Source organism: Brevibacillus sp. HB1.1 (genome assembly GCF_013332445.1).
Taxonomy (GTDB): domain Bacteria; phylum Bacillota; class Bacilli; order Brevibacillales; family Brevibacillaceae; genus Brevibacillus; species Brevibacillus porteri.
Genome location: NZ_JABMIV010000010.1, coordinates 1 through 57,671 on the forward strand (window position 1 = coordinate 1; position 57,671 = coordinate 57,671).

Here is a 57,671-nt window from a genome sequence, read left to right on the forward strand (position 1 = left end):
CGAAGAGAGGAGTCAATCCACTGGATTGGCTCTTTTTCCTATAAGAGAAGGGGAGCACATGGAACCAAAAGCAGAGAAGAAATATGAAGCTGACATGTACGAACCGATTCGGAATTATTTTGTCACACAAGGATATGACGTTTTTGGTGAGGTCAAGCATTGCGATTTAACGGCCATCAAAGGCGAGGAACTGATTATTGTTGAGTTTAAGCGCAACCTAAGTGTGGAGTTGCTCATACAGGCAACCAAGCGACAACGCTATACCGATTTTGTTTATATGGCAATCCCTAAGCCCAAATACAAATTGTTTTCGAAAAAATGGCAAGATATATGCTACTTGGTTAGACGCCTCGAGCTTGGTCTCATTCTCGTGTCCTTTCCAAAAAGAGGGCCGGCAGTCATGGAAGTAAATATTTCACCGGGACCGTTTGATCGGGTAAAAAGCAAGCAATTCAATCAAAAAAAGCGAAACCGCATCATTGAAGAGATGCGGGGAAGATACGGCGATTACAATGTTGGCGGCAGCTATCAAACCAAGCTCATGACGGCATACAAGCAGAGCTGCATTCAAATCGCGACGTTGCTTCAGCAGTATGGGCCGTTATCGCCTAAAGTACTCAAGAGTAAAGGGGCGGGGGAGAAAACCTCGTCGATTCTTATTCAAAATCATTATGGATGGTTTGCTCGAGTGCAACGAGCGCTGTATGCGATCACTCCGACAGGAGAGAGAGAAATCGCGGAATATCCTGAGCTTATTGCTCACTATCTTGAACAGGCAGAGGAAATACACGATACGCTTACTGTGGATTCAGAGTTGCCGTCTTCATCAACTACCGAGGGACAAACCAGAAAGAAAAAACAAAGGCAGCCTGCTGTGAAAGAATGACAGGCTGCCTTTTCCTATTGAAGGGATGAATTAGTTCGCGATCCATTCTGCTGTCAATTGCCCCACCAGTGCACGCCCTGCCACAATGTCTGGATGGAACTGGATCGTTGCGCTTTGGCGGACGGTTTTCACCTGTTGAATGGCATCCGATAACGGCTGATCATTCTTCAGCTTCCCCCGAGCTTTTGCGATAGAAAGTCCAGCGACCGTACCTTGAGCCATTGCCACTTTAGCACTTTCAATTCCCGTGATATTGCCGGCAACATAGAGTCCAGAGACTGGCGTTCGCATGCTTTCATTGTGTAAGGGGACATGCCCGCCCAAGGAGGGAACATAGGCAAAAGGGCACCCGGCAATCGCTGCCAATTCGGCGAGTGGGCTTAATCCACCTGCGATACAGACGAAATCAGCTGGAATGACTTGTTCAGTTCCAGCTATGGGTGAACCATCGGCGGCAACTCGGGCGATACGGACACCCTCGACTTGAGAGGTACCGACGATCTCCAGTGCTGCTGTTCGCAGTTGAATCGGGATGTCCCACATAGAAAACCCGTTTGAGGGGTAGAGGGACACTGCCAGCTTTTGCATCCATGAACTTCCCATTACTTTGCTCCCCATCCGAATCATCAGAGAAGGGGCAAGATGGGCGACGCGCAATAAAGATTGCATCACTGCTTGTGGTTGTCCCGCAGTGCCACTGACAGTCGTACTAGATGGGAGAATCATTCGATCCACCGCAATTCCAGCCAACTGCAATTCCCGGGATATCGCCACCGATAAGATATTAATTCCAATGACTACCCCGCGTTGTCCTACTCGCACGCGCTGCACATTTGTCATGACTTGAGCAGCTCCGATGGACATCACGCCAGGTAACGTCCACCCTGGCACGGGTACGGCTGCTTCAGAAGCCCCCGTTGCGATCAGGAGCAATGGGACTATCATTTCCCCCTGTGTCGTAGAGACGACCCAGCCACTCTGGAATTGCGTCAAATGGAATACGGAGACGCCGCAACAGAGCTCTACACCGAGATGTTTCGCTTCCTCCGTGAGCCGGGCTGCCTCATCCAGTCCATTCCACCACACACCGTCCGGTTCTTCGTGAAGCTGTCCAAGCAAGCGGCCCCCAGGGCGATAAAACTCATCGACTACACGAACAGCCAATCCCTGCCTGGCACTTGCAATTGCTGCAGATAAGCCTGCAGGACCAGCCCCGATGATGAGAAGGTCGATCATGCACCCTGCCCTCCTTTTTTCAAAGGGGTAGGAAGGATTGAACCCGCATTCACTTGCATGCCTTCCTGCACAAGCGTCATACAAGCACGCACGGTGGGAACACCGTCTACATGGACGCGACATTCATAGCAGTGACCGATATTGCAGTAAATTCCTCGAGGTGTTCCCTTTTCCTCATGCACCCGAAGCGTACGGACCCCTGCGGCCAATAGGGCTCCCGCAATCGTCTCTCCTTCGTAAGCCGTATAGACAGAGCCGTTATAATAAAAAGGAAGCTGCTTTCTGTCACCAAGTGAACCGAGGACCGGATGGTGATCAATTCGTTGGCTCATGCCCGTTGCCCCCCAATCGTTTGAAATGAGACAGGACGGATAGGCGGTTGGTATCCAAGAGGTACAGTATGAGAAGGCACTTGGCCAGTTACTTGCTGAATGACCTGATCGATCAATGTACGGCAGGTTCTCCCACCGCAGCAGCCCATTCCGGCTCTGGTCCGTAGTTTCAGCTCGCGTGCGGTACATGGATAGGTTTGGGCGGTCTCTACCAATTCAGCGAGAGTTACTTCTTCACAACGGCAGATAATCAATGGATGCGATTCCATGATGATGCCTCCTTTCATTCTTGCTTGATGAAAATGCAAGTGTCGTGCCATGGAGAACCGAGTGAGATCGTCCTGACTGGCACAATACTTGCTGAATATTCTCAAAGAACGAGCCTAATCACGACAAACAAAAGAGGGATGACAGAGATGGAAAAAGTAACAAGACTGCGTGAGCAATTCGATTCACTTGGGATTGACGGGATTTTGATCACCAATGGACAAAACCGCCGATACCTCACAAACTTTACAGGTACATACGGAGTTGTCCTCATTTCAAGGGACCAGGCCAAGCTCTTCACAGATTTCCGTTACACAGCCCAAGCGCAAGCACAAGCAACAAGCTTTGAGATCGTTTATTTGCCGACAAAAGAATCCGTATACAGTGAAGTAGCGCGCCAGGCGGAAGCGATGGGGATCAACCATCTCGGCTTTGAGGAGGAGAATGTCTCGTTTGCCTTGCATCGCAAATACAGCGAGGCCGTCCAAACAGCATTCATTCCGACGTCAGGTGTCATTGAGGGATTGCGGATGATTAAGACAAAGGAAGAACTGGCGATCATCCGAACGGCTGCGCAAATCGCCGATGCGGCATTCTCTCATATTACGTCCTTCTTGCGCCCCGGGATCACAGAGCTTGCGGTGTCTAACGAATTGGAAATGTTCATGCGAAAAGAAGGGGCGTCAGGTTCTGCTTTTGACATCATTGTTGCTTCTGGTTATCGTTCCGCACTTCCTCATGGCGTAGCGAGTGAAAAAATGATTGAAGCCGGAAATATGGTCACGTTAGACTTTGGCGCATTGTACCAAGGGTATCGCTCTGATATTACCCGAACGGTTGCTATTGGCACTCCTGATGAACAGCTCAAAGCTATCTACGAGATCGTTTTAGAAGCACGCAATCGGACTGTTGCAGGCATTCGTCCTGGTATTACCGGGAAAGAGGCAGACGCCTTCTCAAGGGACTACATTACGGAGCACGGCTATGGCGAACGATTTGGGCATGGGATGGGCCATGGAGTGGGTCTCGATATTCATGAAGAGCCATTTATGTCCACACGTTGTACCGCTGTTCTTCAAGAAGGCATGATTTTGACCGTGGAGCCGGGGATTTATATCCCAGAGCTTGGTGGGGTCCGTATCGAAGACGATCTGGTTGTTACAGAGAGTGGCAATGAGGTCCTTACACATTCACCGCGCGAATTGATCATTTTGTAAATCGAGAGACAAAAGCCTTGGCCGAGTAAGTGGGCTGAGGCTTATTTTGTCTAATAGCGGTGTCTAAGTTTTGAAACACAACAAGGTATACAGTGTACAAAAAAATTTACAACAACTCACTCTAGAACGAAGTCACTGCCGCCTTCCATTTTGGCATACCTCTTGCATTCTGATAATTCTGAAAACCAACACATAACGACTGAACAATGGGGGTTGATCAAATGAAAAAAAGTATGTTCGCAGTAATGAGTAGCCTAGCAGTCATGGGATTAGCGTTAGCAGGATGTGGAGGAGGACAGCCAGCAGCGAAGCCAGCCGAGCAAGCATCACAGAGTGGACAGTCGAGCACGCAGCCAGCACCTGTCACCACGTCTAAAGAACCAGCAAAAGCACAAGTTTTACGCTGGAATCTTCACTCCGAACCACCTACAGGTGATCCTGGACTTGCGGAAGACACGACTTCTGCTGCCATCGTCAAAGCAGTTTTTGATGGACTGACACGCATCGGGCCTTCGGGCAAGCCGGAGGAAGCAGTAGCTGAGAAGATTGAAGTATCGAGTGATATGAAAACATACACCTTCAAGCTGAGAGACTCCAAGTGGAGCAACGGAGAACCGGTCACAGCCCACGACTTCGAATACGCGTGGAAGCGAGCTCTCGATCCGAAGACAGCGTCTAATTATGCCTACCAGCTCTATTACATCAAGAATGCGGAGAAGGCCAACAAAGGGACTGGCAGCTTGGAAGATGTCGGCGTAAAAGCATTGGATGACAAGACCCTCCAAGTAGAGTTGACGAATCCAACCCCGTTTTTTCTGGAACTAACCGCCTTCCAAACTTATTTCCCGGTAAATAAAAAGGTAGTCGAGACAGATGAAAAATGGTCTGGAGAAGCCAAAACACACGTAGGAAATGGTCCATTCAAAATGGAGTCTTGGGAACACAAAAGCAAAATGGTACTCGTGAAAAGCGACAACTACTGGGACAAAGATAGCGTCAAGCTGGACAAGATCGAGTTCTCGATGGTGGAGGATGAAAACACAGAGCTGTCCATGTTCGAAAATGGCGAGATTGACTGGGCAGGCAGTCCGTTAAGCTCGCTGCCAACAGATGCGATGCCAGCGCTTAAAGACAGCGGAAAGCTGCAAGTGAAGCCTGTCGGTGCTACTTACTGGTACAAGTTCAATACAGAGAAACCTCCGTTCAATAACGTGAAGATTCGTAAAGCTTTTGCCTACGGCATTAACCGTCAAATTTTGATCGACAACGTACTCCAAGCGAATCAGCAGCCAGCAATGGCAGCAGTTCCTCCGACAATGGGACTCAATACAGGCGGTTATTTCAAAGACAATGATCAAGAAACGGCCAAACAGCTGTTAGAAGAAGGAATGAAAGAGTTGGGCATCTCTAAACTGCCGCCGATCAAGCTCAGCTACAACACGTCGGAAGGGCATAAAAAGATCGCAGAAGCGATTCAGGACCAATGGCGCCAAAACCTTGGAGCAGAAGTGAAGCTGGAAAATCAAGAATGGAAGGTGTACCTCGAGACCATGCACGAGGGCAACTATCAGGTCGGGCGTCTTGGCTGGTCGGGTGACTTCAACGATCCGATCAACTTCCTGGAGCTGTTCAAGGAAAAGGACGGAGGAAACAACGATACGCGTTGGGAGAATCCGAAGTTCAAAGAGCTGTTGAACCAGTCAGCCACAGAGAGTGATCCGGAAAAGCGCAAGGTGATTCTGCGTGAAGCCGAACAAATCATGATGGACGAAATGCCGATTATGCCGATCTACTTCTATACGCATACATGGGTGAAGAATGACAAGGTAAAAGGAATCTTCCAGGATGGTCTAGGCGCAATCGACTGGAAATGGGCATCAATCGAATAATATTCGAATGGAGGATGGGCTATGAAAAAATGGGGAAGTGTGATCGTCGCAGCGATGTTGACTCTAACGCTTGCTGTAGCGGGATGTGCCAATCAAGGATCTTCTTCTGGTGGTGCAGACGCTAGCGAGATACTCGTCGGTGTGATTTTACCAGTAACTGGTAATAACGCAACGGATGGAAAAGATATGCAAAACGCCATCGAAATGGCTGTCAAAAAAATAAACGACAGCGGTGGAGTTGTTGGAAAAAAATTGAAGGTCGAAGTGGCTGATGATGGCTGCGATCCACAAATGGCGACGACAGCAGCCAATAAGCTGGTCTCCCAAAACGTAGTGGCTGTCGTCGGTGGCTACTGCTCAGGTGCGACACTACCCTCATCGGGTGTATTCAAAAACGCCAACATTCCCATGATCGTTCCCGCAGCCAACTCAGCTAAATTACCCGCTCAAGGCTATGACACCCTCTTTTTGATCAATGGCCTAACCCCAGACCAGGCACAAACCGCAGCAGATTATATGGCAGCGAACCAGGCGAAAAAAGTTGTGCTCATCCATGATAATTCTGCCTACGCGAAAGACTTGGCTGATTTTGCCAAAGCGTCCGTAGAAAAATCCGGCGGTACTGTCATTGCGTATGAAGCAATCAATCCAGAAGAAAAAGATTTCAGTGCGCTGGTAACCAAAATAAAAGGCCTCCAGCCGGACGCGACGTATTTTACCGGCTATTATGCGGCAGGCGGACTCATGGTCAAGCAATTCAAGCAAAAAGGCGTATCTGGTCTGTTCTTCGCAGGCGATGGCTCATTCAGTGAGGACGTCATCAAGATTGCAGGCGCAGACAATGCGGAAGGGCTTTTGATTACTGCGACACCTACAGCAGAATTCATCGAGGGAGCAGAAGCGTTCACGACTGATTACAAGCAGACGTACAACAACTTGGCACCGGGTCCCTTCTCTGCGTTGAGCTACAATGCGGTCAATCTACTGGCAGATGCGATCGGACGAGCGAACTCGACTGATCGTGACGCCATAAAAAAAGCGATCAAAGAAACAAAAGACTTCAAGGCACTCGGTCAAACAATCTCGTTTAATGCCCAAAATACGCTGGATACCTCCAACTTCGCCGTCTTGAAGGTGACGGGTGGCAAGTTCACGTTAGCGAAGTAGGGCATACGTCAATCTTGCTTCAAGTAAGGATGGTGGAGGAATGGACATTCTCGTCCAAACGCTGGCGGACGGACTGGTCATCGGTGCTTTTTACAGTTTGATTGCATTGGGCTACACGATGGTTTTTGGCATTATCAAGCTGCTCAATTTCGCGCATGGCGATTTGTACATGCTCGGTGCATTTGTCGGATATACCTTGCTCAGCGTGCTCGGCGGAGACTCTTCCGGAGCGGGCTTGATGGGAATATTGATTGTCTTATTGCTGACGATGGTGATTGTCGGCGTCATCGGGATGGGGATCGAGAGGGTGGCTTATCGACCGCTCCTGTTGGCTCCACGACTTTCTATCCTGATTACGGCAATTGGTGTCTCTCTCTTTTTGGAAAACGGCTCGATGATTGTTTGGGGTGCGCAGTATCAAGTGTATCCCTTGCAGCTTTCTCACGACGGCATTAGCCTCTTAGGGGCCAAGATCACGTATGTCCAAATCGGTCTTGTCTTCATCTCTGCGCTTTTAATGATGGGCTTGCATCTTTTCATCAATCGCTCCCTGTACGGCAAGGCTATGCGGGCGATTGCGCTCGATCAGACGGCTTGTCATTTAATGGGCATCCATGTGCATAAAGTCATTGGCTTGACCTTTTTCATTGGTGCTTCGCTTGCAGCAGGTGCAGGCACGATGGCAGGTGCTTATTACGGAACCGTCAATTTCATGATGGGCTTTGTCATTGGACTCAAGGCGTTTACGGCGGCGGTTTTGGGGGGGATTGGCAGCATTCCGGGCGCGATGTTGGGTGGGCTGCTGCTCGGGATGATGGAGACAGCCGGAACATTTATTTTCGGCGGTTCATGGAAGGACGTAGTGGCGTTTTCCTTGTTGATCTTGATTCTCGTATTGAAGCCAACGGGGATTATGGGTGAGAAAGTGACAGAGAGGATGTAGCGGATGAATCCATCTCGAAAAAAAATCGCTGTTGTCCTGTTGCTTGCCGTCACGTGTGTACTGCCTTTTCTGTCCAATAACTACTGGCTGGATGTTGCGACACTTGCCTTGTTCTACGTTGTCTTGGCCCAGGGGTTGAATGTGGTAGTCGGCTTTGCTGGATTACTCGATTTGGGCTACGCAGCCTTTTTTGCAGTAGGCGCTTATACGACAGGCATTCTGATGACGGTGTATCAATGGTCGTTTTGGCTGACCTTGCCTGTGGCCATGATATTTGCGGCTATTGTGGGTGTGATCATCGGTGCGCCGACACTTCGGCTTCGCAGTGACTACTTGGCAATCGTCACCCTCGGATTTGGGGAAATTATTCGTATTTTAGCGATCAATCTTACTATTACCGGATCAGCTTCAGGCATTTACGGAATCCCACGTCCTTCTATTGGGGGCTATGTTCTTGGAGGCCAGATCGACTTTTACTATTTGATCTTGATCATTGCTGTTTTGGCGGTAGTGGCTGTAAAACGGTTGGGCACATCCCGCATCGGCAGGGCGTGGATGTATATCCGCGAAGACGAGGATGCTGCCGAGGCGATGGGCATTAACCGGATCAATATGAAGCTGCTGGCGTATTCGATCGGAGCTGTCATCGGGAGTCTGGCTGGTTCTGTTTTTGCTGTCAAAATGAGTGCGATTGCGCCGCTCAGCTTTAGCTTTACCCAGTCCATCATGATACTCCTGGCAGTGGTATTGGGAGGCTTGGGCAGCATTCCTGGCGTCGTCTTGGGTGCCGTGCTGGTCATTGCCTTGCCGGAGCTGCTGCGTTCAGTGGAAGATTGGCGGTATTTGATCTTCGGCGCCGCGCTGGTCGCGATGATGCTGTTTCGCCCCCAAGGACTGTGGCCTGCTCGCTATGAGATGAAACGAGGCGCTAGACGTAGCAAGACCGAGGAGGCTACGGAAGGGGGCAGTGGTAATGACGTCAAGCTTGACAATGAAAAATGTAACGCTTAAATTCGGCGGTCTGACTGCGGTAAACGATTTGTCTTTTGATATCAGCGCAGGCTCGATCAGCAGTATCATTGGCCCGAATGGAGCGGGGAAAACATCCGTCTTCAACATGATCACCGGATTTTACCGTCCGACTGCGGGGCAGATCATCCTTGCAGGCAACCAGCTCGTAGGAAAAAAGCCAAGCCAAATCACACGGCTCGGCATGGCGCGAACGTTTCAAAACTTGCGGCTGTTTCCGAATTTGACGGTCTTGGATAATGTCAAATCAGGCATGCACAGCCGCACGAGCCAAACCGTCTGGGGAGCACTCTGGCAGACAAGGGCACAGCGCCGAGAGGAACAGTTGATCGAGGATACGGCAAGGGACTGCCTTCGCTTCGTGGGAATGGAAGACAGTTGCTGGCGCATTGCCAAAAACTTGCCGTATGGCGCCCAGCGGTATTTGGAAATCGCGCGAGCCTTAGCTACCAAGCCGCGAGTGCTGCTCCTCGATGAGCCTGCTGCGGGGCTGAATTATGAGGAGAAGGAAGACCTGATTGCTTTGATCAAGCGAATCCGCACCCATTACGAGTTGACAGTGTTGATTATCGAGCACGATATGGGTTTGATCAAAAAAATTTCGGAAAAAGTAATCGTCCTCGACTACGGACAGAAGATCGCAGAGGGAACTCCCGAGGATGTGCTTAGCAATCCGCGTGTCGTAGAAGCCTACCTGGGAAAGGAGGAGGAGGCGATATGACACCACTTTTGACAATCCGCGGCATTCATTCGTTTTACGGGAAAATTGAAGCGCTTAAAGGCATTGACCTACAGGTGCATGAAGGAGAGATTGTCGCACTGCTAGGAAGCAATGGTGCAGGCAAGAGCACGACACTCAAAACGATTTCTGGAATCGTTCGACCAAGCAGTGGAGATGTCTTGCTTCATGGACAGAGTCTCGTAGGCTGGGCTCCTCACCAAATTGTCGAGGCAGGCATCATCCATGTACCAGAAGGCAGGCGGATTTTTGCTGGATTGACTGTGCGTGAAAACTTGGAGCTAGGCGGTTTTACACAGCGAAAAGAGAAGGCGGCCATCGCAGAGGGGATTGAGCAGGCTTTCGCGCTGTTCCCTCGATTGAAGGAGCGGAGTGAACAAATGGGAGGAACGCTGAGCGGAGGCGAGCAGCAAATGCTCGCAATCTGCCGCGGTCTCATGGCACGTCCAAAGCTCTTGATGTTAGATGAGCCGTCGATGGGGCTCGCCCCGATTATTGTGGTTGAGATCATGAATATAATCAGAGAAATAAACAGGCAAGGCACGACGATCCTTTTGATCGAACAAAATGCCAAGGCAGCGTTGAAGCTTGCTCATCGCGGCTATGTAATGGAGACAGGGCGCATCGTTATGGAAAATAAAGCAGACGTGCTTCGGGCCGACGATTCAATCGTCAAGGCGTATTTGGGCGCGTAAGTAAGTGCCCGATGACAAAGGAGGAATCAACCATGGAATTGATCCGTATTTTGTCTGAGGTGTTGCCGCCCAAAGAGGGGCGAAGGTTTCCTGATTTTTGTTCGAGGTGGCGTGCGTTTTTGGCGTGTAAAAAGCGGCTGTAGTGGAGGGAAGAAGCGTATTTCCAGTCTGCGCTTCGGCCTACGCCCCGCAAGGGGGATTGACTGTCCGCTCCGGAATGAATGGCGGGAGCGCTTCAAACGTAGAAGTTTCGAGGAAGGATTCCATAAGTGAAGCTGAAATTCCCCGCCATTCATTCCTGCGCTGGGGCGGGCTCCAGAGGCGCTTGGACTGGAAATCCACTTCTTCTTACGCAGCTTTGGTAACACATAATTGTAAGTCGATTCAAGAAGGAAAAACGCCTGTTCACGAGCATTGAGTCATCAATACGAACCACAAATGCTTCACGATCATGATTCGATAACTCAAGATGATCAGTTAGCACATGTAATCTACCTTGATCACCCCCAAAAACGGTTTGAAAAGCTGGATGTACACAAAACAGCTCGAAAAGCCCTGTCACATGTTTGGAAGGAGACCGCCCCAACGAAGAGAGGATACAGGCGACTGGAAAACATGTGGCAGGGCTTCCCCATACACAACCGTTGACGAGCAACGTATTTTCTTTTTTACTTACCCAATTTGTTATAAAGAGTAGCACGCGATATGCCAAGTCTTTTCGCAGCGGCCTGCTTGTTGCCGTTTTCCAGCTCGATGGCTCGCAAAATGACACGGCGCTCATGCGCTTCGATTTCTTCTTGCAGAGAAAAGAGATCGGGAGGGAGCTCAATCGGTACCTGTTTCGTCTGACCTTGCAAGGAATACGGCAAATCTTCTTCTTTAATAATACCGTCTGTCGCAAATACCACCAATCGTTCAATGGCATTTCGCAGCTCGCGAATGTTGCCTGGCCAGTCGTATTGGAGCAGGTTTTGCATCACATTTTGCGAGATGGCATGAATGGGACGGTTGTAACGTAAAGAGAATTCATAGAGAAAAAAGTGGGCGAGTTCAATCGTATCTTCAATGCGTTCTCGAAGCGGAGGAATTTTCAGCGTCACGACATTGAGCCGATAGAACAGGTCTTGGCGAAACTTTCCTTCCTTTACTAACTCCTCCAAATTTTTATTCGTGGCGGCAACCACGCGGAAGTCCGCCTCAATCTGCTTGGTCCCTCCGACCGAATAATATTTTTTCTCTTGAAGCACGCGAAGCAGCTTCACTTGCATATCGAGTGGCATTTCTCCTACCTCGTCGAGAAACAGCGTTCCTCCACGTGCCAGCTCTATCATTCCTTTTTTCCCTTTTTGATCCGCACCAGAAAAGGCACCTTTCTCGTACCCGAACAGCTCACTTTCAAACAAAGTAGGCGAAATCGCACCGCAGTTAATGGCGATAAAGGGCGCATTGGAGCCTTCCCGTACATCATGCACGGCTTTGGCGAAAAGCTCCTTGCCGACGCCACTTTCCCCTGTGATCAAGACGGTTGCTTGTGTAGCGCTGAGCTTTTGGATCATGGACTTGATATGGCGAATGGGGAGACTCGTTCCCTTGATCTGTGCAAATGGATCAGGGGTCGGACTGAGCTTCGCCATTTCTTGCTGTAAGTGGTTCACTTTTTTGTTGGCGTTCAACAGCTCCTGATTCAGTCGGACCTGGCTCGTGATATCGGTTTCCGCCGCGACAGCACCGATGATTTTGTCATGCAAATAGATCGGATTGGTATTGATGAGCACGACGAGATCCTCCCGCGGCTGATGCTGATGACGGTAGAGAGACTGTCCGCTTTGCAGAGATTTGAGCGTTTCGAGCATCTCGAGCGGGAAAAATTCGGTGATCGGGCGACCAATCGTTTCTTTTGCTTTCAAGGAAAAGATTCGTTCAGCCCCTTCTGTCCAAACCATCACACGTGCTTTTTCGTCGATGACGGATATAGAAGCGTCCATGGTCTTGATCATCGTCTCGAAATACGCTTCCAAGATCTCATGCGAGGAAAAAATGGCTTGTATGACAGCACCTCGATGAAGGTAGCCGACAGGGACTCCAGGCTGTTTTTCGATCAGGAGATAGTTGTGAGTAGCTAGCAGGTGGATAGCGTCAGCCAATGTTGAATCCAGTGTCGTCACAGCAGCTGGTTCCCAAGGGGCTTGTGTGCAATCGATCGTCAAGTTGACGGTTAAATGGGAAGAATTGGCCACATACCAGGTGGCTTGACGCTGGACAAATACAGGAATGGTTTCGTCCAATTGAGGAGGGAGAAGTTCTTGGGCGTTAAAAATCCGCATGTTTGTCTGTATCAACTCGGTTAAGGCAGGAAGTTTGTGATTCAACTCGATCATCCCTTTTAAAAGAGGTAGTTCAAGTGTATAAAATTTTGAACATTTTCTCATTTATTATACATTCGCTCTTTCGGTTGTCAAAGAATTTAGACGAAATATTTTGGGAATCTCGCTTGGAACGATTGGCATGGCTTTTGCAAAAAAGAGTAAGAGAGTAGCAGAATACGCATTTGAGGAGAATCAGCATGACAGTACAAACCCATGCGCAGATTGCGGTAATCGGCGGTGGCATAATCGGTGCGGCGATTGCGTATTACGCTGCGAAGGCTGGATTGGATGTCGTTGTCCTGGAAAAAGGCGAGTTGGCATCAGGGACGTCCTCACGCTGTGACGGGAATATTTTAGCGATCGACAAGGACCCCGGCTTTGACAGTCAGATGTCCCTGAAAAGCCAGATGCTCGTTGATCAGCTGAGCCGAGAGCTGGACCATACGTTTGAATATCGGGCGCCGGGAAGCATTCTCGTCTGCGAATCAGAGGCAGAGATGGAAGCCGCTCATGAATGGGTGAGACGGCAAAAGGAAGTCGGACTGCCATTTCGGATGCTGGACCGATCGGATATTCGGCAGGAGTCGCCTTACTTTGCCGACGACTTGCTGGGAGGCTTGGAATGCGCCACCGATTCTACCGTCAATCCGTACATGCTGACCTTTGCCCTGTTTGAAGGAGCGAAAAAGTATGGAGCGAAGATTATGCGCCGTACAGAGGTCAAGTCTCTCAGACGTGATCAGGCGACGGGGACGTTTCACATCGGGCTTGGTACAGGCAGCATGACAGCCAAGCAGGTCGTCAACGCCGCGGGAGTATGGGCGCCAGTCATTGGCAACATGGTCGGGGTAGATATTCCGATCGTTCCGCGCAAAGGGCATTTGATCGTCGCCTCGAGACAGATGCCTGTCGGTGTGCGAAAGGTGATGGAGTTCGGCTACCTCATCTCGAAGTTTGGAGGAGTGCGACAAGTAGACGAGGAGACAGAGAAGTATGGAGTCGCGCTCGTATTTGAACCGACAGAAAGCCAGAACTTCTTGATTGGCTCCAGTCGTCAGTTTGTAGGCTTCGATTCGCGGATTGATCTGAATGTCGTCAGGTGCATGGCGAGAAGAGCACTGCGCTTTTATCCGAAGATTGCCGACTTCGCCATCATCCGCACGTATTGCGGTTTGCGCCCGTGGACAGCGGACCACTTGCCGATTATTTCTCGCGTAGAAGAAGTTCCTGGTTACTTTATCGCGGCTGGTCATGAAGGAGATGGAATCAGTCTGGCTGCCGTCACAGGCAAGCTAGTGTCCGAGATGCTAGTCGATCAGACAGACACCATTATTCCGACAGAGCCGCTGCGCTTGGAACGGTTTACGAAAAAAGGAGTGTTGCATCCATGAAAGCAACGAGGGTGTTTACCACCATTGACACGCATACCGGGGGAAACCCTACCCGCACGGTAATCAGTGGCCTACCAAAGCTTACTGGGGCCACGATGGGAGAAAAAATGCTGCAGATGAAGGACGAGTATGACTGGATTCGCACGTTTTTGATGTATGAGCCGCGCGGGCATGATGTGATGTCGGGTGCCTTGATTGTTGACCCATGCCATCCGGATGCGGATGTGGGAGTGATCTATATCGAGACAGGCGGATACTTGCCGATGTGCGGCCACGATACGATCGGTCTATGCACCGCGCTGGTGGAGACAGGCATGATCCCCGTGACTGAGCCGGTGACAAAGCTTACGCTCGATACGCCAGCAGGACTGGTCGAGGTAGACATACAGGTAGAGGGAGGAAAAGCCAAGGAAGTATCGTTTGTGAACATCCCAGCCTTCCTCTATCAGCAAGATGTGACGGTAGATGTAGAAGGGATTGGAGCGGTGACCTGCGATATTGCATACGGTGGAAACTTTTATGCCATCACAGATGCACGCAAGCTCAATCTCGAACTGACGCCAGCCCATGCATCCATCATTGTCGATACGGCTGTCACGATTCGAAAAGCGATTAATCAGGCCATGGAGATCGTTCATCCAGAGAAGCCGTTTATTCGCGGACTGACCCATGTGGAGTTCTATACGGCCCCTGACAATCCGGGAGCTGATGTGAAAAATACCGTCGTCGTACCGCCGGGCGGAATCGACCGATCGCCATGTGGAACGGGCACTTCCGCCAAGCTGGCGACTCTGTTTGCCAAAGGGGAGATCGGGATAGACGAACTGTTTGTGCATGAGAGCATCGTCGGTTCTCTGTTTACAGGAAGAGTGCTACAGGTGACGGAGGAAGGGGAGCTGCCTGCTGTCATCACCCGAATTGCAGGCTCGGCCTGGCTGATGGGCAAGCATACGATTTTTTACAATCCGGAAGATGAGCTAGCGAATGGCTTTTTGCTCATACCAGCCGCAACTGATCATTAAAACACAAACCCAAATGTGAGAGGAGAATGAAAAATGGCAAGATTTGAAGGAGTGTACGTGGCGATTGTCACACCGTTTACAAGCGACTATGAGGTGGATTACAAACGCTTGACGGAATTGTGTGACTGGTTGATTCAGGAGGGCGTAGACGGACTGGTTCCGTCCGGTTCGCTGGGAGAATACGCGACAATGACAGGAGAAGAGCGGGCAAAAGTCATTCATACCGTGATCGCTGCCGCAAAAGGTCGAGTACCGGTGGTTGTAGGCTCTGCTGCCCCGTCTACCCGTCAAGCAGTGGAATGGGTGCAATTCTCCAAGGATGCGGGGGCAGCAGGTGTAATGGCCTTGCCTCCGATTAACTACAAGCCATTGGAAAATGAAGTGTTTGCCCACTATGAGGCACTGAACACAGTCGGACTGCCGATTATTGCCTACAACAATCCTCACGATTACAAAATCGACCTGACACCGGACATTTTGGCAAGACTGGCGAAGTTTGAAAATATCGTCGCGGTGAAGGAATTCTCCGGAGACGTACGCCGCATGCAGGACATTCTTGCCCTGACGGATTTGGAAGTTATGGTCGGTGTAGACGATCTCGTCATGGAGGGTGGCTTGATCGGGGCGACAGGCTGGATCTCAGGTGTACCGAATGCACTGCCAAAAGAAGGCGTGGAGCTGTTCCGTCTGGCACGGGCAGGCAAGCTCGCCGAGGCACAGGCGCTTTATCGTCGATTGTTGCCGTTGTTCCACTACGACGCGAGTCCACAATTGGTACAGTCGATCAAATACATGATGGAGCTGGCAGACTTCCCAGTAGGACCGACTCGTCCGCCGCGTCTGCCGCTGTCTGAAGAATACTACGCGGGCATTAAAAAGGCGTTTGACTACGCTGTCGGCGCTGCAAGTGGACGATAGGGGGACGGGCAGAATGCATAGCAAAAACTGGATTGGCGGCGAATGGATGACGCCGTCAGGGAAGGAACTAACGGTCAAGAACCCATCGCGTATCACAGAAGAAGTCGGCGTCCTGCACCTGTCTGATCGGTCACATGTTTTTGCCGCTGAACAGGCAGCTCGTGCGGCACAGATCGGCTGGGCAAAACAAACGGGGGCGGCTCGTGGCGAAATCCTTTTTCAAATGGCTGCCGCACTGGAGGTAAATGCTGACAGCTTGGCACAGCTGGCAAGCCGGGAAATGGGCAAGCAGCTTGGCGAGATGCGCGGAGAAGTGGCGCGCGGGGTCAGTCTGTTGCGCTATTATGCCGGAGAAGGGATGCGTTCCAACGGCAACCTGATTCCTTCTTCAGATACGAACGTTCTGCAATACAGCCGTCGTATCCCGCTCGGAGTCGTGGCGGTCATCACACCATGGAACTTCCCCGTTGCGATCCCCATCTGGAAGATCGCCCCAGCACTCATTTGCGGGAATACAGTCATCTGGAAGCCAGCGGAAAATGGTTCGCTCACAGCGACACGACTAGCTGAAATATTTGCGGAAACAAAGCTGCCAGCGGGTGTGTTGAATCTGGTGATTGGCAAGGGCCGAGAGATCGGCAATACACTCACGAATGAAGCTGAAGTCGATGCAGTCAGCTTTACAGGCTCATCTGGAACAGGCAGACAGATTGCCATCGCGTGCGCGGGTCGCAATATCAAGTATCAAACCGAGATGGGCGGAAAAAATGCGGCAGTCGTTTTGGCTGATGCTGACCTGGATAAAACGATTCCGATTTTGCTCAGTGGCGCGTTTCGATCGGCTGGTCAAAAATGTACGGCTACCAGCAGGATCATTGTAGAAAAAGCGATCTATCAGCCACTGGTCGAGCGATTGCAATCGGCTATGGAGACGTGCCGGGTGGGAGATGCCAGCGATCTGGAAGCGTATTTGGGGCCAGTTGCCTCGGCTGCACAGTATGAGACGGTTGGGCAATACATCGCATTGGCTAAAGATGCAGCAACAGTCATTGCCCAAAGCCCATCATATGCAAAAGAGGAGCAAGGCTATTACATCCGTCCCCAAATTGTCGAGGGTGTCGCTGCCAATCATCGCCTCGTTCAAGAGGAAGTGTTCGGACCATTGGCTGTGCTTTTGACAGCAGACGGTTTTGACGAGGCAGTGGAGCTGTGCAACCAGTCTGTATACGGACTAAGCGCTTCGCTGTTCACCCGAGATTTGGCGAGTGCCCATCGCTTCTTGGATGTGGCGCAGGCGGGAATGGTTCGGGTCAATCAGGAGACGGCAGGTGTGGAATACCAGGCTCCATTTGGCGGCATGAAGCTGTCCAGCTCACATACACGGGAGCAGGGTCAGGCGGCGCTTGATTTCTACAGTACGACGAAAACATGCGCGATCAAATACGCGTGGTGATCATCGAGCTTTTCGCCAATCGCATAAAAAGGTGAGGATGTTATGCACATCAATCAGTTGTTTACGACAATCGAGGCCCATACCGGAGGGGAGCCACTGCGCATCATAACAGGCGGCATCCCACCGCTCGCGGGCAAAACGATTCTAGAGAAGCGCCGCTATTTTCGGGAGGAGCTGGACTATATCCGGCGGATCCTTATGTATGAGCCGCGCGGGCATCATGGGATGTACGGTTGTGTCATGACAGAGGCTGTCAGTCCAGATGCGGCATTTGGAGTGCTGTTCATGCATAACGAGGGCTACAGTACCATGTGCGGACATGGAATCATTGCGGTTGTGACGGCTGCCATTGAGACTGGAATCCTTCGGCTGGAAGATCCAATAGAGCGTATTGTGATTGACAGTCCAGCAGGAAGAATCATTGCACATGCTAACGCGGAAGAATCGCTGGTCCATTCCGTCTCGTTTGAAAATGTCCCCTCTTTTGTTTTGGCACAAGACGTTCCTGTTGAGTGGGAAGGACGTACCTTTTCAGTGGACATTTCTTTTGGCGGAGCCTTCTATGCAGTAGTACAGGCGGAGGATATCGGGGTTCAGGTAGAAATTGAGCAATTGGCCGAGCTGCAAGAGTGGGGCAAACGAATCAAGGAACAAATCGAGGCGAAAATGGAGGTTGTTCATCCGTTGGAACCTGAGCTTAAAGGAATTTACGGGGTGATTATCTCGGATAAGCCGAGAGTGGAAGGATCAGACCTGCGCAACGTGACGATTTTCGCCGATAAACAGATCGATCGCTCACCATGCGGTACAGGTACTGCGGCTCGCGTAGCCACTTTGCATGCGCGAGGCAAGCTGTCCGCTGGAGAATCGTTTGTCCATGAAGGAATTGTCGGGAGCCAGTTTATCGGCAAGGTGGTAGCCACCACACAAGTGGGGAGCTATCCGGCTGTCATTCCGAGCATAGAAGGAACGGCGTTCATCACAGGTCTGCATCAATTTGTCGTTGACCCTACGGACCCGCTGAAAGACGGATTTTTACTGCGATAGGATCGTTTGCTAGAAAAAAGAGGTTGCCGATCACAGGCAGCCTCTTCTTCATTCCCCAAAATGCCTGGTCACAATACTGCCACGCATTGGGACATCAGCATTTTTCCCCTTCTTCTGGTATAATGGACAAGATTGAATTTAGGAGTAAAGGGGTTGAATTTTTTGCCGTACAAAGCGTTAATTGAAGCGCATGTGGGTAGCTGGGAAGTCGCATTCATGCTATTGATCGTTGCCTACATCCTGTATCGCGTGGGTAAAGCAAAAGCAGGCAAGATCGTACATATGCTGCTCAGACTCATGATGGTCATCATTCTTGTATCGGGAGCTTGGATGCTTTTCGTGGGTCACGCAACAGATTTCTATTTCTACATGAAGGGCATCATCGCGGTTATCGCCTTTGGTTTGATGGAAATGTCTCTGGGCAAAGCAAAGCGACAAGAAGGCAGCATCGGCTTCTTCATCGGCTGTATTGTCGTTTTGGTGCTGGTTATTCTGCTTGGCTATCGCGTATTTATGTAAGATAGGCAATACGGGAAGGAAAAGGGTTTCCTCGCAAGAAATAATTGCGGGCGAAGGCCCTTTTTTTGTTGGGACGGGCACGGACAAGCCAATTAGCAAAGGGAGAGCGGGGGCCATATTACTCTATGCACATATGTTAGAGGGGAGAGGTGAGGAAAAATGGCCTATCCTTCTGACAGTCAATTCATCCCGTTTATGCTCGGGGGAAGTCCATTCGGAGACGTCCCAAACGATGAAAGTCCCGGCTCTGCCGACATGGTAGGAAACTCTACGTTTCCCGTTGTCTTTTTGGCGTATGATGGAACGAATCTTTACTTTCGGATGAGAGTCAACGAAGATCCAAGAAATTCGCAGAAAACAGGGTTTCAAAATTTTGCTTGGGGATATTTAATCAATACAACCGGAGTGGCTGGCACATACCAATGGATGTTGGGCGTGCAAGGCTTGCGTAATCGTATTGCGTTGATTCAAAACACGATTGTTGAATTCAACTCGTGGACGGATCAGGCAGAGGGCACAAACGGCAGTGGAGCGCCGAACTGGCAAGCGCCGATTATCAATTTTGACACAGCTCGTGTGCGGCTGACGAATGACGGCTCTAATTTCAGCGGCAATCCTGATTACTTCATTGATCTCGTCATGCCAGCTGCTACTTTTTTTTCTACGATCGGTGTTACCTCCCTTACTTCCCTTCAATTCCTGCCCTTTACCTCTACCAATGACAACAATTACAACAAGGACTCTCTGCGGACCAGTGAAGGTTTTAGCTTTGTCAATTCCTTGAGCAATACGACTACCATAGCGACGGGAGACGTACGGGCCAGTCTCGCAATCGACAAGCAGCTAACAGCAGGACCGGCAGTCGTTACCACAGGACAACTATCGCAATGGACGGGATCGATCAGTGTTACCAATACGGGGAAGAGCCAGGCAACGACAGTCGTTGTCAACGATTTGAATGAGCTGGATCAGGTAACGGCTTTTACAGTAAATACAACAAGTATCGGCTCTGTCATCTATAATCCCCTCACGAAGGTGCTCAGCTGGACGATCGGCAATTTGGCCGCTGGTTCTACTGCCAGCTTGTCATTTACGGTCAATGGGGTTTTCGCGGTCTCTCCAGGCGGAACACGGCGATTAAACACAGCGACAGTCACGGGCGTAGATAGCTTTTCTGGCGGGATGCTTTCTCCTGTTCAGGATAATATTGTCATCACGGTTAACTTGGCTGGAAGTGTTGCTGGCGTAGTGCTTGACCAGTCCACGAACTTGCCTGTGGCAGGTGCGCATGTCGAGCTGTATGATTCGATTCCCGTACTAATCGGAACGACGACAACGGACACAGATGGTGCCTATTCGTTTACTGGATTGGCTCCTGGTCTGTATTCTGTGTCGGTGACCGCGCCGACTTATGACCCCAAAATTCAGTTCGTGAGCGTTTTAGCAGGGCAAACCACAAGATCAGACATTCTGCTTCCTCCGAGTCCAGGTCAGGTGAATGGGACGATAACAAATACCGGATTGGCACCCATATCAGGGGCAGTGGTAAAGCTCATTAATACGACAGGCGTGACCGTAAACCAGACAGTGACAGGGGGAGGGGGGACCTATTCGTTTACCAATGTCGTGCCGGGTGCCTATACCCTTGCAGTCAGTGCGGATACATTCCAGCCAGCAACAGTCGCAATCAATGTCATTCGAGCCCAGACGACTACACAAAATGTAGTGCTCCAGACATCCGTTGCCCAGCTATCCGGTCTGGTGACAGGTCCGGGTGGCATACCAATTGCCGGGGCATTGGTGGAAGTGCTGAACCAGACAGGTATTACGCTGACGGAAACGACAACAAATGGAGCTGGCACGTATCTGCTGACCAAGCTCGCAGAGGGTGTTTATCAAATCCGTGTCAGTGCCGCAGGCTTTTCCACACAATTAGCTGGAATCAGTCTGCAAGCGGGCGATGCCAAAGTCCTTGATTTTTCTTTGACGACTGCATTTGGAACGGTAAGTGGAACCATTTCCGATGCGCAAACGGGTGAGGAAATCCCAAATGCGAGCATCAAGGTGGTAACTCGTTCGGGAATTGTTGTAGGAGAGACATTAACCGACGTGAATGGAGACTACTCCTTATCTTTACTAGGTCCCGAAACCTATGTCCTTGCGGCTGCTGCAGAGGGGTATGCGGGCCAAACGGTTGGGATAGGAATCATTGCTGGAGCTACTACAACGGTTGACCTCCAATTGGAAAAGCTGGCAGGGGTATTGAATGGGACTGTCTCGGATACAGGGAGCAATCCGCTTGGTAATGCCACTGTCATTGTAATGAAGGGAATTGTTCCTGTGGCGCAGGCCATTACCGACAGCGCTGGCACCTTTTCCTTCCCGCACTTGGCCCCAAGCACGTATACCGTAACCGCGTCGGCTTCTGGTTATTCCACTGTTGTGTTGGGGGCAACTGTGCTGCCTCAGGAAATAGCTTCCCTTGCTTTTGTCCTGCAAGCTTCTCCGGGATCAATTGCAGGACAGGTGGTCGACAGCGGCAGTCAGCCGATTCAAGGTGCCACTGTCATCATTAGGGAAAATACGGCAGCAGGTGCTGTTGTCGCTACGGTATTGACTGATGGGAACGGACAGTATGTGGTACCTAATTTGCTACCGCAGGCGTATGTTGTCATCGTATCTGCTCCAGATAAAACGACAGTGATCACAGGGGCAGTCGTCACCTCGTTGACGACAACAACGGTGAATGTACAGCTGGCAGATTTGCCGGGAAGCATTTCAGGTTCGATTTTCGATGCTACGTCGGGTCTACCGATCACAGGTGCTTCGATAGAGGTTAGTGTGTTGAACCAAGCTGGGGCAATCATCGCCCATGCAAATAGCGATCTGTCTGGAAATTACGTGATCACAGGGCTTGCACCCGGAGTTTACACGATTACCGCACGTGCAACCAATTATGAAACGAACAGTGCTTCCGCCACTGTACTTGCGAATACGAATACGCCTGTCAGCTTGTCGTTGTTTGCGAGTCCGGGTGAGATCCAAGGACAGGTGCTCGCTGCAGGGACGTTGCAGCCGATTGCCGGTGCACAAGTAAATGCACTCGATTTCAATGGCTCCGTCGTGCATTCGGTATACAGCGATAGTCAAGGAAGCTTTGTTATCACGGGCTTGGCAGCAGGTCAATACGTCATCAGGGCTTTAGCGGATGGCTTTCAAACCAATCATGTCGGAGCCGTTGTGCTCGCGAATACAACTACTCCTGTCCAGCTTCAGCTCAATCAGGATTTCGGTTTTATTAGCGGGACAGTAGCACCTGTCGTACCGGGAACCATCATTCAATTGTTTGATATCAATAATCTGTTGATTGGTACAGTCGTCGCAGATGGGAATGGGGCTTTTTCATTTTCAGGAGTCGCACCAGGTTCTTATATTCTTACAGCTACCGCTCCTGGCTACGCTGTGCAATCTGTTGGGGCGATCGTACAGCCTGGGCAGACGGCCAACGTTTCCTTTGCGCTTACCCTGAATCCGGCCAGTATTTCTGGAACCGTGCTAGACACGGGGATGCAGCCGATTGTCAATGCCGTTGTCCGTATACTGGATTTGAATGAGACGACAATTGGCTTTGGCTATACGGATTCAAACGGGGCCTATACAATTGGCAACCTGCCTGCTGGATCATTTGTCGTGGTGGCAAGTGCCCCTGCATATGTTACAGGCTCGGTTGGTGTTACACTTGGACCCGGTGAAAATAAGATCGGAGTAGACTTTACCCTTGAGGCAAATGCAGGCGGGATTAGTGGACAGGTGACGGATGCGACGAATCCCGCGATAATCATTGCAGGCGCCGTTGTACTGATTCGTTCCATCAGTAACGGAAATGTAGTGGCTACAGCAAGTACCGACCAGACGGGTAGCTATTTGATTCAACATCTGTTGCCGGGTGCTTATACCGTCACGGTAAGCGCGCCTAGCTATGCTGATCAATCAGTAGGGGCCAATGTAGTCAGTGGAGAAACGACGGGGGCGAGTGTGGCGCTCTTGCCAATGCCTGGGTCCATCGTGGGAAGTGTCATAAACAGCTTGGGTGTACCTGTTATGGGAAGCGAAATCAACGTCAAGCTGATGGATAGCAATCAAGCCGTCATACAGAGCTTGCTCGCGAATGAATCGGGTGTATTTTTCATTGGGAGTGTCGCTCCCGGTGTTTACACCGTTATCGCGTCAGCGCCTGGCTATGCCGTAGGAAGTATCGGCGTGATCGTGACGGCCAATACGGCAACTTCAACGACCGTCACGTTACCTGACTTGCCTGCGGCTATCTCGGGTGTGGTGACCAATCAGATGACGGGATTCGGGATTCCGGGAAGCACCGTGCTCATTACGGATGGCCATGGCGTTGTGCTTGCTCAATTATTGACAGATGATCAAGGCAATTTTTTGGCAGAGAAGCTTCCGCCGGGTGTCGTAAATGTAACCGTTTCTGCGCTGAATTTTGTATCTGTCTCGCAGGCGGTTATTTTGCAAGGGGGCATAACCACCAACTTTCAGCAGCAATTAGTTCCCAATCCCGGCAGTTTATCCGGTGTTGTGACTGATCTGGAGACGGGCTTGCCGATCATTGGTGCAAAGGTAATCGTCTTCGACAGCACCCGTGCCGCTGTGGGCTCCGTATTGACTGATGCAACGGGTAACTTTTCACTTGATAGGCTGGCTCCTGGAGGGTACACCGTCAATGTCAATGCAACTGGATATGCAAGCGATGTGGCTGGCGCACAGATACAAGCAGGCGTTGCGTCTGTATTAAGCTTTGCGTTAAACGAGTTGCCCGGTGGGATAGCTGGTACAGTGCGAGAGGAAGGTACGGCCTTGCCGATTGCCGGTGCGGTCATTACTGTTCGACAGGGAAGTCCGTCTGGAACGATTCTGGCTATTGTCCTGACGAATGCGCAAGGTCAGTATATGGTGAGTGGACTTTCCCCGGGGAGCTATACACTGATCGCAAGTGCTACGGGATTCGCTGCTGAGGCTTCAACAGCTATGGTCGGATTGGGAGAGACTACCGGTCTTGATTTTTCTCTGCCGAATCTGCCTGCAAGTGTTACAGGAGAAATTAGTGACGCCATTCTCAGCACGCCTTTGCCGAATACGCTCGTCCGCTTGCTGGGCAACAATAACACGATTCTCTTTTCTACCCAGACAGACGCTCAGGGAATTTACTTCATTGATGGATTTGTGGCTGGAAATTACACCATTTTGGCAAGGAACGAAAGCTATCAGAGGGAGAGTGTCTCCTTTGATGTAGCGCCTGGGGGTACTGCTACAGTCAATATCCCACTGGACCCGAATCCTGGTGTTTTGCAGGGCACTGTCAGGGATGCACTTGATGGTACGCCACTGGTAGGGGCGGAAGTTTTGATCTTTTTCCCTGGCACAAACAACTTGTTGTCTCGGACGATTACGGACGGTCTCGGTCAGTTTAAAATCGACGGCTTGGCCCCCTTAACCTATACACTTGCGATTAGCGCTCAAAACTACACCACCCAGCCTGTTGGTGCGACGATCTTTTCCGGACAGACCACTACGATTGAAGTGGGGCTGCCCCCTTTTCCAGCTGCTGTAACAGGTCAGGTACAGGGTGCTGGTGGAGGAGTTGTTCCGAATGCATTGATACAAGTGAAGGATTCTCACGGGACATTGTTCGGCAGTGCGATTACGGATAACCTGGGCAACTTCGCTGTTGGCAATCTGCCGCCAGGAACGTATTTCATAAGCGCAAGTGAAGACAACTACGCAGCGGCAACGCAGAGTATCACCGTGACTGCTGGACAAACACTTGGCGGAGTCATTCTGACGATGTCTCCTCTACCAGGGAGCATCTTCGGACAGGTGACCAATCAGTTGACGGGACTCCCGATTACAGGGGCAGCTGTTGCAATTCAGCTATTTTCTAACGGCTTGTTTGTTGCCAACACCGTTACGAATCAGAGTGGGCAATTCCAGGTGAATGGCTTGACAGCTGGCGTGTACAATGTCATCGCAAGCGCAGATGGCTTCGGTACACATTACAGTACAGTTACGGTCGCAGGTGGACAGACGACCGTAGCGACAGTCGAGCTATTGCCAATCGTGGGAACGATATCCGGGATTGTTCTCTTGCCGGACGGAACCCAAGCTAGCGGAAACAATATTCAATTATCGCTATTCAACTCAGCTCAGATTCGCCTGCAAAATATTCTGGCTGAGCCGGATGGAACCTTCCATTTTGTCAATGTCGCTCCGGGGACGTATACCGTTATCGGGACCATCCCGGGCATTGGTACCGGTCAGGCACAAGCGGTCGTTTTGCCGAACCAAACAACCTTTATCATCATCCGCCTTTCTCAAACGGGTACGATACAAGGAACGGTTCGATCCGGTTTAACAGGTTTGCCAGTTGCTGGAGCGACCGTGTATGTGCAAACGGTGAATCAACCAATCAGAAAGACGGTGGTGGTCCAAACAGACAGCTTTGGCAGGTATAAGGTGACTGATCTTGATCCTGGCACCTACTTGGTTGTTGCCAATGCGATGGGGAGTGGAGAAGCGAGAGGGACAGTGACGCTAGGTGCAGGGGAAATCGTGACGCTCGATCTGGTGCTGCTTCCAGCAGCAATGAGCGGATCTTTGCGAGTCGCAGCATGTCCGACCATTTTGTTTACCCCATTTTGATATTTTAGAGAATTACTCCACTAAAAATAATTAATATGGCGGATAACTCCTTTTTTGATATAATAGCTGTAGAAATACAGCTATTTTGTTTTGGGTAAAAACAACTGAGAAAATCCTGACTTTAATTCAAGGGGGAGCGAGCCATATGGTGAAACAGCAGGAGGAGCTGTCCCCTCCATTGACAGCTACCATCACGAAGACAAATACGCTTTTGCATATTCAGAGTCTCCTTCCCTCCTTTACGAAATCGGAGCAAAAGGTTGCCCACATCGTCCTACAGCAGACAGATAGCGTGATTTATTCATCGGTGATTGACCTTGCCGAAAAGGCGGGAGTAGGTGAGACGACCGTTTTGCGATTTTGCAGGAAAATAGGCTTCCATGGCTATCAGGAATTCAAGCTGGCATTGGCGCAAGAATTGGTTAATCCAGTCAAAAACTTGCATGGCGAAGTAGGAGAAGACGATTCACTGGATATCATCACGCACAAAGTAACCGCAACCAATCAACAGGCGATTGGGGATACCTCAGCTTTGTTTCAGATCGAACAGCTGGAGCGCTGTGTAGACCTTTTGCAAAAAGCAAACACGATCCATTTTTACGGAGTAGGTACGTCAGCGGTAACAGCACAGGATGCCAAGTACACGTTCTTGCGGATCGGGCTTCGAGTGGACGCTTTTAATGAATCACATCTGCAAGCGATGGCTGCAGCGACTCTGGGACCGGGGGATGTCGCGATCGGCTTGTCTGTATCCGGCAGTACGAAAGACACCATTGATTCATTGAAAGTCGCCAAGCAGGCAGGCGCAACTTGCATTTGCCTGACGCACTATCGACGTTCACCGATTACGAATGTAGCGGACATTACGCTTCTGACCGCAGCGCAAGAAGGTCCGTTGCAGGGAGGCTCTCTCGCAGCAAAAATTGCACAGCTGCATGTACTGGATGTTATTAGTACCACAATAACAATGCGCAACAAGGAAAAGGCCCTTTTATATAAAGAGAGAACAGCGAAGGCTGTACTGGAGAGAAAATACTAAAAGCATTCTGAACTTATATTGGATAGGAGTGGTTGGAAATGAAGCTCGTGATCGTGAAAGATTACGCGGAGCTCAGCAGAAAAGCTGCTGAAATGCTCGTAAGCGAAGTAAAAGCAAATCCGAAGACCGTCTTTGGCCTTGCAACCGGAGGCACACCAGTAGGGATGTACCGTGAGCTGATCAAGCTGTCGCAAGCAGAGAGCATCGATTTTTCGCAAGCGAGCAGCTTTAATCTGGACGAATACGTCGGACTTTCCTCGACTCATCCGCAAAGCTATCGCTCGTATATGCAAGAAAACTTGTTCAATCACATCAATATTCCTGCGGAGAAAACACATGTGCCAGCTGGGAATACGACAGATCTTTTGGCAGAGTGTGCACGCTATGAGGAAGCGATTCGTTTGGCAGGCGGGATCGACATCCAGGTGCTGGGGATCGGCAATAACGGCCATATTGGCTTCAACGAGCCTGGCTCCTCTGCGGAATCATTGACACGCGTGGTCCAGCTCACTGAGAGTACGATTGAAGCAAATGCCCGCTATTTTGATAGTGTGGACCAGGTTCCGACTCAGGCAGTTTCCATGGGGATCAAGACGATTCTTGGCACTAAAAAAGTTGTACTTCTCGCAAGTGGAGAGGCAAAGGCAGAGGCAGTGCGATTGATGCTGGAGGGTGAGCCTACGGCAGATGTACCAGCTTCCTTATTGCAACTGCATCCGAATGTAACGGTCATTGTGGATCACGGAGCAGCGAGTAAGCTGACAACCTCCGTACTGGCAGGAACGAAACCAAGCGGCAGCTAATGCGCCGCTTGGTTTTCATTTTTCTTGTTCACCAATCTGTTCCGAATACGCACTTGTTCCTTATGCTATACTGGGAATGTTGCAAGAAGGTCACCAGATTTTTCAAAGGAGCTGATTTAGAATGAGCGCAAACGAAGCGTTGCTTACATTAGAAGGTTGGTATACGTATCATAATTTCCGCACCATCAATTGGGAAAAGTGGAAAGCAGCGTCCGCAGCAGAACGCCAAGAAGCGTTGGACGAGCTGAATACATTGATCCGCACATGGGAAGCGAATGAGGGAGAGAACCAAGGCAGCACGGCTGTCTACTCCATCCTCGGACACAAAGCAGACCTCGTGTTCATGTTCCTGCGTCCAACCATGCAAGAACTCGATGAGATCAAAACAGCGTTCAACAAAACCCGCTTTGCTGCCTATACAGAAGCTCCTTATTCGTATGTATCCGTAGTAGAGCTGAGCAACTATGTACATAACCCAGGTGAAGATCCAAAAGCGAATCCGCACGTGCGCGACCGCCTCTATCCGATCCTGCCAAAATGGGAGCACATCTGCTTCTATCCAATGAACAAAAAGCGTGATCTGCAAGACAACTGGTACATGCTCTCCATGCAGGAGCGCCAAGAAATGATGCGCTCCCACGGCTTGATCGGTCGCTCCTACGCAGGTCGCGTGAAGCAAATCATCGGTGGCTCCGTTGGTTTCGACGATTGGGAGTGGGGCGTTACCCTCTTTGCCAACGATCCGCTGGAATTCAAGCATATCGTCTACGAAATGCGCTTTGATGAAGTGAGTGCGCGCTTCGGTGAATTCGGCAACTTCCTCGTAGGAAACGTATTGAACGTAGAAACATTGGCGAAAAAGCTGGAAGTATAATCAACATCCCAAAAAATCCGCTGTGCGAGATCTTCGCATTGGCGGATTTTTTTATGTGAGCCTTTGTTTTTCAAAAATGGTAAAATTAGGCTGTTTGGAATTGGAGAGGAGAGGTTGATTTGTGTTAAAACGTACTTCATCGTGGGGACTTTCACTCGGCGTGACATTGTCCATTTTGATGACGACTGTGTTCGCTACAGGAGCGGCTGGAAGTTTGGCTCCAGTCGTACATGCAGCCGAGAAGACACTTTCGGAGGAAGAGGCAATCGCGCTTGCCCAGAAACAGTTGAAGAATCTTGGTGAGTACAAGCTGCTAAGTGCCGAATTCGTGGACGGCATTGAAATGTTATGGGGAAATTCAATATGGTATACCAGCTGGAGTAAGGAAAATGGTAGAAATTTTGGTGTTCAACAGGATGCAATATCAGGGGAAATATGGGTATATGAGTATCGTGGAGAAGAACGGGAATTGGATACAAATCAAAAGAAGCTTACAGAAGATCAGGCGTTCCAAGTGGCGACTCAATTTCTTAAGCAAGTAGCGACAGAAGAAGAACGGAGCCGTTTATCCAAGCCCAATGAATATCCTGATTCGGATATTTTCCATACGCGTGATAAACCGGGGATAGATGTCAACTTTACTCGTATCGAAAACGGGATTCCTTTTCTGGAAAATGGGTTTCGACTGATAGTGGGCTATGATGGGGAAGTGATCTATTTTGAGCGGCGCTGGACAGAGGGGAAACTACCAGATGCTTCGAAAGTCATAGAGATAGCGGAAGCTGAGAAGAAATGGGATGAAGGGGCGACTCCAACATTTTTGTACAAGAATATGGCGTCCAGCTTTCGTAAGGAATCTGAATCATATCAGCTCGTGAATGAATTCCAGAGAATCGACCCGCAGTTTGTCGATGCCATCACAGGAAAGATGCTCGATTCGTATGGACAGGTTGCTAAAGAAAGGAAGATACAGCCTTTAGGGAAAACCGTTCCTCCAACCCCAATAGAACGAAAGCTCATTACGAAAGAAGAGGCGCAAAAAATAGCAGAGCAACAGCTCAAAAAGCTCCCTGGTACATACCGTTCGAATGGCAGGATCACTGAATCAAACTCAGGATCTGATGAAATGAGCTGGTTTTTCGAGTTTATTTCGCAACCAGGGGATGGTGAAAAGTCAGATACTGTAATAATAGCGATTGACGTCCTTGGAAATTTAGTCCATTACAGTGTGAATGCAAAAATCAGGTTCAACGAAGAGAGCAAGAAAATAGAAAAGGGCATTACCTGGGAACAAGCACAAGAGAGTGCGCGAAAACTCGTACAAACATTCTACTCCGATCAGTTAGGAAAAATTTATGCGGTCGATTACGTTCCGCGAGAGAAAAGGATCAAAGAAATCTGGGAAAACGATGAACCGTATGAAATCGAATTTGGCTATCTCATAAACGGCATACCGGTATATAATACTATCTTTCAAGTCGATGTTGACGCTGAGTCAGGGGAAGCAGTGGATCTGTATAACTCTGAGTATAACGATGTACCTTGGGGTGATTCATCTCTTTCTCCCAAAAATAAAGATGGTATCGATCTGAATACGGCGAAAAAAGTCGTGAAAGAGAACAAGAAGCTCATGCTCACTTACTTTCATCCAAAAGTAGATGGGAGCTATGGAAGAGATAAAATGCTCGAACAACCACTCCTCGTCTATCGTTATGTGGGAGAGAAAGGGATCGTCACAGCAGATGGCAAGTGGCACAGTTTTGCAGAGGAGCGCAAGAGGAATAGACGCCTTTGAAAATTAACGAAAGCTTGTCTTTGGTTCCCTGGTACTTTTTGATACAGTATAGTGAGATGAAACAGCAAAGTATTTTTGACAGCGGAGGGGAACAAGACTGGGCTTTCTCAAGTTTAAAATTGGTTATCGTACGTTAAAAACAGCCATTGGAACGGCTGTCTCGATTCTGATCGCCCAGCAGCTAGGCTTGATGTATGCTTCTTCTGCGGGGATCATTACGATCTTGTGTATCCAAGTAACAGTCAAGCAATCGTTTCAGACAGCGTGGAATCGGATTCTAGCTAGTTTATTGGGGCTGGGAATTGGGGTTTGCCTGTTTTCCCTTATGGGCTATACGCCGCTTGCCATTCTCCTTTTCATTTTGCTTTTCTTGCCGCTCGCAGTGCGATTTGGCATTCAGGAAGGCTTCGTCAACAGTATGGTTGTACTCATGCATCTGTATTCTTCCAAGAGAATTGACGGGATGCTACTGCTGAACGAGGTCGCTTTGCTCGTCATCGGTGTGGGTGTAGCCTTATTGGTCAATCTGTACATGCCGAGCCTCGATAAAGAGCTAAAAGGGATGCAAGTAAAGGTGGAGAAGCTGTTCAGCAAAATCTTGCGGGAGTTCTGCTATTACTTGCGTCACGGAGAAAGTGATTGGGACGGGAAAGAATTGATTGAAACAACAGGGGTATTGGAAACAGCGATTCGTTTAGCCTCGCGAGATGTTGGCAATCGATTGGGCCGCCGCAATGATTCGTACTACGAGTATTTTGTGATGCGACAAAAGCAGTTCGAGTTATTGGAACGCATGATGCCGATCGTCTCTTCCTTGGATCATCAGGTAACAGAGAGCCATCGGATCGCAGATTTTCTCGAGCGAATCAGCGCCTCGGTGCACCCGGGCAATACCGCCTACCGCTTTATCGATCAACTGCGCGTGATGCAAGAGGAGATCAAGGCAGCAGATTTGCCGCGAACGCGAGAGGAATTTGAGACGCGTGCCTCGCTGTTCTATCTTCTTCGAGAGATTGAGAGCTATTTGTTCATCAAGCATGAGCTAGGCAAAAACAGGGACGAAAAGGCTCAGACGGCAAAGAGTTAGACAAGCAGTAGTGCGTAACTATGAAAGAATTGTAGAATATCGAGGGAGGGGCTGCGAATATGTTCGCAGTCTTTTTTTTGTTTTTCGATAAAAATTTCGTGAACTTTTCATTAAAATCAAAAAATTGCACCGTTGTCCTAGTACGCTTTTGAACTTACTTGTATACCGTGTACAAGCGGCGAAAAATAAATCAAAAGAGTAGGATCAAGGAGATGAGAGTGACCAGATGAAATTAATTGTGAATGAAAAAGAGTTGAAAGAGTATTTTCAAGGGCTGCGGCGTCTCGTCTGGGGAAAAGAACGGACAGACGAAGGACACGCAAATGACAAGGAAGAAGCCATTCGCAGTTCGCTTCGCAAAGAGCTGTATGCAGATGAGTTCGCCGCATTTCTGCAAGAAAACCACAGTGATTTGCGACGTGATTCTTTTCGAAAAGTGCTGCTGCGTTATTTGCATGAAACCGTTGAGCTGGGAACAGATGCAGGGAGTGTCACAGGCGTCCTGGATGAGGTTGGTCGGGACTATGCTGAAATCATAGAGTCAGGCGGTACTCGTGTGCTGATTCGTTTCGCGCAAATTAACTCTGTTCAAGAGGTGTAAGGAGGAGAAGACAAATGAACTATGTACAGAAATTGAGAACGTTTATAGGCGATAGTGTACAAGTTGTAACTGGATTCGATGTGGTTTCCGGTGAGTTGCTCGGCGTGACCAATTCGACATTAACCGTGCGTGCAGCAAGTGAGCCAGGCTATGGCGGTGGTCAAACAGTCGTATTTCAACTGGACCGCATCACGTATGTGCGTGTCGTCTAATGGTGGGTCGGCAAGGGAGAAGGGGCCAAGCGCCCCTCTCCATTCTCATTCCTGCCATGCATGGGACAGCTCATCTGCCAAAGCTGATTGCCGTATGTAAGCAGCTTGCACCTCTGGAGATCATTGTGATTTCGAAAAGGACCCTGGAGCATGGCTCTGGTATTCGCGTCGTTCCTGCAGAGGATGCTGAGAATCTGTTTTCATGGAGGAGAGAGGCTGCGAAGCATGCGAGAGGGAGTGTCCTGCTTTTTCTCGGCGAAGAGCAAATCGATTCTCTGTCTGGATTGCAGCGCTTCTTGTTCCCGATTTTATATGGAAAGGCACAGGTCGTTTTGCCCCAGCATGATTCTCGGAACAGAAAGTTGATAAAACCACAGCCCATCCACAGTTTTTCCTTGCTGGTAAATAACCTCTTCGGTCGCTCTGATCTGCGTGAAGCTTCCTTGCTGGACACACCTCACGCGATGACCAGAGAGGCACTTTCCAAAATCGGAGTGGAACAGTTGGCACAGCCTGCACAAGCCCACAAGCGGGCAGTTGTGGGCGGGCTGTCTATTACCGCGCAAATCATAGGAACGGGGACGGAAGAAAGGTTGTTTTTGCCTCAGCTCCACGGTTCGTTGCTTAAAGAGCTCTCTTTGTATGAAAAGCTGGTGATTGCCGAACAGCTTGATCTTGTCTCACATCTTCCTTTTCGTGGTGGATTGTCCGATGGAGGCAGGCGAAGAGATCTAGCAGAGAATGTGAGCGGTACAAACAGTGGGATACCTGTTAGGCAGGTAGGGAAATGTCCCTTACGACAAACAAGTCTGTACAGCGGGAAAACGGTATCCGTGATCATTCCAGCCCTTAACGAAGCAGCGACAATTCAGCAGGTGATCCGTGAAGTTCTTCGGCTGGAGCCAGTTGAAATTATAGTGGTCGTCAATGGCTCGGATGATCAAACAGCACAGCTTGCCCGTGAATGCGGAGCGACGACCGTAGAGTTCCCATATGCATTGGGAGTAGACACAGGACGGGCGATTGGGGCAAGTCTGGCAAAAGGCGACATCCTGCTGTTTGTCGATGCGGATGTGATCATGACCGCGCATGATTTGTATCCATTTGTACTCGCATGCCAGCGCGGCGTGGATGTTGCGTTGAATGATGTTTCTGCTTTTTTGAATCAGCCTTGCGCTGACAACGTTTTTGTGGCTTGTCGCCAAGCTCTCAACTTGGCTTTGAATCGTAAAGATTTAGGGATCGGGTCTATGGTGACCGTCCCCTTTGCCTTACGCAGGGAGGCGGTTGCTCCGCTCGGGTGGCCCATACTGCTTTGCCCGCCTAAAGCACAAGCAGTATACGCACAGGCAGGTGTAAAGATGGAATTGGTTCATCAGGTGAACAGCTTCTCCTCCAACCGACTCCGGCCAGAAAAACACTTCGCCAGCTCCGGAATGCCCCCAGCCGTTGAACAGATTGCGGGTGACCACGTGGAAGCCTTGCAGTTTCTGGTGAAAGGACGGTAGCGAGGATGCGTTGTGAAATCAAGAAGACTGGAAGGAGGGAATGAAATTGGCAAAACAGCGAATAGAGGGTCTCGTTAGTGTCGTTATTACGAATTTCAACAGAGCTGCTTATATACGAGAGTGTCTGGACAGCATTCTTCAGCAAACCTATGAGAATTGGGAAATTGTCCTGATTGATGATGCTTCGACGGATCAATCGGTAGAAGTCGCCAGAGAGTGGCTGGAACAAAATGAAAGGTTTTTTCCGGGAGACAATCAGGTACTGATTCATGCGCTCCCTCGCAATGTTGGCTTTGCGGGTGCCATCAACTTCGGGCACTACATGAGCCGAGGTGAGTTCATTGCGAATCAGGACTCGGATGATTTCTCTCATGTCCTGCGCCTTTCGCGGCAGGTTGAGTATTTAAAAAGTCATTCCCAGATTGATTTGGTCGGTACGAATTATTACGCCTTTTCGTCCGATCACCCGGAAAAAAAGGAGCTTGCTACTTGGATCAAGTACGGCGATGACATTCGAAAGGTATATGGGAAAGGCGGACACTGTGTCTGTCACGGTACCTGCATGTTTCGGGGGCGCTTGTTTGATCAGGTTGGTGGCCCGACTCGTCGGATCGACGGTGCAGAAGACTACGAATTTATCGCCAAAGCCTTGAATGCGAGAGCAGACGTCAACAATATCGCAGAAGCATTGTACTATTACCGAATCCACGCTGAGCAGCGTTCGGCGCACTATTATCGGAAAAAGGGGGTGTGAAAATTTGAATAGCAGTAATGATCGCATCTTGATGGTGCTGGATAATTTGGGGACAGGCGGAACCGAGACACATGTTCTTAGCATAGGCAAAGCGTTGCAAAAAAAGGGCGCCCAACTGTTTTATGCTGGCGGGAACGGCCCCCTCTATCAAGCGTTTGTCGATGCAGGTTTTTTAGTTGAACGAATCGACTCCGCACGGGAACCCCTCTCGGCACGCGGGCAGCATTTGATCGAGAGTTACCAGGGGGTTATGAAGAAGCATGGCATTAGCATCGTCCATGTGCATCAGACTCCTTCAGGCTTACTCGCCGCTACTGCCGCTAATCAGTTGGGCATACCCGTCGTATTTACCTTGCATGGCACGTACTATCCAAAGGATGAAGCGATAAAAGTGGCACAGCTCTGTTCCGCTGTCATCAGTGTGAGCAAACCTGTCCAACTATTCTGGGAAAAGCTAGGGGTGAAAACCACACTCATTTCCAATGGGATTGATGTGGAAGATTTCCGGCCTGACTCTGCAAAAATGGTGAAGCTACCTTCCTTGCCGTCTGATGCCACAGTGGTGACGTATGTCAGCAGGCTGGCTTGGCAAAAAGCAACGGTGTGCAACATGGTGTTGCGAGCAACCAAAACATTGCGTAGTGAAATCCCCAACCTGCATATCGTGGTGGTGGGTTCGGGTGCCCAGTCCATTCATGTACATGAGCTGGCAAAAGCGTTAAATAAAGCAGCAGGGCAGCCCTATATCCACATTGTGGGGGAGCAAACCGATGTCCGACCGTATTACGCAATCAGTGATTTGGTGATTGGAACAGGCAGGGTCGCACTCGAAGCGATGGCGTGCGAAAAGCCAGTGCTTGCGATCGGAAATCATGGCTACGTCGGGTTGGTCGCGCCTTCGTCTTACGATTTAGCTTGGGACTGTTACTTCGGTGACCACTCCTCTGTGCAGAAGCCATCTCCTCAGCTGATCGATAGCGCTCTGCGTCAAGCGTGCCGAAACCGGAGTCAGCTGAAGGAAATAGGAGGTCTGGGAAGAGCATGGGTCCAATCCAATTTTCATATCACGCAGAAATGTGCCTCCTTGCTTACCATCTACGCTCAAGTGAAGAATGGGGGAGGTCAGATGAATATGAAAAAAGTCTTGTACGTAGGTTGGCTAGGGTTCAAAAATTTGGGTGACGAACTGATGTGGCATGCCTTTCACGATTTGTCCCGCAAATATCTCGACCCAGCTAAATACAAGGTGATTCCTTCGCTGCCAGGGGTTGACCTCAACGATTTAAGCGAATATGACACCGTCGTTTTGGGGGGAGGCTCGCTTCTTGTCCCCGGTTATGTGGATGTAGCCTATCGAGCAGTTGAACAGAAAAAGCGGCTATGGATCTGGGGGAGCGGATTCGATTCACAGGATAAGGTGCAGCTCGATTCCTCTGGCATATTAACGACGAAGCTCATGACAGACAATGAAAAGATGAGCCAGACGCTGCAAAAAATCGCGGAACACGCTACGTTCTTTGGTGTACGAGGACCGGTTACTCTTCAATACCTCCAGCAAGCGGGAGTAGGCGGCAAAGCATGGATCAGCGGAGACCCAGGAATGCTGCTCCTTCCTGCATCACCAGCAGCAGAGGTAGACAAAAGCAAGCGATTAACCATTGGTATCAACTGGGGGACATCCTATAATCGCATCTATGGGAAAAACGAGGACGCCGTAGAGGATGCACTGGTGTATGCAGCCAAGAGGCTCATCAAGTTAGGCTACGATATCCATTTGCTGACGATGTGGGGACCGGATCGGGAAGCCATAAAAAGACTGCACAAAAAAATCGGCGATCCAACGCATACGATCCTCGACTTGGAGCTACACGACCATTCAAAAATGCTGGAGCTGATGAAAGGGTTTCAGGCGACGATTAACTTTAAGCTGCATGCCAATGTGCTGAGTGCCGCTGCTGGAGTTCCATTCGTCTGCTTAGCGTATCGCATCAAAAGCATCGACTTCGCTTACTCCTTGGGTCTACCGGAGCTCCTCGTCTCAACAGATGAGCCACTATTAGCGGAACGAATTCTCATTTGTACCTGGGATGCAATCGCACGCAGGGAGCAGATCGCAGCAAAAATAGCAGCCAGTCAAAAAAAGATGATGGAGAATTTGGAGCAGCCGTTTATCCAAGGTCTGCTGTAAATCAAAAGGGGACCTGTGCTTCGCTACAGGTCCCCTCTTTCATTCATGAAAAGTGACGAAAATCAGTACTCACCGTGCTCCCGCAAGCTGGCTACAGGAACACTCATCTCCTGATCCGGCTGGTTGAGCGGGTATATCCTTGCCATGTCGTTGTCATCATCGATGTGCTGGATGTATACGGGTATTCCATCGCAGGTAACATTCGCCATAACGGGTGAAGCGGCGATTTCTTTCGCGCGCTGTTTATTCATTTTGACTCCTCCTGTCATTCGTAACAGCTTTAATATGTACGTCAGCCAAGCAAGGTATACTTTTTGCGCCTGTTGACATTTCCTAAAATATGTAATAAATTGAAGGGGAAATTACTACGAAATCGTACTAAAAGGAGTCACCGGTATGCAGCAACTATATGACCTCTTTCTGAAAACCGGTTTGCGTCCGTTCGCCTTTATGTCTGATACGATGCAGCTTGAAGAAAAACTGACTCGCTCCGATTTGTCGACCCTCCTCATATTGCTGTTCCGCGGAGACTTGACCATGTCAGAGCTGGCGCAAGAGATGGGGGCGCCGCTTAGTTCGATGACCAGCATCGCGAAACGGCTTGAACGCAAAGGATACATCGCGAGGGCGACCTCTGTAGAGGATCAACGGGTGAAGCTCGTCACACTGACACAACCAGGCAAACAGCTCGCAAAAGAATCGGAGCAAATGATGTTGGCGATGCTGGGCAGGCTTCAGGAAGCATTTACACCGGAAGAAATGGAGCAATTCACCACCCTGTTACTCAAGGCAGCCAAGGTATTTCAGGAGGGAGGACCTGTCAAGTCGCGCGAAACAAAGGTTCGTTCCATCAAGATCAACATTGAGGAATAGTCGGTTCGAGCCTGCTTCTTTTTTTGTCTAATTACTACGAAATCGTATTAAATGGATTGGAAGGAGAGAGTCGAGATGAGAATCGTCATTTATACCGGAAAAGGTGGGGTTGGGAAGACGAGTGTCGCAGCAGCAACGGCTGTTAAGCTGGCAAAGCAGGGAAAGAGGACGCTCGTACTCAGTACGGATGCCGCACACAGTTTGGCAGATTCATTGGGGACTGTGATCGGACCAGATCCCGTACCAATCAGCGAAAATTTATGGGGCCAGGAAGTAAATAGCTTGCGGGAAACCGAGCGCAACTGGGGAGCCGTTCAGGGATGGCTGACAACACTGCTCGACAAAGCACAGCTGACTGATATTACAACGGAGGAGATGCTCGTTTTTCCTGGTATGGAGGAATTGTTCAGTTTGCTACAGATCAAGGAACACGCCATGAGCGGGCAGTTCGACGTCCTGGTAGTCGATTGTGCCCCAACCGGAGAAACACTGCGTCTGCTCAGTTATCCGAACGTATTGAATTGGTGGTTGGAGAAAATTTTTCCGACGGAGCGCAAGCTGATCAAACTGGTTCGCCCAGTGGCTAAGATCGTCAACAAAGTAGAACTTCCTTCTGATGATGTGCTAGACAGTGTCGAGCAGCTCGCTCGGGGGCTGGAGGAAATGCAACGAATTGTTTTGGACCCGGAGATTACATCAGTGAGGATCGTTGTAAACCCAGAAAAAATGGTGCTCGCGGAAGCAAAGCGCTCGTTCACGTACTTGAATCTGTTCGGGTTCAATACGGATGCGATCATCGTGAATCGGGTGCTTCCGGATGAAGCGGGAGAAGGATTTTTTGCCTACTGGCGAGAGCTGCAACGAAAGTATGAGAACGAAATCGTGGAAAACTTTCAGCCGCTCCCGATTTTGAAAGCACCAATGATGCCAAAAGAAGTGATTGGGTTGCCCATTCTAGAAGAATTGGCTGACATCGTTTTTGGAACAGAAGACCCATCCGCCAAGCTTTATCAGGGCAGAACGGAACTGATTCGAGAAGTGGACGGCGAGATGCATTTGGAGCTGACGATTCCTTTTGTAGATAAAGCAGCCTTGGATTTAACGCAAACAGGGGATGAATTGACCGTAAATGCGGGTGCCTACAAGCGAAAAGTTATTTTACCACGAGTATTAATGGGACGACAGGTTACGGGAGCGAAATATGCGGAAGATCGGCTGATCATTCGTTTTAGCGAAAGGGAAGGGGCTGCCCAACATTGAGACGTACTGGATTGAATCGGGTGCTGACGATTCTTGGGAATATGGAACAGCATGAAACCAAGCGACATGTGAAAAATGCCTGCAAAGAATGGCTACTCGCATCGCGGTCAGTGATCGACAGCATGATCGATGCGTTACAGGATGAACAGGAACGTCCGAGGGCTCATAAGATCAACATTTCCAAGGAATAGAATAGGCCAAATTGAGAGGAGAGAAATGACATGGTAAATGGGATCAAGCGCCAAATGGGTTTCACTCTCATCTTGACAGGACTGCTGCATACGGTTGTCGGACTTTTTTTCTACGCGGAGCCACTTCAGCAGATCGTCGCAAATGGCTTTTGGAATGCGGTAGGGCGAGAGGAAGATGCTGCTTTCTGGTTTATGATGTTTGGCTTTTTGTTGATTTTGCTCGGATATATGGCGGATTGGCTGATGAAAAAGAAGGGAATGGAGCCGCCGATTGCTTTCGGGTGGACGATTCTTGGCATATGTGTGGTCGGGGTGATTGCCATGCCTGTATCGGGCTTCTGGCTAGCCTTACCACAGGCAGGCATCTTGCTTCGCAAGTGATGTAAGAAATTTGCGGATAGGTAGATGGTTCAGATAAAATGAATGTACCATTTTCCATATGTTTCAATATCCGAGGATGGGATTGTCTATAAAAGAAAGATGGGGATAACACGATGGAGCACATCTATAACGTCCAAACCTTAATCAAAGAATCGCAAAAAAACAGAGTGAAATACTTGTTCTTTTGGGGACATACACAGAAGGAGTCAGGCACTATCGATAAATCATGCTTCAGCCAATGGTATCCGGCCGCTTTTGTAGAGGACGGTATCACGTACTTGACCGCTGAGCATTACATGATGGCGAAAAAGGCTGAGCTGTTCGGTGATCTTGCCATTCGTGATGAAATACTCAGGAAAAGCCATCCAAAACAAGCGAAGGAATTGGGACGAAAGGTTCATTCCTTTGACGAGGCTGTGTGGAATGCGAACAAGACGGCGATCGTTCGCCAGGCAAACCTATTAAAATTCAGCCAGCATGCCGATTTGAAAGCGTACCTCTTGGACACAGGTGACCGTATTATTGTGGAAGCGAGTCCTTATGATCGGATATGGGGAATCGGGATGGCCCACGATCATCCGCATGCGGAACAGCCCGAAAAGTGGCGGGGAGAAAATCTGCTCGGTTTTGCATTGGTGGCAGTCAGGGAGCAGTTACGTTCATGATCCAGGTTGCCCATCTTTTTTGGGGGGAGCAAAACAGAAATAGACGTACAAATACGCCATTCTTTCCTATGATTATTCAGAAAGAATAGCGTATTTTTTCCTTTTTGCCTACTTGCTAAATTCTGTAAGTAACATATTTTTAAAGTTAGCTTTACCCAAATTGTTCAAATTGACGGTCAACATATGCTTGCCTCCAAGTGTACCCCCAACAAGAGTAATAAACCCTGGAATGCTACCTGTATGTCCCCATATCGAAACACCGTTTGGAAGCTTCGTTTCATAGATTCCAAGACCATATCCGCTGATTTCAGCACTTCCTGTAGGAACTGTAGTAAGCATTTCTTTTAATTGCTGTTCCTTCAGTAATTTGCCACTGAGTAAGTAAGAGAAGAATTTATTTAAGTCGTCGGCAGTAGAAATCATATCCCCAGCCGAGCTAGCTATACTTGGGTTATAATAAGTAACGTCTTTTAGCTCACTTGCTCCGTCTGGATGGAAATATCCACGGGCATGGTTGGTGCCTGGAATAACGCTCGAATTGCCAGGTAGGAATGTATTCGACAATTCAAGCGGTTCAATAATCCGATTTTCAATCTCTTCCGCATAGCTGTTTCCGGTTATTTTTTCAATAAGGATACCCAGTAATACGTATCCTGTGTCTGAATATGACCAGCCCTTTCCTGGGGCAAAGTCTGGAGGCAGAGAAAGCCCAATCTTTACTAATTCTTCAGCGGTATATGATTTTTTGGCATTCATCATATCAGCATCTTTTGATCTTAAGTACTCAGCGATACCACTTGTATGGTTCAATATCTGCCGGATAGTAATCTGGTTACCATCATATCCGTTTCCTTGAATGACACCAGGCAACCATTTTTCGATGGAGTCGTCTAGATTCAGGCGATTCTCTCCAGCTAATTGAAGTACAACTGTTGCGGTGAACGTCTTCGTCACGCTGCCAATGCGAAAGCGAAAATCTGTTTCCATTGGTTTCTTAGTGCTCAGATTCGATACCCCAGCAGCGTAACCCCATGTTTTTCCATCCTCATAAGTTTTAGCGAGTATCCCCGGGTTTCCAAGTTGCAATATATCCCGCATTGCTTGCTTGACGGAATTACGATCTCGTTGAGTGCTTGTTTGTAACGAACTAGATACATTTTGAGTGGGCTCTGCTTTTACAATTGAGGTTGGCGTTATGTATAACAGGGAACTTCCAGCTATTAAAAGGGCCAGACTTGCAAATGTAATTTGACTACGTTTTTTCATAAGGCATTTCTCTCCTCTATTTATATTGTATAGGTGATTGCTTGTTCTTTTCCTTGAAACACTCTTGTTAAATGGTTTGTTTTTCATATATAAGTCATATTTGTTCCGCCTTTCACGCCGCGTTGTTTTTTTATCATACAGAATGAAAATCTCTTTTTTCTTACGCATTCCTTACAAATTACTTATGTTTAAAATAGCTTGACATTGTGCTGCATTAAAATTTGTTTTTACACGAAAAAGTGGTTGAGCAGACATCGTGCTGCCCAACCACTTCTTTCTTTATTGCACAGAAAACGCAGCTTTGACCTGGTCCAAAGACATGACCATCTGCCCATACAGCTTCCCGTCTGGAGTTGCTGGATCATAGGGATTGGACTGAGGCAAGGAAACGACGTATACCAGCCCATGCGTTTGTGCCAGTACATCACCCAGCGGCGGTCCTTCCAATTTGGACAGGTGATTCCAATGTGGTACCGTCATGACAAAAATGGTGAGGAGTGAGGATCGCTCCTCCTTTCGTTGATTGGGAGCGAACATAAAATGCGCTTCGTATTTCGTCGGCACATCCAGCTTGCCCTCCAGTGGCTGTTGGCGAGGGGGGCGCTTAGTCGTCGATGAGAACTCCTCCACGATGTAATTTCCGGTCCAAGAGGGAGGGATGGCAAACGTAAATGTCTCGGTGATCGGGATCGGCACCGTGAACTGATTGTTTATGGTTCGACCTTTGATCTCATCGGTTGTCGGTCTTTTGACTTCCCGCTCAGGGTCAGATGGAGCCGCTTGCTGTGGCGGTGGCGCTGCTTGTGGACCTGTCAGTGAACAGGCGGAGAGCAGAAAAATGAGGATGAGTCCTACATAGAAGTACGTTGCTACTTTCATCACGGTCCTCCTTGATGTATAAAACACTCCCGCTTATTCATTCCACGCAAGGAGGAAAACTATTCCATAGTCTTATCGTGAATATTTATTCAATAAAACATATTTTTCTTGAATATCAGAAAATATATAATTATAATTTAAATCAGAAATCATTTCCGGTATTCGGAAAAATTAATGCGCAATTCATCCGGGACATAAATGGGGGATAGCAGGATGATTGAGGTTAAGCAGCTTGTCAAATCTTTTGGCCCGTTAACCGTGTTGAAGGGCGTTACGCTCACGGTGGAAGAAAAGGAAGTTGTCGTCTTGCTTGGAGCCAGTGGCTCAGGAAAAAGTACTTTACTCCGATGTTTGAATTTTCTGGAATTTTATGACGGCGGAGAGATTCGAATCGGTGGTCAGCAAATTGATCCACACAAGACGAATCTGAATCAGTTCCGCGCCGAGGTCGGCATGGTTTTTCAGCACTTTAATCTGTTTCCGCACAAGACAGTTTTGGAAAACTTGATCGAGGCACCTGTTCACGTCAAAGGGATGAATGTAGCAGAGGCCAAACAATTAGCGTACGAGCTCCTGAAAAAAGTGAATATGCAGGATAAGGCCGATGTCTACCCAGACATGCTCTCTGGTGGACAAAAGCAACGGGTTGCCATCGCCAGGGCGCTTGCGATGAAGCCGAAAATCATGCTTTTTGATGAGCCAACCTCTGCACTCGATCCCGAGCTCGTCGGTGAAGTGCTACAAGTCATGAAGCAGCTCGCCAAAGAAGGAATGACAATGATCGTCGTGACACATGAAATGGGGTTCGCTCGTGAAGTAGCAGATCGGGCGGTGTTCATGCACGATGGGCAAATTCTGGAGCAGGGACCACCGAGTGAATTCTTTGAGAATCCGCAGCATGATCGTACCAAGCAGTTTTTAGGTAGCATCCGGTAAAATCCGCTACATCTAAATAATATAGAGATGAAAAACAGGGGGAATCACCAATGAAAAAACGTGCAAAATGGTCCGGAATTTTGTTGTCCACGGTTCTAATGGGCTCGCTGCTACTCTCAGCTTGTGGATCACAGACAAGCACACCGGCAGCAGGTGGACAAGCTTCTGGAGACGGTGGAAAGAAAGATTTTACGTACGCCATGAGTGGCGTGTACAAGCCGTTTAGCTTCAAGGAAAACGGGCAACTTACTGGCTTTGACGTAGAAATTGGACAAGCACTGGCAGAAAAAATGGGCATGAACGCAGTGCCGATCACCAATCCATTTGAAACGATCATCCCCGGTCTGGACGCGAAAAAATACGACGCTGTCATCGGGAGCTTGACCGTCACACCTGAGCGTCAAAAAGCTGTTCTGTTCACCAATCCGTACTACCGTTCCGGTTCGCAAATTTTCGTGCAAGAGGGCAATACCACCATCAAGAGCAAAGAAGATTTGAAGGGCAAAAAGATCGGCGTAGTAAAAGCATCCAACTACTTGGATTGGGCGAAAAAGCTGACCGATGAAGATAAAATCACGCAGTATGATAGCGATATCACCGCTTTGCTCGACCTGCCGACAGGACGCCTCGATGCCGTGATTACCGACCAGGTAGTTGGCTTGCGATTCATTAAAGAAGGCGGAGGAAAAGTAATTGACGTAGGCGAACCACTGAGCTTTGACGAGCAAGCGATCGCTGTGCGCTTGGGTGACCAGGAGGCAGTAGATCGCCTCAACAAGGCGTTGGACGAGATCGTTAAAGACGGTACCTATGAAAAGATCAGCCAAAAATGGTTTGGCCGCAATATCCTGCAAAAACAGTAAGTGGGCAACGGGGTGTCCGTGATGGATGCCCCCCTTTTTAACGCTTCATGTGAGGAGGATTGCACGTGATTATTGATATTTTTCTATCCAGTTATCCCCTTTTTCTAAAAGCGACATGGCTCACAGTTCAGTTGACGGCCGTTGCCCTGATGCTCGGTTGTGTGGTAGGTCTTGTCATTGCCTTTTTCCGGATATCCGATAACAAAGTATTGAACTACATCGCACACGTCTACATTACCGTCATTCGCGGGACGCCTTTGATCGTGCAAATTTGTATTCTGTACTTCGGCTTGGCAAATTTGGTGACGCTCTCGCAGTTTTGGGCAGGAGCCATCGCGCTGGCAGTTCATAACGGCGCGTATATTGCAGAAATTTTCCGAGGCGCGATCCAGTCCATTGATCGTGGGCAGATGGAGGCATCCCGATCACTCGGAATGTCGTACCCGTTGGCGATGCGCAGAATCATTTTGCCACAGGCGTTCCGTCGGGCGATCCCATCGCTTGGCAATCAGTTTATCATCGGGCTCAAAGACTCATCGCTGGTCGCCTACGTAGGGATGCAAGATTTATGGGGAACCGGTCTGGGTGAAGCAGCCTCCAACTACAAGCAGCTAGAGACTTATATGGTCGTAGGCTTGTACTATCTCGTATTGATCATGATCTTCTCATATTTCGTAAACAAACTGGAAGCACGATTAGCCAGAGGCAAAGCCCCCAATAAACAAGCGAAAGACAACACGAGTGTGGCGGCGTAACTCTTAGTCATGGAGGACGAAAGAAAGATGGTTCAATCAGTCGAACGGGCGATGAAAATTATTCGGGTACTGATTTCAGACGAAAAACATGCTTGGCCGATTTCGGAGCTGGCGAGCGCAACGGGTCTACCAATCAGTACGCTCCACCGTTTTCTCGAATCCATGATCCAGTTCGGATTGGTTGAACAGGACCCAGTCACCAAGCATTACAAGCCGGGATATACGTGGATGGAAATCGGTTTTATCCTGCATGAAAAGCTAAACCTGCGGGCTGTGGCGAGGCCTTTCATGGAGGAGCTGGCGAATGAAGTCGAGGAGAGTATCTTCCTCAACGTATTGGCGGGGACGGATTCGATGCCGATCGAAAAAGTAGAAAGTCCACTGAAAATACGCATAGACGAGAACCTGGGGGAGCGGATTCCTCTCACAATCGGCGCCCCTAGCAAAATCATTCTCGCGTATTTGAAGCAGGATGCGATCACGAAAGTCGTTTCAGCCCAGCTTTCGCCAGACAAGCAGCCGTCATTTTTGGAGCAGCTGAGTGAAGCGAAGAAAAGTGGCTATGCGATCAGCTACGAAGAGAAGACGGAAGGCACCATGGCAGTCGCTGCTCCAATCATCGGCTACGGAAATCAACTCGTCGGAGCGCTCTCGATCAACGCCCCGTGCTTTCGGGTGACAGAAGATCGATTGCCCCTACTCATCGAAAAAGTGAAACGCCAAGCTACGACGATTTCGGCAAGAATCGGCGGCGCATAAGTTAACCCTCCATTCCAGCATCTGTGGATGGAGGGTTTGCTTTTTTTTATAGTAACCATCAGATCTTTCAATTTTTTCGCCTCGAAAAACTGTGTTAGTGTGAAAGAAACAGTGGGGAGGGGAGAGAGACATGTTTCCATTTCGCGTTATTAATCAGGAAACAACGGAAGATGTGCTGGATATGGCTAGTGTCATCGAAGTGGTAGAGCAAGCCTATCAAATGAAATCGAGTCAGCAGGCGACGTTGTTTCCACTCATTTTTCATGAGTTCGTAGAGGGTAGAGCCGACATGGATATCAAATCCGGTCATTTGCCGCAAGCCGATATATTTGGACTAAAGCTCGTCTCCTGGTTCGGTGACAATGACAAGAAAGGTCTGCCACAACTAGTCGGTACTGTGATGGTAGTAGACAGCCGAACTGGCGTACCGCAGGGGATTTTGAGTGGAGAGCACATTACTTGCATGCGTACGGGAGCTGCCGGAGGAATCGGTGCAAAGTATTTGGCACGTCCCGAATCGGAGAACCTGCTGATTGTCGGGACGGGACATCAGGCTCCTTTTCAAATCATGGCGACACTGATGACGATGACAGAGATCAAGCGGGTGTACATCTGCAATCCGCGATCACCAGAAAAGGCGCAAAGCTTTGCCGCCAAAATCAAAGAGAACCTCTTGACCAGATTCGTCTCCAAGTATGCGGGAGAAGAGTACGAGCGGTATGCCAGCCGTTGTGACGTGGAGTTTATCGCGGTGGACAATTTCGAAGAAGCGACTAGACAAGCAGATATGATCATCACCGCAACTCCTTCACGTGAACCGATGATCCAAGCGGAGTGGGTAAAGCCGGGGACGCATATTACCTGCATAGGGGCAGACATGGAAGGAAAACAGGAAATCGATGAACGGCTTTTTGCAAAAGCGCGCGTCTTCGTTGATGATGTCGGACAGTCAGTACGGGTGGGAGAGACAAAGGTAGCTGTAAAAAAGGGGCTGATAACAGAGGGCGATATCGCAGCAGAGATTGGCAATGTCATCCCCGGTCGTGCCCAAGGAAGACAACATGTAGAAGAAATCACGATTTTTGATAGCACCGGGATCGCGTTCCAAGATTTACTGACAGCTGCACACATTTTGAAAGTGGCGGATAAGCGCGGTATAGGAACGATCGTTGATCTGTAAGGGTGAAAGGATAGGATTAGGAGGGGAACGACGATGAGAATTGCACCTTTTAAAGTAGAAGAATGGATGAACGCCTATGAGATGGAGGCTGTTTACAATATTGCCGAAACATGCGTCGATTCGCTGACGGTAGAAGAGTTGATCCGCCTTTCCGATGAGCCGGAAGATTTTTTCCGAGAGATGGCCCAGAAGAAGCTGACGTACGGTCATATCGAGGGTTCGCCGGAATTCCGCAGCCTCGTCGCGAGTATGTATCAAACGATGAAGCCGGACAACATTTTGGCGATGAACGGGGCGATCGGAGCGAATTTTCTCACCTTGTTCTCGCTCGTTGCGCCTGGTGACGAAGTAATTACAGTGCATCCAACGTATCAGCAAATTTATTCGGTACCGGAGTCGTTCGGAGCGCAGGTCAAGCTGCTCAGACTTTTGCCGGAAAATGATTTTTTGCCTAATCCGGTTGAGCTGCGTTCACTCATTACAGACAAGACCAAGCTGATCTGTATCAACAATCCGAACAATCCATCTGGAGCTTTGATGGGTGAAGGTTTGCTGCGAGAAATCGTAGAGATTGCCCGCTCCGTAGATGCTTACTTACTGTGTGACGAGGTGTATCGAAATTTGCACCAAGACCCGGAGGTTGTGGTACCATCTATCGTCGACTTGTACGAAAAAGGGATTGCGACAAGCAGCATGTCCAAAGTGTTTTCATTGGCGGGCTTGCGTCTGGGGTGGATTGCAGCACCTCAGGATGTGATCAAAAGCTGCTTCCAGCACCGTGATTACACGACCATCAGCTGCGGGATGCTGGATGACATGCTGGCTGTCCATGCACTGAAAAACCGCGACAAGATCATGGAGCGCAGCCTAAAGATCGTGCGGGACAACCTGCAGATTCTCGACGAGTGGGTAGCGAAGGAGCCGTTGGTCTCTTACGTCAAGCCGCAGGCTGGAACAACCGCAATGCTCAAGTACGAGCTGGATATCCCTTCGGAAACGTTTTGCATTGACCTGTTTAAAACGACAGGGGCGTTTTTGACACCAGGCAGCTGCTTCGACATGGAAGGGTGGTTACGAATCGGGTACGCCTGCTCGTCTGAAGTGCTTCAAGTAGGTCTATCAAAAGTATCGGAGTTTTTGGAGTCACGCAAATAAGGGATAAAGTAGGAGAGGGAGTGTCTCTTCGGTGGAAGAAAAGAGACACTCTTATGCTCGCAAGCTGGCGGAGATGATAGGGGAGCACGCATAGGGTATCGGTTGAACATAGAGCCACTCTCGGCTACACTTTTTCTAACAGAGGTTGTTCAAAAAGCCGACTTTTTGAACACGCACTTACACGAAGAATGGGTGTCGTTCGGTGAGGGAGTGGATAATCAATCATGGAGTTACGCAATCTGAAGACATTTCAGGTCGTTGCCGAGCATTTGAACTTGACGAAGGCTGCAGAGCAACTCGGATACAGCCAGCCTACGATTACACTCCAGATTCAAGCATTGGAGCGGGAGCTGGGTCACCCTTTGCTCAATCGGGTAGGCAAGCGCACGTTTTTGACACCGGCCGGAAAAATAGTGAAACAACATACGGATCAGCTTTTCTACGTTCTCCAGCACATGGCGGAGGGACTTAATCACTTAGACATGCCTGTAGGACCGCTGGTCGTGGCGGCCCCGGAGTTTTATTGCATCCAATACATGCCCCAAATTCTGAAAGCATATGTAGAGACACATCCACAGGTCAATTTGCAGGTCATTTCATGCACCAGTCAGGAAACTTTGAAAAAAATACAAGCCCACGAGGCAGATATTGGGATCATTGCGGGCATCACCTCGCAACCAGGTATTGATTCCAGCGTCGTGGACTTGGAACAATTCACCTTGATTGCTTCTCCTGATTTGATGAAGGACAAAACACTGGCAGACGCACTCGTGACCTTTCCTTTTTTGTCTTATCAGGAGGGGTGCAATCTCGATGAATTTATTACCCAATGCCTGTTGGAGTTAAACTACATCCCACCCTCTGTCATTAAATGTAGCAGCGAAGAAACAATCAAACGGTCAGTCCTGAATCAAACAGGCATAGCCCTGCTCAGTAAGGTTCTAGTAGAAAAAGAGCTTCGAACAGGAGAACTAATGGAGTTGTACCGCTTTTCCAAGAAAGCAGAAACATTGCTGGTCTGTCTGGGGCGCCGAAGAGAAGAGCCTGCAATCCAGACCTTCATGGAACTGGTCAAAGACATTTGGTTATCGATAAGAGAAGAGTAGTCATGACAAGGGGCAGTCTAAGGAGTCCCTCAAAAGTAAAGAAGCTGGGAAAAACGGTTTCGTTTTTCCTAGCTTCTTTTTCTGTGTGGAACGGCAATAATATTGTAAAATGAAAGAAGGTAAGAGAAATAGGAGATGACAACAAATGAGTAAGCAAGTAAACGAAAAGGAACTCGTTTCGCATTTAGCTACCAAAACAAAAGTAGATCCGCAAAAAATCATGATCGTACTCAAGCATGAGCAAGCGTACATGAACAGTGCGAAGGCAGATGCAAAAGGTGATGTCGACGTTGATTTTGATGATCTCGTAGATTACATCATGGGTAAGTCAGATGTGAAGCTGGATGAGATCACCGTCGAGAAGATCCTGGATGTAGAGATGGAATACTTGATTAAAAAAGGAATCGCTGGATATATAGACTAATAGAGGACGTCTGGTTATCAGGAAAAGAAGAGTAGTGTTCCAAGCACATTCCCCTTGTAGAGGGTGATGTGCTTTTTTATTACCACAACGCAAAAGGGTTATCATGGTAAAAAATCTAAAAACCATCTGAAAGACGGTGGCTGCAGTGGGGAGAAGAATATTTCCAGTCTAGGCTCCAGGCTCCGTCCCTCAGGGAAGCTTTGACTGCCCGCTCCAAAGGAATTAGCGGGGAAACGCAAAAGTGGTAGCCGCTACGTCGCATGAGCACGGTTGCGTTTCTTTTACCCGCTAATCCCTTCTCCGCTCGGTAGGACTCCACAAGTCGCTACGTCTGGAAATATTCTTCTCTGGCGTATCTGATTACGTTCTTCGTTCTTTTCAAGCTTTTAAAAAACGAATAACTTTAACAGCTCGTAGAGGAAACAGGAGAAATAAGCGAAGATCTTTGGTACACCGACCGAGACGGAATGCAAAAAGCGAAACACGCCCTTAAGCGTCCACCTCTGAAACACATCCTGAATGGACCACTTTGGACGCGGTTTCGCTTTTTGCATGGAGTCGGGCAGTGAATCCCCCAGCGGGTGGGACAAGAAGCTGAGCGTTTTCTCCTGTTTCCTCCCCACCACAACAGAGTGACAAGTGGATTTTTAGTATTATTTAACAAGGGATATATATACTGAAAATCCAAAAAATATCTGAAAGACAAATGTAAATTGTTTGACCATTGGTAGTCGTCGTGTCTATAATTTGGTTATCTTTGTTAGTAATGTTAACTAACTGTGTGGCGGTGATCGAAGAAGCGTGCAAGCTCCCAAAAAAACAGGTAATAGCAAACTCGTGAAAAAACTGAATAAAGAAGAAGTATTGCAACAGGTCGTCTTGCACGGGCAAATTTCCCGCGCAGATATCTCCAAGCAGACACATCTCAGCCGTCCATGTGTTTCCGCCCTCGTAGATGAAATGATCCAGGAAGGACTCCTACAAGAAGTAGGAATGGGCGATTCCAAAGGCGGTCGCAAGCCGATTTTGTTGGAGTACAACTATCAGGCGTACGCCATTGCAGGCGCGATTTTTGAAGGATCTACCCTGGACATGGCCATCGCAGATATGAAAGGTGAGTTCTTGGCTCGCTATCGCAAACGGCTGGCACAACCAGCGAATGGCGAAACCGTCATCGAAGATTTGGCAGCCGGACTGGATCGCTTGCTGCGTGAAAGCGGCATCCCGCGAGAGCGTCTACTCGGAATGGGCGTTGGTTTGCAGGGAGTCACACAGCGTGGCAGTGGAACCGTCAGTTTTTCGCCCAGCACAGGATGGATGGGTTCACCGATTCAGCAGACCATCGAAGCGCGACTCGGACTGCCCGTCATTATCGACAATGACGTGAATATGATGACACTGGGCGAGTATGTCCGTGGAGCAGGGGTCGGCCATACCAACGTCGTCTACATGTATGTAGGAACGGGGATTGGGGCAGGGATCATTTTGGATGGACAGTTTTATCGGGGGAGTCGTGAGGCAGCAGGAGAAATCGGCTTCATGATGATCGGCCCGGTACATAATCGCCCGAATGGCGCGTCAGGCGTGTTTGAGACGCATTATTCGATTCCGGGTATCCAAGCGCAGGCTAAGGGATTTCTCTCTGACCTTCAGGAAGGGTCGAGTGTCATAGAAGAGCTGATCCGGCACGCCAAGCAAAATGCAGAAGCAAAAGAGCTTCTTGCAGATGTGTATCGACATTGGGCGTACGGAATGGCGAACATCATCAGTATTTTGAACCCGGAAATATTGATCCTGAGCGGGGAGATGGTCCACGTCGATGGTGAAGGGGTGAAGCAAATTCACGAATGGCTGAGAGAATGGGTGCCCGAGGTGCCTAATCTTGAAAAAGCGAGTCTGGGGGAGCGAGCTGGTTTGATTGGTGCTGTCCATAGTGTTTTGGAAGCGTTTCCTTTCACACGACTGCTTGACAAAGAGTGAGAAGAACAAAAGGGGGAGTTCGTTTTGAAAAAGACAACTAGCAAGCTGAAAACATGGATGAAGGGCGTATTTGTCAGTTCCTTGGCTCTGACTGTGGCTGCGTGCGGCAGTGGAGGACAGGAAGCAAAGCCTGCGGACAACAACGCAGGCGGCCAATCAGGCACGGCTGCTCAACCTGCTGATTCATCGGGTGACCCACAAAGACTGGTGATTTACACCGGACGGGACAAAAACATTTTTGAAATCGTATTGCCAAAATTCAAAGAAAAGTACCCGAACATTGAAGTGGAAACACTCGAGATGGGTGCCCAACAAATTTTGGAGCGCGTTCGTGCAGAGAAGGCGAACCCGCAGGCTGACTTCTGGTGGGGTGGTACCCAATCTGCTCTAGCGACAGCAGCCAATGAAGATCTGCTGGAGCCTTACAAGCCGACTTTTGCAGACAAGGTTCCAGATTTGTACAAAGATCCACAAGATCGCTGGTACGGCGAAATGCTTTTGCCAGAGGTTATCATGTACAACTCGCAGGTGCTGAAGCCAGAAGAAGCGCCTCAAGATTGGGACGAATTGATCGATCCGAAATTCAAAGACAAGATCGTTATCCGAAACGTACTGCCGTCCGGCACGATGCGTACCATTTATTCTGCAATGATCTTCCGTCAAGGGGCGGATACTCCTGAAAAAGGTTATGAATGGCTGACCAAGCTCGATGCCAATACAAAAGAGTACACGCAAGACCCGACAAACCTGTATTTGAAGCTGGATCGTCAAGAGGGCGTCATCTCCTTGTGGAACCTCCAAGACGTGCTGATCCAAAGCAAAAAGAACAACCATCCGTATGACTTCATTTATCCGAAGAGCGGGGCACCAATTCTCGTAGACGGCGTGGCTCTGGTAAAAGGCGCGAAAAACCAGGACGCAGCGAAAAAGTTCATGGAATTCTTGATGAGTCCTGAAATGGCTGCCCAATTGGCGAAGGAGCGCTTCCAGTTCCCATCTCGTACGGACATCAGCAAGGACGAATTGCCAGACTTCATGAAAAATCTCGAGCTGAAGCCAATGGAACTCGATTGGGCTGTCATGGCTGCAAAAGAAAAAGAGTGGATGCAGCATTGGGATGAAAACATCAAGGGCAAAGGCAAGAAGTAAGGAAGGTTTTTTTCAAGCAGCTAGGCGGGAAGGCGTTGTCCTTTCCGTCTAGTCACTTATAGAAGTTGTTTGAAAACGGACGCAGCTTGAAATGACTTGCGATGAAGGAGGAAACACAACCCGATGAGCAGCGTAACACTTGATCACGTTCACAAAAGGTTTGGCCAAGCAAAAGGGGTCGAAGATGTTCACATTCATATCGAATCAGGAGAGTTTTTTACTTTTCTCGGTCCGAGTGGCTGCGGCAAAACGACTACCCTGCGCATGATTGCCGGCTTTTATTATCCAACGGATGGCCATATCCGCTTTGGATCACAGGAGGTTACATCTCTTCCTCCGCATAAGCGCAATACCGGGATGGTATTCCAAAACTACGCGTTGTTCCCGCACATGACTGTTTTTGAAAATATCGCGTTTGGCTTGCAGGTTCGGAAAGTGAACAAAACCGATGCAAAAGAGCGCGTAGAACGGATCATGAAGCTGGTCCGTCTGGAAGGCTATGGCGAACGCCGCATTGATCAGCTTTCTGGAGGACAACAGCAACGGGTAGCACTGGCACGGGCGCTGGTCATCGAGCCGCAGATTCTGCTGTTGGATGAGCCGCTGTCCAATCTGGATGCGAAGCTTCGCGAGGAGACGCGTTTTGAGATCAAGAGACTCCAGCTGGAGTTGGGGATTACGACGATTTACGTTACGCACGATCAGGCGGAAGCGATGTCGATGTCAGACCGGATTATGGTCATGCAGAGCGGAGAGGTGCAGCAAATAGGCACACCGCATGAGATTTATCATCGTCCTGTAAACCGTTTTGTCGCTTCTTTTATCGGCGAGACGAATCTGTGGGAAGGGACAGTTACAGGGTTTGATGGCGACGAAGTGCTGGTTCGCACGGCTTCTGGACAAATGCTCAGCGGATTTAAGAAAAACGCTTCTCCACGTGCACAGCTGTCAGTTGGGGAGAAGGTGACAATGTCCATCCGTCCTGAATCCGTCCTGGAGAGTACAGGCAACGAGGGACAAAATGTAGTGACAGGCTCTGTTGTCATGTCTGAATTTACAGGGGCGTGTGTCAATTACGTCACGGAGGTAGGAACGGAGAGCCTGCGCAGCATGTCGATCAACCTGGGACGACCGATTAAACAGCGCGGCGATGCCATCGGCCTACATATACCGAAAGAGAGCATTTATTTTGCCGGATAAGGGGGAAGAAGCTTTTGAGAGCAGAGTTGCAGCAAGCGCCGACAGCAGCCAGACGAAAGTCCATCACCGCTTCACCCGCCTTCGTCTACGTGCTGGTATCGCCACTCTTTTTAATATTGTTGGCTTATGTCGTTTATCCATTGTTCGAAACGTTCGTTGCGAGTATCAAAATCGATGAAGAAATTACGTGGAAAAACTATATTCGCTTCTTCAGCCTGGAGCATACGGCCAACCTGGAAGCGTTGTGGAACAGTGTCTACATATCGGTTCTGAGTGTCATTACATGCGGAATCGTTGGCGTCGCGATGGCGTTTTTATTGGAACGCTATGATTTTCCTGGACGAAAAATCCTTTCTGTTCTGGCTTTGGTTCCGATGGCGCTGCCTCCACTCATTGGCGTTCTCTCGTTTACCTTTTTGTACGGAGAGAGTGGAATCATTCCACGGGCGATCAAAGAGCTGTTCGGGCTTGCCCAGGTTCCTTTCTCGTTAAAAGGAATTTGGGGTGTGGTCGTCGTTCATACGTTTACGATGTACACCTACTTCTTCATGACAGCTACAGCAGCAATCAAGGGACTCGACCCGTCCTTGGAAGAGGCGGCAGCCAGTCTTGGAGCGAATCGCTTTACCGTTTGGCGGCGCATTATTTTGCCGATGCTTACGCCAGCTATGGTCGCGTCTTCTCTGTTGGTTTTCATGATTTCGATGGCTTCTTATACGGCGCCACTCATTTTCGGAATTGACCGGACAATGACGATGCAAATCTATCTGTCTCGCACCAATGGAGATTTGGACATGGCTGCGACACAGTCTACGATTCTTTCGATTGTTTCCGTGGCTTTTCTTTTGATCATGCGTTGGTACCAAGGCGCGCGCAACTACCAGAATTTGAGCAAAGGGGTCAGCGTGCACCGTACCGAGATCAAGAGCAAAGCAGGACGCTACACCACGATTGTGCTGTCGTTTATCGGTACAGTCATTCTGATGCTGCCAATTCTCGTATTGGTACTCATCTCCTTCTCGGTGGATGGTACCTGGACGGTGCAAATATTACCTCCGGAGTATACCTTGTCGCATTACATGGATTTGTTCACGGATAGCAAGACATGGCGTCCGATTCTCAACAGCTTGCAGTTGTCTGCTATCGCGGTAATCGGGATCATCATTTTCGGTGTAGCTGCGGCTTATGCCATGGTTCGCCTCAAGTTTCGCGGGAAAACGCTTCTTGATGTGTTGATCATGCTGCCATGGGCATTGCCAGGGACAGTTGTGGCGATCAACCTGATTGCAGCGTTCAGTGAGCCGAATGCATTCAGCTTTGGTCAGGTTTTGATCGGAACATTCTGGATTATCCCGTTGGCGTATTTTGTCCGACATCTACCACTTGTGTTTCGCTCTACCAATGCGACTTTGATGCAGATGGACCCATCCGTCGAGGAGGCTGCGCGGAATTTGGGTGCTTCCTGGTGGTACAGCTTCAGACGTGTCGTGTTCCCGATGGCTTGGGGTGGAATTCTCGCAGGTACGCTCTTGGCATTCGTCCAGTGTATCGGGGAGTTTGTGGCTTCGATTCTGATCTTCACACCGAAGACAACGCCATTGTCTGTCGCGGTATTCCAACGCATGTACAGTAATGAATTCGGCACCGCTTGCGCCTATGGTGTCTTGCAAATCGTGGTCATCATCATCGTATTGTTCATCTCCAGAAAACTGACCGGAGATAAAGCGGGAACTGCCGTGTAAAAGCTGGATGCCTTCGTGAAAAAGGGGGAGCTTCACGTGGATGTCAGTGAATCGATGGACAAGAAATCACCGATGGTGCAGCCGACTAAATTGCCCTGCCCGCCCATTCCCGCATCTCTTCGCACCATGCAGGGGGAACACGGACTGCTCGATCTATGGAAAGCGATTAAGCCGCTCGCTACCATTGCCAGTGCCATGAACACAGGTGCCCATCCAGACGATGAGCACAGTGCCATGCTCGCTTACTTGGCGCTGGGGAGAGGCGTGTATACCACGAGTGTGATCGCGACAAGAGGGGAAGGCGGCCAAAACGAAATCGGCTGCGAGCAAGGTACCGCGCTTGGGATTATCCGCACGCGCGAACTGGAAGAAGCCTCATCTCTCGGCAATGTGACGCTTGGCATCTTAAGCGAAGAGCTGGATGATCCCATTCATGATTTCGGGTTCTCCAAATGCGCCGAAGAAACCTTCCGCAAATGGGGCGAAGAGGTCGTGTACGAGCGATTGATTCGAAAAATCAGGGAGCTGCGCCCCGATGTCGTCATCGCTTGCTTTGAAAATGAACCGACGACACACGGACATCACCGGGCGATTACGTTACTGACACAGCGTGCTTTCCACGAAGCGGCCGATCCACAGATCTTTCCGGAGCACAGGCAGGCTGGACTTTTGCCGTGGCAAATGAAAAAGCTGTATTTGCCTATCATGGACAACGATGATTATCACGTGGCTGTACCCGTGGGGGAATACGACCAAATCTACGGCTCATCCTATGTCCAGCTTGGTGAGCGATCGAGGTTTATGCATAAGACACAGGGCATGGGTGTTCATTACGACGAAGGCCCGACCTACAATTACTACCGCTTGGATGCATCTGTTTCCCCGGCACCGGAAAAAGAGCGTGACTTTTTTTTCGGACTGCTCTTCAGTTTTGCTGATCTGGCGCAGGGTATCGCGGCAAAAGGCGGGCGAGAACTCGCCGAAGTGCTTCACCGTATGCACGATGCGGCTACAGATATTTTGAATGCCTACCCGCGTTTTGCTGAGGTGGCACAAAGGGTTCACCGCATGAAGGCCTTGCTTGCGTCTGCACAACAAGAAGTATGCAAGGCTCCACTCGATGAAGAAACAAAGATTGATTTGATGTATCGGCTAGGACTCAAGGAAGCGCAGCTAAACCGTGCCAGTGCCGAGGCTCTGTCATTGGTCGTGAAAATCAAACCGGAGACGGGCGAGTGGGTGGCAGGTCAGACGACAACCGTCACCGTAACGGCTTACAACGGCGGCTCGCTTGAGGTTGAGCATGTGCAGCTGCGTATGCGTGTCCCCGCTGGATGGACGGCGAAACCACTCACGCCAACTGCGTTTCCACGACTTGCTTACAATCAGACGGTGTGCACCGTATTTGAGGTATCGATTCCTGCACAGACGGAGCTGTTCCATCCTTACAAGCCGTCCGTTCTCGATGTCGAGGTGCTCTATTTCGCCTTCGATACAGCCAGTACGATTCGCGTGGAGCCGGATAGCCGTGTAGCTGTGCTTCCGCCGTATGCCGTCACGCTGACACCGTCAGATGTGGTGCGAAACACGCTGCATACGGATGAGGCGATCCCGGTTAAGGTAACACTGAAACAGTACCGTCCGGGAAGCTCTACAGCCAAGGTCGCTCTCGTTGTTCCGGCAGGCTGGACGGCGGAGCCAGCCTTTGTCGATGTCCCGTTTTCTTTCCGCAGCGAGACGAAAACGATTGCGTTTACTGTTCATACCACGCCGCAAGTGAAAAATGGCAAATATCAGATCAGCGCTACGGTCGCGGGGACAGACGGTGTGACAGAGATCGCGCAGGATGTGCAGGTCATTGAATACCCGCATGTCGGTCGCACGTATTTCATCCGACCTGCTACGCTGACTGTTCAAGCCTTTGACCTGGCCATCCCGAAAAATCAACGGATCGGCTATGTATCCAGCGGCTTTGACAATATGGATAAATACTTGCGCGCGGTTGGGGTGAATTGCCTCAATCTCGACGCAAACGAAATACAATCGGGCGATTTGTCCCGCTACGACACGATTGTTCTCGGCATTCGCGCATACGGATTCCGCCGCGAATTAATCGAGAGCAACCAGCGTCTTTTGCACTATGTAGAAAACGGCGGAAATCTCGTCGTTCAATATCACAAGCCGGAGGACAAATGGAAGCCGTACTTGGCACCTTA

50 protein-coding genes (1 of these 50 running past the window's edge) are annotated in these 57,671 nt (G+C 49.4%); 43 read left to right on the forward strand and 7 right to left on the reverse strand.

Annotated elements, in window-relative coordinates:
• The first annotated feature begins 58 nt into the window (after positions 1–58).
• Complete coding sequence (locus HPY27_RS22570) at positions 59–886, forward strand: DUF2161 domain-containing phosphodiesterase (RefSeq protein WP_174226013.1); 828 nt, start codon at positions 59–61, stop codon at positions 884–886.
• 30 nt (positions 887–916) lie between these two features.
• Here the strand turns inward: HPY27_RS22570 and HPY27_RS22575 are convergent, their stop codons facing one another.
• From HPY27_RS22575 to HPY27_RS22585, 3 genes are read right to left on the reverse strand one after another with little or no spacing between them, the layout of a single operon-like run.
• Complete coding sequence (locus HPY27_RS22575) at positions 917–2,122, reverse strand: NAD(P)/FAD-dependent oxidoreductase (RefSeq protein WP_174226014.1); 1,206 nt, start codon at positions 2,120–2,122, stop codon at positions 917–919.
• Positions 2,119–2,454 carry a (2Fe-2S)-binding protein gene (locus tag HPY27_RS22580; RefSeq protein WP_174226015.1) on the reverse strand — a complete coding sequence of 112 codons (336 nt, stop codon included), beginning with the start codon at positions 2,452–2,454 and terminating at the stop codon, positions 2,119–2,121. Before HPY27_RS22580 ends, HPY27_RS22575 begins: the two co-directional genes overlap by 4 nt.
• Entirely contained in the window at positions 2,451–2,723 is a 273-nt protein-coding gene (locus HPY27_RS22585; RefSeq protein ID WP_174226016.1) for a (2Fe-2S)-binding protein, read from the reverse strand. Before HPY27_RS22585 ends, HPY27_RS22580 begins: the two co-directional genes overlap by 4 nt.
• 147 nt (positions 2,724–2,870) lie before the next feature.
• On the opposite strand from HPY27_RS22585, the gene HPY27_RS22590 reads away from it, so the two are divergent.
• The 7 genes from HPY27_RS22590 (at position 2,871) to HPY27_RS22620 (ending at position 10,400) form a co-directional block, all read left to right on the forward strand.
• Positions 2,871–3,938, forward strand: coding sequence for a M24 family metallopeptidase (locus HPY27_RS22590; RefSeq protein WP_174226017.1), 1,068 nt, complete (start codon positions 2,871–2,873; stop codon positions 3,936–3,938).
• A 221-nt stretch (positions 3,939–4,159) separates the two neighbouring features.
• On the forward strand, positions 4,160–5,827 hold the full coding sequence (locus HPY27_RS22595; RefSeq protein WP_174226018.1) for a peptide ABC transporter substrate-binding protein: 1,668 nt from the start codon (positions 4,160–4,162) through the stop codon (positions 5,825–5,827).
• Between the two features lie 21 nt (positions 5,828–5,848).
• Positions 5,849–6,994 carry a branched-chain amino acid ABC transporter substrate-binding protein gene (locus HPY27_RS22600; RefSeq protein WP_173624053.1) on the forward strand — a complete coding sequence of 382 codons (1,146 nt, stop codon included), beginning with the start codon at positions 5,849–5,851 and terminating at the stop codon, positions 6,992–6,994.
• A 40-nt stretch (positions 6,995–7,034) separates the two neighbouring features.
• Positions 7,035–7,937 carry a branched-chain amino acid ABC transporter permease gene (locus tag HPY27_RS22605; RefSeq protein ID WP_174226019.1) on the forward strand — a complete coding sequence of 301 codons (903 nt, stop codon included), beginning with the start codon at positions 7,035–7,037 and terminating at the stop codon, positions 7,935–7,937.
• 3 nt (positions 7,938–7,940) lie between these two features.
• Positions 7,941–8,948 (forward strand): branched-chain amino acid ABC transporter permease, encoded by a 1,008-nt coding sequence (locus HPY27_RS22610; RefSeq protein ID WP_174226020.1) that lies wholly within the window; start codon positions 7,941–7,943, stop codon positions 8,946–8,948.
• Positions 8,911–9,687 (forward strand): ABC transporter ATP-binding protein, encoded by a 777-nt coding sequence (locus tag HPY27_RS22615; protein ID WP_017252210.1) that lies wholly within the window; start codon positions 8,911–8,913, stop codon positions 9,685–9,687. Before HPY27_RS22610 ends, HPY27_RS22615 begins: the two co-directional genes overlap by 38 nt.
• Positions 9,684–10,400 carry an ABC transporter ATP-binding protein gene (locus tag HPY27_RS22620; RefSeq protein WP_017252209.1) on the forward strand — a complete coding sequence of 239 codons (717 nt, stop codon included), beginning with the start codon at positions 9,684–9,686 and terminating at the stop codon, positions 10,398–10,400. Before HPY27_RS22615 ends, HPY27_RS22620 begins: the two co-directional genes overlap by 4 nt.
• 668 nt (positions 10,401–11,068) lie before the next feature.
• Here HPY27_RS22620 and HPY27_RS22625 read toward each other — a convergent pair.
• Positions 11,069–12,829: a sigma-54 interaction domain-containing protein gene (locus tag HPY27_RS22625; protein WP_174226021.1), complete on the reverse strand. Its 1,761-nt coding sequence runs from the start codon at positions 12,827–12,829 to the stop codon at positions 11,069–11,071.
• A 134-nt stretch (positions 12,830–12,963) separates the two neighbouring features.
• Between HPY27_RS22625 and HPY27_RS22630 the strand changes: the two genes are divergently transcribed.
• The 17 genes from HPY27_RS22630 to HPY27_RS22710 all read left to right on the forward strand — a co-directional run bounded on the left by HPY27_RS22630 (position 12,964) and on the right by HPY27_RS22710 (position 36,691).
• A complete protein-coding gene (locus HPY27_RS22630) occupies positions 12,964–14,157 on the forward strand; it encodes an NAD(P)/FAD-dependent oxidoreductase (protein WP_174226022.1) in 1,194 nt (397 codons plus the stop codon).
• Positions 14,154–15,179, forward strand: coding sequence for a 4-hydroxyproline epimerase (locus HPY27_RS22635; protein WP_174226023.1), 1,026 nt, complete (start codon positions 14,154–14,156; stop codon positions 15,177–15,179). Before HPY27_RS22630 ends, HPY27_RS22635 begins: the two co-directional genes overlap by 4 nt.
• Positions 15,180–15,212: 33 nt before the next feature.
• Positions 15,213–16,097, forward strand: coding sequence for a dihydrodipicolinate synthase family protein (locus HPY27_RS22640; RefSeq protein ID WP_106834258.1), 885 nt, complete (start codon positions 15,213–15,215; stop codon positions 16,095–16,097).
• Between the two features lie 13 nt (positions 16,098–16,110).
• Positions 16,111–17,550 carry an aldehyde dehydrogenase family protein gene (locus HPY27_RS22645; protein ID WP_174226024.1) on the forward strand — a complete coding sequence of 480 codons (1,440 nt, stop codon included), beginning with the start codon at positions 16,111–16,113 and terminating at the stop codon, positions 17,548–17,550.
• Positions 17,551–17,592: 42 nt separating this feature from the next.
• Positions 17,593–18,597: a proline racemase family protein gene (locus tag HPY27_RS22650; protein WP_174226025.1), complete on the forward strand. Its 1,005-nt coding sequence runs from the start codon at positions 17,593–17,595 to the stop codon at positions 18,595–18,597.
• Positions 18,598–18,750: 153 nt separating this feature from the next.
• Positions 18,751–19,116, forward strand: a complete 366-nt coding sequence (locus tag HPY27_RS22655) for a YisL family protein (protein WP_174226026.1) — start codon at positions 18,751–18,753, stop codon at positions 19,114–19,116.
• A gap of 159 nt (positions 19,117–19,275) precedes the next feature.
• Positions 19,276–25,830: a carboxypeptidase regulatory-like domain-containing protein gene (locus HPY27_RS22660; RefSeq protein WP_174226027.1), complete on the forward strand. Its 6,555-nt coding sequence runs from the start codon at positions 19,276–19,278 to the stop codon at positions 25,828–25,830.
• Between the two features lie 145 nt (positions 25,831–25,975).
• The gene (locus HPY27_RS22665) at positions 25,976–26,869 is read left to right on the forward strand and encodes a MurR/RpiR family transcriptional regulator (RefSeq protein WP_017252190.1); all 894 of its coding nucleotides are present in this window, start codon (positions 25,976–25,978) and stop codon (positions 26,867–26,869) included.
• Between the two features lie 38 nt (positions 26,870–26,907).
• On the forward strand, positions 26,908–27,672 hold the full coding sequence (gene nagB / locus HPY27_RS22670; RefSeq protein ID WP_174226028.1) for a glucosamine-6-phosphate deaminase: 765 nt from the start codon (positions 26,908–26,910) through the stop codon (positions 27,670–27,672).
• Between the two features lie 121 nt (positions 27,673–27,793).
• Positions 27,794–28,546 (forward strand): hydrogen peroxide-dependent heme synthase, encoded by a 753-nt coding sequence (hemQ, locus tag HPY27_RS22675; protein WP_017252188.1) that lies wholly within the window; start codon positions 27,794–27,796, stop codon positions 28,544–28,546.
• A gap of 121 nt (positions 28,547–28,667) precedes the next feature.
• Positions 28,668–30,341 (forward strand): YcdB/YcdC domain-containing protein, encoded by a 1,674-nt coding sequence (locus HPY27_RS22680; protein ID WP_371814357.1) that lies wholly within the window; start codon positions 28,668–28,670, stop codon positions 30,339–30,341.
• A 118-nt stretch (positions 30,342–30,459) separates the two neighbouring features.
• The gene (locus HPY27_RS22685) at positions 30,460–31,428 is read left to right on the forward strand and encodes an aromatic acid exporter family protein (RefSeq protein ID WP_371813490.1); all 969 of its coding nucleotides are present in this window, start codon (positions 30,460–30,462) and stop codon (positions 31,426–31,428) included.
• 226 nt (positions 31,429–31,654) lie between these two features.
• Positions 31,655–32,029: a hypothetical protein gene (locus HPY27_RS22690; RefSeq protein WP_017252184.1), complete on the forward strand. Its 375-nt coding sequence runs from the start codon at positions 31,655–31,657 to the stop codon at positions 32,027–32,029.
• A gap of 14 nt (positions 32,030–32,043) precedes the next feature.
• Positions 32,044–32,241 (forward strand): hypothetical protein, encoded by a 198-nt coding sequence (locus HPY27_RS22695; protein WP_144612861.1) that lies wholly within the window; start codon positions 32,044–32,046, stop codon positions 32,239–32,241.
• Positions 32,241–33,749: a glycosyltransferase gene (locus HPY27_RS22700; protein WP_254612967.1), complete on the forward strand. Its 1,509-nt coding sequence runs from the start codon at positions 32,241–32,243 to the stop codon at positions 33,747–33,749. Before HPY27_RS22695 ends, HPY27_RS22700 begins: the two co-directional genes overlap by 1 nt.
• A 46-nt stretch (positions 33,750–33,795) precedes the next feature.
• Positions 33,796–34,503 (forward strand): glycosyltransferase family 2 protein, encoded by a 708-nt coding sequence (locus HPY27_RS22705; protein ID WP_174226029.1) that lies wholly within the window; start codon positions 33,796–33,798, stop codon positions 34,501–34,503.
• Positions 34,504–34,507: 4 nt separating this feature from the next.
• Entirely contained in the window at positions 34,508–36,691 is a 2,184-nt protein-coding gene (locus tag HPY27_RS22710) for a polysaccharide pyruvyl transferase family protein (protein ID WP_174226030.1), read from the forward strand.
• A 62-nt stretch (positions 36,692–36,753) separates the two neighbouring features.
• On the opposite strand, the gene HPY27_RS22715 is transcribed toward HPY27_RS22710, so the two are convergent.
• On the reverse strand, positions 36,754–36,942 hold the full coding sequence (locus tag HPY27_RS22715; RefSeq protein WP_017252179.1) for an H-type small acid-soluble spore protein: 189 nt from the start codon (positions 36,940–36,942) through the stop codon (positions 36,754–36,756).
• A 145-nt stretch (positions 36,943–37,087) separates the two neighbouring features.
• On the opposite strand from HPY27_RS22715, the gene HPY27_RS22720 reads away from it, so the two are divergent.
• The 5 genes from HPY27_RS22720 (at position 37,088) to HPY27_RS22740 (ending at position 40,061) form a co-directional block, all read left to right on the forward strand.
• The gene (locus HPY27_RS22720; protein ID WP_174226031.1) at positions 37,088–37,564 is read left to right on the forward strand and encodes a MarR family winged helix-turn-helix transcriptional regulator; all 477 of its coding nucleotides are present in this window, start codon (positions 37,088–37,090) and stop codon (positions 37,562–37,564) included.
• A 75-nt stretch (positions 37,565–37,639) separates the two neighbouring features.
• Positions 37,640–38,824: an ArsA family ATPase gene (locus tag HPY27_RS22725; RefSeq protein WP_174226032.1), complete on the forward strand. Its 1,185-nt coding sequence runs from the start codon at positions 37,640–37,642 to the stop codon at positions 38,822–38,824.
• On the forward strand, positions 38,821–39,015 hold the full coding sequence (locus tag HPY27_RS22730; protein WP_017252176.1) for a hypothetical protein: 195 nt from the start codon (positions 38,821–38,823) through the stop codon (positions 39,013–39,015). Before HPY27_RS22725 ends, HPY27_RS22730 begins: the two co-directional genes overlap by 4 nt.
• A 30-nt stretch (positions 39,016–39,045) precedes the next feature.
• Positions 39,046–39,396, forward strand: coding sequence for a DUF6463 family protein (locus tag HPY27_RS22735; protein WP_017252175.1), 351 nt, complete (start codon positions 39,046–39,048; stop codon positions 39,394–39,396).
• A 113-nt stretch (positions 39,397–39,509) separates the two neighbouring features.
• Entirely contained in the window at positions 39,510–40,061 is a 552-nt protein-coding gene (locus HPY27_RS22740; RefSeq protein ID WP_017252174.1) for a riboflavin biosynthesis intermediates N-glycosidase, read from the forward strand.
• A gap of 108 nt (positions 40,062–40,169) precedes the next feature.
• Here the strand turns inward: HPY27_RS22740 and HPY27_RS22745 are convergent, their stop codons facing one another.
• Positions 40,170–41,327, reverse strand: a complete 1,158-nt coding sequence (locus HPY27_RS22745; protein ID WP_174226033.1) for a serine hydrolase domain-containing protein — start codon at positions 41,325–41,327, stop codon at positions 40,170–40,172.
• A 279-nt stretch (positions 41,328–41,606) separates the two neighbouring features.
• Positions 41,607–42,206, reverse strand: a complete 600-nt coding sequence (locus tag HPY27_RS22750) for a hypothetical protein (protein ID WP_017252172.1) — start codon at positions 42,204–42,206, stop codon at positions 41,607–41,609.
• A 213-nt stretch (positions 42,207–42,419) separates the two neighbouring features.
• Between HPY27_RS22750 and HPY27_RS22755 the strand changes: the two genes are divergently transcribed.
• The 13 genes from HPY27_RS22755 to HPY27_RS22815 form a co-directional block, all read left to right on the forward strand.
• Positions 42,420–43,142 carry an amino acid ABC transporter ATP-binding protein gene (locus HPY27_RS22755; RefSeq protein WP_017252171.1) on the forward strand — a complete coding sequence of 241 codons (723 nt, stop codon included), beginning with the start codon at positions 42,420–42,422 and terminating at the stop codon, positions 43,140–43,142.
• A 50-nt stretch (positions 43,143–43,192) separates the two neighbouring features.
• A complete protein-coding gene (locus tag HPY27_RS22760; protein WP_173624035.1) occupies positions 43,193–44,005 on the forward strand; it encodes an ABC transporter substrate-binding protein in 813 nt (270 codons plus the stop codon).
• A gap of 65 nt (positions 44,006–44,070) precedes the next feature.
• On the forward strand, positions 44,071–44,760 hold the full coding sequence (locus tag HPY27_RS22765) for an amino acid ABC transporter permease (RefSeq protein ID WP_017252169.1): 690 nt from the start codon (positions 44,071–44,073) through the stop codon (positions 44,758–44,760).
• A 27-nt stretch (positions 44,761–44,787) separates the two neighbouring features.
• Entirely contained in the window at positions 44,788–45,519 is a 732-nt protein-coding gene (locus HPY27_RS22770; RefSeq protein ID WP_174226034.1) for an IclR family transcriptional regulator, read from the forward strand.
• 130 nt (positions 45,520–45,649) lie between these two features.
• Entirely contained in the window at positions 45,650–46,699 is a 1,050-nt protein-coding gene (locus HPY27_RS22775; RefSeq protein WP_174226035.1) for an ornithine cyclodeaminase family protein, read from the forward strand.
• A gap of 33 nt (positions 46,700–46,732) precedes the next feature.
• On the forward strand, positions 46,733–47,854 hold the full coding sequence (locus tag HPY27_RS22780) for an aminotransferase (protein WP_174226036.1): 1,122 nt from the start codon (positions 46,733–46,735) through the stop codon (positions 47,852–47,854).
• A gap of 224 nt (positions 47,855–48,078) precedes the next feature.
• On the forward strand, positions 48,079–48,960 hold the full coding sequence (locus HPY27_RS22785) for a LysR family transcriptional regulator (RefSeq protein WP_174226037.1): 882 nt from the start codon (positions 48,079–48,081) through the stop codon (positions 48,958–48,960).
• 145 nt (positions 48,961–49,105) lie between these two features.
• Positions 49,106–49,384 carry a hypothetical protein gene (locus HPY27_RS22790; RefSeq protein WP_017252164.1) on the forward strand — a complete coding sequence of 93 codons (279 nt, stop codon included), beginning with the start codon at positions 49,106–49,108 and terminating at the stop codon, positions 49,382–49,384.
• 801 nt (positions 49,385–50,185) lie between these two features.
• Positions 50,186–51,364 carry an ROK family protein gene (locus tag HPY27_RS22795; protein ID WP_017252163.1) on the forward strand — a complete coding sequence of 393 codons (1,179 nt, stop codon included), beginning with the start codon at positions 50,186–50,188 and terminating at the stop codon, positions 51,362–51,364.
• Between the two features lie 24 nt (positions 51,365–51,388).
• A complete protein-coding gene (locus HPY27_RS22800; protein WP_106834236.1) occupies positions 51,389–52,513 on the forward strand; it encodes an extracellular solute-binding protein in 1,125 nt (374 codons plus the stop codon).
• Positions 52,514–52,636: 123 nt separating this feature from the next.
• Positions 52,637–53,713 (forward strand): ABC transporter ATP-binding protein, encoded by a 1,077-nt coding sequence (locus HPY27_RS22805; RefSeq protein ID WP_017252161.1) that lies wholly within the window; start codon positions 52,637–52,639, stop codon positions 53,711–53,713.
• Positions 53,714–53,727: 14 nt separating this feature from the next.
• On the forward strand, positions 53,728–55,455 hold the full coding sequence (locus HPY27_RS22810; RefSeq protein WP_017252160.1) for an ABC transporter permease: 1,728 nt from the start codon (positions 53,728–53,730) through the stop codon (positions 55,453–55,455).
• 54 nt (positions 55,456–55,509) lie between these two features.
• On the forward strand, positions 55,510–57,671 hold the 5' portion of the coding sequence (locus HPY27_RS22815; RefSeq protein WP_217438071.1) for an NEW3 domain-containing protein. Its footprint extends 358 nt past the window's final position; the window shows 2,162 of its 2,520 coding nt (coding positions 1–2,162); its start codon is at positions 55,510–55,512; its stop codon lies beyond the right edge, outside the window.

What these genes read in the sequence shown, in the direction of transcription:
- HPY27_RS22570 (WP_174226013.1), top strand. Translation starts at nt 59, where the DNA reads ATGGAACCAAAAGCAGAGAAGAAATATGAAGCTGACATGTACGAACCG.
- HPY27_RS22575 (WP_174226014.1), bottom strand. Translation starts at nt 2,122, where the DNA reads ATGATCGACCTTCTCATCATCGGGGCTGGTCCTGCAGGCTTATCTGCA.
- HPY27_RS22580 (WP_174226015.1), bottom strand. Translation starts at nt 2,454, where the DNA reads ATGAGCCAACGAATTGATCACCATCCGGTCCTCGGTTCACTTGGTGAC.
- HPY27_RS22585 (WP_174226016.1), bottom strand. Translation starts at nt 2,723, where the DNA reads ATGGAATCGCATCCATTGATTATCTGCCGTTGTGAAGAAGTAACTCTC.
- HPY27_RS22590 (WP_174226017.1), top strand. Translation starts at nt 2,871, where the DNA reads ATGGAAAAAGTAACAAGACTGCGTGAGCAATTCGATTCACTTGGGATT.
- HPY27_RS22595 (WP_174226018.1), top strand. Translation starts at nt 4,160, where the DNA reads ATGAAAAAAAGTATGTTCGCAGTAATGAGTAGCCTAGCAGTCATGGGA.
- HPY27_RS22600 (WP_173624053.1), top strand. Translation starts at nt 5,849, where the DNA reads ATGAAAAAATGGGGAAGTGTGATCGTCGCAGCGATGTTGACTCTAACG.
- HPY27_RS22605 (WP_174226019.1), top strand. Translation starts at nt 7,035, where the DNA reads ATGGACATTCTCGTCCAAACGCTGGCGGACGGACTGGTCATCGGTGCT.
- HPY27_RS22610 (WP_174226020.1), top strand. Translation starts at nt 7,941, where the DNA reads ATGAATCCATCTCGAAAAAAAATCGCTGTTGTCCTGTTGCTTGCCGTC.
- HPY27_RS22615 (WP_017252210.1), top strand. Translation starts at nt 8,911, where the DNA reads ATGACGTCAAGCTTGACAATGAAAAATGTAACGCTTAAATTCGGCGGT.
- HPY27_RS22620 (WP_017252209.1), top strand. Translation starts at nt 9,684, where the DNA reads ATGACACCACTTTTGACAATCCGCGGCATTCATTCGTTTTACGGGAAA.
- HPY27_RS22625 (WP_174226021.1), bottom strand. Translation starts at nt 12,829, where the DNA reads ATGAGAAAATGTTCAAAATTTTATACACTTGAACTACCTCTTTTAAAA.
- HPY27_RS22630 (WP_174226022.1), top strand. Translation starts at nt 12,964, where the DNA reads ATGACAGTACAAACCCATGCGCAGATTGCGGTAATCGGCGGTGGCATA.
- HPY27_RS22635 (WP_174226023.1), top strand. Translation starts at nt 14,154, where the DNA reads ATGAAAGCAACGAGGGTGTTTACCACCATTGACACGCATACCGGGGGA.
- HPY27_RS22640 (WP_106834258.1), top strand. Translation starts at nt 15,213, where the DNA reads ATGGCAAGATTTGAAGGAGTGTACGTGGCGATTGTCACACCGTTTACA.
- HPY27_RS22645 (WP_174226024.1), top strand. Translation starts at nt 16,111, where the DNA reads ATGCATAGCAAAAACTGGATTGGCGGCGAATGGATGACGCCGTCAGGG.
- HPY27_RS22650 (WP_174226025.1), top strand. Translation starts at nt 17,593, where the DNA reads ATGCACATCAATCAGTTGTTTACGACAATCGAGGCCCATACCGGAGGG.
- HPY27_RS22660 (WP_174226027.1), top strand. Translation starts at nt 19,276, where the DNA reads ATGGCCTATCCTTCTGACAGTCAATTCATCCCGTTTATGCTCGGGGGA.
- HPY27_RS22665 (WP_017252190.1), top strand. Translation starts at nt 25,976, where the DNA reads ATGGTGAAACAGCAGGAGGAGCTGTCCCCTCCATTGACAGCTACCATC.
- nagB (WP_174226028.1), top strand. Translation starts at nt 26,908, where the DNA reads ATGAAGCTCGTGATCGTGAAAGATTACGCGGAGCTCAGCAGAAAAGCT.
- hemQ (WP_017252188.1), top strand. Translation starts at nt 27,794, where the DNA reads ATGAGCGCAAACGAAGCGTTGCTTACATTAGAAGGTTGGTATACGTAT.
- HPY27_RS22690 (WP_017252184.1), top strand. Translation starts at nt 31,655, where the DNA reads ATGAAATTAATTGTGAATGAAAAAGAGTTGAAAGAGTATTTTCAAGGG.
- HPY27_RS22695 (WP_144612861.1), top strand. Translation starts at nt 32,044, where the DNA reads ATGAACTATGTACAGAAATTGAGAACGTTTATAGGCGATAGTGTACAA.
- HPY27_RS22700 (WP_254612967.1), top strand. Translation starts at nt 32,241, where the DNA reads ATGGTGGGTCGGCAAGGGAGAAGGGGCCAAGCGCCCCTCTCCATTCTC.
- HPY27_RS22715 (WP_017252179.1), bottom strand. Translation starts at nt 36,942, where the DNA reads ATGAATAAACAGCGCGCGAAAGAAATCGCCGCTTCACCCGTTATGGCG.
- HPY27_RS22720 (WP_174226031.1), top strand. Translation starts at nt 37,088, where the DNA reads ATGCAGCAACTATATGACCTCTTTCTGAAAACCGGTTTGCGTCCGTTC.
- HPY27_RS22725 (WP_174226032.1), top strand. Translation starts at nt 37,640, where the DNA reads ATGAGAATCGTCATTTATACCGGAAAAGGTGGGGTTGGGAAGACGAGT.
- HPY27_RS22735 (WP_017252175.1), top strand. Translation starts at nt 39,046, where the DNA reads ATGGTAAATGGGATCAAGCGCCAAATGGGTTTCACTCTCATCTTGACA.
- HPY27_RS22740 (WP_017252174.1), top strand. Translation starts at nt 39,510, where the DNA reads ATGGAGCACATCTATAACGTCCAAACCTTAATCAAAGAATCGCAAAAA.
- HPY27_RS22745 (WP_174226033.1), bottom strand. Translation starts at nt 41,327, where the DNA reads ATGAAAAAACGTAGTCAAATTACATTTGCAAGTCTGGCCCTTTTAATA.
- HPY27_RS22750 (WP_017252172.1), bottom strand. Translation starts at nt 42,206, where the DNA reads ATGAAAGTAGCAACGTACTTCTATGTAGGACTCATCCTCATTTTTCTG.
- HPY27_RS22755 (WP_017252171.1), top strand. Translation starts at nt 42,420, where the DNA reads ATGATTGAGGTTAAGCAGCTTGTCAAATCTTTTGGCCCGTTAACCGTG.
- HPY27_RS22760 (WP_173624035.1), top strand. Translation starts at nt 43,193, where the DNA reads ATGAAAAAACGTGCAAAATGGTCCGGAATTTTGTTGTCCACGGTTCTA.
- HPY27_RS22770 (WP_174226034.1), top strand. Translation starts at nt 44,788, where the DNA reads ATGGTTCAATCAGTCGAACGGGCGATGAAAATTATTCGGGTACTGATT.
- HPY27_RS22775 (WP_174226035.1), top strand. Translation starts at nt 45,650, where the DNA reads ATGTTTCCATTTCGCGTTATTAATCAGGAAACAACGGAAGATGTGCTG.
- HPY27_RS22780 (WP_174226036.1), top strand. Translation starts at nt 46,733, where the DNA reads ATGAGAATTGCACCTTTTAAAGTAGAAGAATGGATGAACGCCTATGAG.
- HPY27_RS22785 (WP_174226037.1), top strand. Translation starts at nt 48,079, where the DNA reads ATGGAGTTACGCAATCTGAAGACATTTCAGGTCGTTGCCGAGCATTTG.
- HPY27_RS22790 (WP_017252164.1), top strand. Translation starts at nt 49,106, where the DNA reads ATGAGTAAGCAAGTAAACGAAAAGGAACTCGTTTCGCATTTAGCTACC.
- HPY27_RS22805 (WP_017252161.1), top strand. Translation starts at nt 52,637, where the DNA reads ATGAGCAGCGTAACACTTGATCACGTTCACAAAAGGTTTGGCCAAGCA.